We start from the raw sequence: 54,905 nt of genomic DNA, 5'->3' as shown, positions 1-54,905 counted from the left end.
GGCGCCGATGGCCAGCTCAATGGCCAGAACATCGTGCTGGACCACCCGGGCGGAGCTGTCACCTTCCGTTACGACAACAGCACGCACCTGCTCAGCGCCGTCTACGCGTCCCAGCAGCCGTCCGCCGTAGCAGCAGCCGGAAGCATGGACAGTGAACTGGACTGCGCCACCGACTGGGAGCCGGCCTGCCAGCAGGCGCAGCTGGTCCTGGACCCGGCAGACCTCGTCTGGAAGCTCACCGTGCCGGACCTGCCGGCAGGGAGCTACGAGTTCAAGGCGGCCCTGAATAAGTCGTGGGACGTCAGTTACGGGGCCGGCGGCGCAACGCCCGGGGCCAACATCGTGTTTGAGCACGACGGCGGCCCCGTCACCTTCCGGTATGACCACTTCACGCATGTGATCACCGCAGGCTAGGCCAACGGAACAAGAACCACGGCCCCGCCGCTTGGGAAAGCGGCGGGGCCGTGGTTCTTAAGCAGCTCTTCAGGATCCGTGCAGGGAACCCTCCACAGCGGCGAGCAGCGCGTTGAACCGCTTGTTGCCGGGAAGGTCATCCAGGTAGACAGGCCTGCCGTCAGGCCCGCCCAGCGGAACCTGCCAGTTGGGGTACAGGGCTTCCGTGGTGCCGGGCTGGTTCTGGAGCCGCCGCTCCCCCACCGCGTCCACCAACGCCACGCCCAGCAACACCGACGGCGACTGGGCCAGCAGCAGGTGCAGCGCCTCGATGGTGTGCTCCTCCGCCGACTGCTGGCCGGGCCCGGCGGCCGTCGCCTCGGACAGGTAACCGCGTTCGCGCAGCAGGGCGAACATCTTCTCCAGCGAGGCGTTGTGCCCGGCCCGCTCTTCCTCTTCGGAGCGCTCCAGCAGCCCGAGCCGGCTCCGCAGCCCCACGTGGTCGCCGGCAAGGTAGCCGGCCGTGGGCGGAAGGTCGTGGGTGTTCACGCTGGCGAGCGCCTGCGTACGGTACTTCTCCGGCGCAAGGGGCGAATCGCCGTCGTACTCGAACCACAGGATGGACGTGCCCAGGATGCCGCGGGCCGCGAGGTAGTCGCGCACCCAGGGCTCGAAGGTGCCCAGGTCCTCGCCGATCACCACGGCACCGGCGCGGTGCGCCTCAAGTGCCAGGATGCCGATCAGGGCCTCGTGGTCGTACCGGACGTAGGCACCGTCCCCCGGCGCATTCCCCATGGGGATCCACCACAGCCGGAACAGGCCCAGGATGTGGTCCACGCGGATGCCGCCGGCGTGCCGCAGCACGTTGGCCAGCATGTTGCGGAACGGTTCGTAGCCGGCTTCGGCCAGGCGGGCGGGATGCCATGGCGGCTGGCCCCAGTCCTGGCCCTGCTGGTTGTACATGTCCGGCGGCGCACCCACGCTGGTGTTGGAGGCGAGTACTCCGCCCAGGGTCCACGAGTCGGCACTGTTGTGGTCCACGCCGACTGCGAGGTCGTGCACCACTCCCAGCCGCATGCCGGAGCGGAGCGCCGCCTGCTGCGCGTTTTCCAGCTGCTCGTCGCAGATCCACTGCAGCCAGCGGTGGAACCCGATCCGGTCCGCCAGCTTCTCCCGAAGCCCTTCCGCCTCGGGGGTTCCGATGGCGCACGCCGGATCCGCCCAGAGGGGGTCGCCGGGGGCCAGGTCCTCGCGGATGGCGGACCAGAGCGCGAAATCGTCCAGGCCGGTGCCGGAGATGCGGCAGAACTCGTCGAACGCGGCCTGCCGGGCGGGTGACCGTCGGGTGTGGTACAGCATCTCCAGTGCCTGCAGCTTGGCCGCGTAGACGGCGTCCCGGTCCAGCCGGGCACCGTCCCGGTTCAGGCCTGCTACTTCCTCATGCAGCTTCTCCAGGGCCGCGCGTTTCCGCGGCCGCAGGTACGCCAGCTCCGGGATGGCCTCGATCCGGATGTAGAGGGGATTGAAGAACCGGCGGGTGGACGGCGAGTATGGCGAGGGCTGGATAGGCGGGACGGGCTCGGCGGCGTGCAGCGGGTTGACCAGCACGTAGTCGGCACCGCGCGCACCGCTGATGGCCGCCAGGTCCGCCAGGTCCGCAAAGTCGCCGATGCCCCATGACCGTTTGGACCGGACCGAATAAAGCTGCGTGGCCAGCCCCCAGCCGCGGCGGTCCTCAAGGGGTTTGGCCGTTTCCAGCCGGGCCGGCGTGACCACCAGCGCGGCAGTGGCCGTGGCACCTTCCGACTCCGCGTGCAGGGTGTGCCACCCCAAAGGCAGGTCCCCAGGAAGGGAGAACGTGGCACGTCCGGTGGAAACACCGTCCACCTCCCGGGGCTGGATCCAGATGTCCTGCTGGAGCGCTTCCAGCGATCCGGTTCTCCCTTCAAGGGCGATGGTGAGGCTCGCGGTGGCACCGTCCCGCACGTGGACCGGAACCTGCGCCGGTTCGCCCTTCTTGATGACGACGGCGGCCGGCAGCATACGCCGCCACGGCGCCAGTTCCACCTCGGCCAGGGCGGCCTCAATCTGCTCGTTGGTGTGCGCCTCCACCCCCAGCGCGGCCAGCACTTTGATCAGCGTGGCCTCGGCAACGGAGTGTGGCAGGCCGTCCCAGCCCTGAAAGGATGTGCCCACGCCGTGCGCGTCGGCCAGCTGCTGCAGCAGGTGCGGATCCACCCGCCCGGGGGTTGGAGGGTCCTCCGGCGTCATTGGCCGTGCTGCGTGCTGCTGGTCTGCTGCCGTCATGGGTGTCCGCCTCGTCTGTGATGGTCCCGGAACTTACAGTGCTGCCTGTCGTGCCGGGCGCTCACACCCCCGTGCACAACCGTTGGTTCAGATTATTGCAGGGCGGCGCAGAGGCGAAACTTGCGCACGACCACAGGCGGCCCGGGAAGTGGAGCCGGGCCGGCTACGGGTCGAAGTGCGTGCTGACCGCGCCGTCGCTGACGCGTCCGAGGACCTCCGCGGCGAGGTCCCGCAACTTCTGGTTCCGGTGGCTGGATGCCTTGGTGAGCAAAGCCATTGCCTCCCCCTGGCTGCACCGGTTCTGCGCCATGATCACCCCGCAGGCGAGGTCGATCGTGGTGCGGTTGGCCATGGCCGCCTTCAGGTCATCAGCCAGGTTCTGGGCATCGGCGATCCGCAGCGCCAGCCTCAGGGCCCTGCCGGCAAGGTCGGCGAACCCCTCCGCCGTGCGGATGACGTTGGGGGCAAAGACGTCGGCTTCCGCGGCAAAGAAGTTCAGCGCGGCGGCCTGGTTGGCGTCCAGCCCCAAGGGAACACCCAGCACGCTGCGGCAGCCGTTGTCAGCCAGCACCTTCTGGTATTCAGGCCACCGGGTATCGGTCTCAACGTCGGACAGGATCATAGGCTGCATCGCCTCGAGGGAGGCAATGCATGGCCCTTCCCCGAGGACTTGTTCCAGCTTGTCCAGCACCGCGGCCCGTTCGCTGCTGCCGGCAATGGTGGCGTTGCGCTTGCGGCGGCGGAGGGTAACCCCGCATTCGATGAAGACATCCGCGGCATTGCTGAGCGTTGACGCGGCAACCGTGGACAACTCGGTCAGGAAGTCCGCAACATTGGTGCTGCCGATGATGAGGTCGTGCAACTGGACGAACTGGTCATCGTTATTGAGGGTGCCCATGCCTCAATATAAGCGCTGTTTCCGGCTGCTTGGGCGCCATAAAACGTCATCCCCGGCGCTCCGGTTACTCCGTGCGACGAAAAGAGAAGGACTGCAACGGAAATCTGCGCCGGCCTGCCGGATCTGTGTAGCGTCGTGACGATCCAGGGCACGGCAACTGAGTGGAGGAGACCGGAGATGAGCCTGAGCGAACTGCGGGTGTTTGGACGGTCGGGAACCCCCATCAGTCCCCTCACCCTGGGGACCATGAACTTTGGCGAGGGGACCGGGAGCGGCCAGGGCGCCCCCACCGGCGCGGACGAGAGCATCCGGATCATCCATGCGGCGCTGGACGCCGGGATCACCGCGGTGGATACCGCCGACGTCTACTCGCAGGGCGAATCGGAGCAGGTGGTGGGCCGTGCGCTGCGGGGCCGCCGGGATGACGTCTTCCTGGCCACCAAGTTCCACGGCCAGATGAGCCCAAATCCCGCCCACTCCGGCAACTCGCGTCGCTGGATCACCCAGGCAGTGGAGGGCAGCCTCCGCCGGCTCCAGACCGACCGGATCGATCTCTACCAGGCGCACAGGCCGGACTACAACACCGACGTCCTGGAAACCATCACCACCCTGAACGACCTGATCCGCCAGGGCAAGATCCTGTACTACGGGACCTCGGTGTTCACGCCGGCACAGCTCGTGGAAGCACAATGGCTGGCCACCACCAACCACCTGATCCCGCCCCTGGGCAACCAGGTTCCGTATTCCATGCTGGTCCGCGGCAATGAGCGGGACGTACTGCCCATTGCCCAGCAGTACGGCCTGGGCGTCCTCGCGTACGGGCCCCTGGCGGGCGGCTGGCTTTCCGGCAGCTTCGTCCTGGAATCCGGCAAGCCGCCCACACGGGTGCACACCCTTCCCGGCCGGTACGACATGTCCGGGCCCGCCAGCGAGCGCAAGCTGCTGGCCAAGGATTCGCTGGCCCGCCTGGCGGACAAGCTGGAGCTGTCCCTGGTGGACCTGGCTGTGGGGTTTGCGCTGACGCACCCGGCCATCAGCAGCGTGATCATCGGTCCGCGGAGCGCGGAACACCTCCAGGCGTACCTGCGCGCGGCCGACGTCCAACTGGGAGAGACGGTACTGGACGCCATCGACGACCTGGTGCCCCCGGGCACCAACTTCGTGGAGCGGGACGCGGGCGCCATCGTGCCGTCCATCGAGTTCGCGGAATTACGACGCCGGTAGCCGGCTTCCCGGAGCCAAGCGCCCAGCAGCGGCGCCGGACAGGCGGGAGGCACCTGCCTATGATGGCCGGGATGGAAACGCTGTTCACGATCGGCCACGGCACCGCTTCCCAGGAGGACTTCACAGCGCTGCTGCAGACCGCCGGGGTGACCTCCCTGGTGGATGTCCGGATCGGCCCGGGCAGCCGCAAGTATCCGCATTTCGGCAAGGACCGCCTGGCGGTGTGGCTTCCGGAAGCGGGGATCGACTACCGGTGGGAGAAACGGCTGGGCGGCTTCCGCAAACTGTTCCCGGACTCCCCGGACACGGCCCTCCGCAATGACTCGTTCCGCGCCTACGCAGGGTACATGCGCAGTGATGACTTCCTGTCCGCAGCCGCAGAACTGGCGGCCGGGTCGCAGGCGGAAACCACCGCGATCATGTGCAGTGAAACCCTCTGGTGGCGGTGCCACCGCCGCCTCATTGCCGACCACTGCGTGCTGCTGGCCGGCCTGCCCGTTGAACACCTCATGCCGCCCGGCAAGGCGGTTCCGCACGTGCCCACCCATGGAGTCCGGGTGGTGGGCGGTGAGCTGCGCTACGACGTCCCTGCGTGAGCGCAGGCCCGGGGCAGCTGAAAACTATTGACTAAGTGGTAGAAGGCTCCTACGGTTTGATACCGAAACCGCCTCCCAGGGAAGCAGGGGCCCGCCATGCCAATGTCCGACGAGGAGCGACGCCTGCTCAAGGAGCTGGAAATGGGGCTGATCGTGGATGATCCCCACTTGGCCATGGAACTGCTCTCAGGCTATCCGGCACGCCGTTTTCCTGCAGGCCTGTTCCCGGGAATGGCGGCGGCCCTGGTCGGCGTGGTGCTCATCCTCGCCGGCGCCGTGATCCCGGCGCCGGGTGCGGTGGTGCTAGGGATTTTGCTGCTGGGGCTGGGGGCCTGCCTGTTGCTGGGGCCCACGGTACTGGCCCGGACCGCCCGGCGGCAGCACACCGGCTGATTCTGCCGCCGGCTGTCCTGCTGCACGCGGCTGCGCCGCTGGAACTGCTGCCGGGCGGGGGCGCGGCGTCAGGATGAACAGGCTGGCCAGGACGACGGCGGCGCCAAGCCACCCGGGTGCCGGGAGCCGTTCGCCCACCACCAGCACGGCCAGGACAGCAGCCACCACAGTTTCCAGCAGGGAGATGCTGGTGGCCGTGCTCGCCCCCACCCGGGCCAGGCCACAGCCGAACAGCAGGTACCCGGCAAACATGGGGACCACAGCCATGTAGGCAGCAACACCGACGTTGCCCCAGGACTCCAGCAGCGGGCCGCCCGTCACCGCGAGGACAGGCATCAGGAGGAGTCCGCCCAGCCCGAAAATGGTGCCCATGGCGGCCCTGGGAGTAATACCGTGACCTGTCAGGCGGTGCGCCGCCCAGGAGTACAGGGCGTAGGCGGTGCCGGCCAGCAGGCCAAGGAGGATTCCCGCCGTCGAACCCCATTCCGTGGCCGCTGCAGCAGCAGCGGGTGCGGCAGCGGCTGAAGCGGGCCCTGCCGGCGTATGCCCGGCGAAGGAGAGCAGCGCGGCGCCGCCGACGCCCAGCAGTGCCCCGAGGATCCATCGCCGGCTCAGCGGTTTCCTGTCCGCGAAGCGTTCAACCAGGGCTGCCGCCACGGGCGCGGACCCGATCGAGACGACCGTTCCCACTGCCACGCCCGAGAGGTGCATGGAGCTGTAGAAGGCCAGCGGGTAGGTGGCCACGGCCAAGGCTCCGAGCGTCAGGGGCCGCCATTGTCCGGGCAGGCTGCGCGCTTGGACGGTGATGTGCCGTGCGGCGAAGAGGGCCTGCAGCAGGCCGCCCAGTCCCATGGCCGCGGCTCCGATGGCCAACGGGCTCACGCCGGGGGCGAAGGTGGCCGCAGTCCCGGTGGTGCCCCACAGGACGGAGGCTGCGACCACGGACATCGCACCCCAGAGCTGGGCTTTGGGGTGGTGCCCGACGTTCACAGGGCGTCCAGCAGGTGCCCGGCAATACTCCTGGCTTCCTGCAGCGGACCGTCATCGCCTTCCAGCCCGGCCCTGGCCATGGCGCCCTCGAGCAGGAACGCCAGGTGTGCCGCGGTTGCGGGGGCAAGCTCTTCCCGTCCCGGCAACAACCCCGCCACATGCCCGGCCAGGAGTTCCTGGACCTGCTCCTTGTGGCGGCGGACGGCGTCCCTGCCGGGATCACCGGCGGGCAGTTCCGCCGCGGCGTTGAGCAGCCCGCAGCCCCGGAAGCCGTGCTGATAGGCGAAGTGGGCGTGGTCCAGGTAGGCATCGAAGACCGCAAGGACCTGGTCCCGCGGCGTTTCCGCCGTTTCGAGCCGCCGGCGGTACAGGCCGAGCCATTCGCCGTGCCTGGCCTCCAGGTAAGCGGCCACCAGGTCCGCCTTGGAACTGAAGTTGTTGTAGAGGCTCTTCTTGGCCACTCCGGCCTCGGCCGTAATGGTGTCGATCCCGGTGGCTGCCACGCCGTTGGCGTAGAAAAGCCGCGCGGCGGCTTCCAGCAACAGTTCGCGGGCCGGGCGGCGCGCAGGGGCGGGCCGGCCCTGGGTTGGGAGGCCTGATGCAGCCACGGGTTCCTCCTCGCATCGGTAGTAGGTAGAACAGTCTACCTACCACTGAGGTGCGCAGGAAAACCCTAAGCGACCCGGGCAGTCTCCATTGGGGGTACGGCCCGGGTGTTCGCCTGCGTTGCGCCCGCCCCAAGCTGCCGGGCCACCGCTTCCACCAGGACGTCGAGGGGCTGCGTGATGTCCGCCAGGACGCGGGCCTCGTCCGTTTCCAGGCCCTCCAGTGCGGCGAACTGTGACTCCAGCAGCGCGCGCGGCATGAATTCGTGGGCCCGCGCCTCCATCCGCGCTCCAATGGTTTCCACCGTGCCGGCGAGGTGGATGAAGACCAGGTCCGGCGCGTAGCTGCGCAGCAGGTCGCGGTACCGGCGCTTGAGCGCGGAGCAGGCGACAATCGGCGGCACTGTTGGGCCGCCGTCGGGCGCTTCTCCGTGCAACCCGGCCGCTGCTGGGGGCACCTCGTTCCGTCCCGCAAGCAGGCCGCCCAGGACGGCGAGCCACGGTTCCCGGTCGCCGTCGGTCAGCGGAATGCCGGCGCCCATCTTTTCCTTGTTGGCGGCGGGGTGGAAGTCGTCGCCGTCGAGGAACGGCTTGCCGAGGCGGCCGCCCAGGAGGGCGCCGACGGTGGACTTGCCGCAGCCGGAGACTCCCATCACCACCAGCGGAGGCAGGTGTCCGCTCATTGGGCGTGCCCCGCGTCGCCGAAGGAGAGGAGCACCTTGCCGGAGCTGGTGGAGTCCTTGGCCACCTCGAAGGCGTGGAGGGCGTCTGCCAGCGGGAATTCGTGCGTGATGACGGGCTCGATGTGCAGGGATCCGTCGGCGAGGGCGGCGATCACGTCATCGATTTCGTCGTTGAAGCGGAACGAGCCGAGCAGCTGCAGTTCGCGGGTGATCGCCAGCGAGATGGGCACCGGCTGCATGCCGGTGGGCAGCAGGCCAACCATCACCACGGTGCCGCCGCGCACCGCGCCGCGGATGGCCGAGGCCAGCCCGTGGTGGTTGCCGGAGGATTCGATCACGACGTCGGCCTCGACGGCGGCGATGGCTTCGGTGTCCGCGGCGTTGATGACCTGGTCGGCGCCCACGGCCGTGGCGATTTCCAGCGGTTTGGGGTGGAGGTCGACGGCGGTGATGTGCGCTGCGCCGGCGCGCTTGAGGACCGCGACGGCGAGGGCTCCGATGGGGCCGGATCCGATGACCAGGGCGGTTTTGCCACTGACGTCCCCGGCCTTGGACACGGCGTGCCAGGCGACGGATGCGGGTTCGATCAGCGCGGCGGTGCGCAGGTCGATGCTGTCCGGGAGCGGGCGGAGCATCCGGACAGGCAGCGTGACGTAGCGGCTGAAGGCGCCGTCCTTGTGCGGGTAGCGGGCGGCGCTGCCCAGGTAGGTGCAGCCAGGGGAAAGGTTGGGCCGGTCCGCCGGATAGCGCGCGGCGCCTGGACCGGGCGTTGCGGGGTGGACGGCGACGGCGGTTCCCGGCTGCGGCCCGGAGCCATCCGCCGCCGGCCGCACCACCGTGCCGGAGATTTCGTGGCCCAGGACCAGCGGCGCCTTGAGGATGGACTCCCCCGCCGCGCCGTGCAGCCAGTAGTGCAGGTCGGAGCCGCAGATGCCGCCGTAGAGGACCTCGACCACCGCTTCGTCGGGTGCGGGCTGCGGCAGCGGGACCTCGTCGATGCGCAGGTCGCCGGCGGCGTGGGCCACCAATGCCGGGCCGGTGGCGGGGAATTCTTCTGTGATTGCAGCCATCAGACCACCACCGTCATTCCGCCATCGATGAAGATGGTCTGTCCGTTGACGAAGTTGGAGCCGTCCGAGGCCAGCCACACGACGGGACCGGCCAGGTCCTCCACGGTGCCCCAGCGGTGGGCCGGCGTCCGGCCGAGGATCCAGGAATTGAACTCCTCGTCATCCACCAGGCTCTGGGTCATTTCGGTGTGGATGTAGCCGGGCGCCACGGCATTGATCTGCAGCCCGGAGGCCGCCCATTCGGCCGTCATGGCGCGGGTGAGGTTCCGCAGCCCACCCTTCGCCGCGATGTACGGGGCGATGGTGGGCCTGGCGAGGTCGGTCTGGACAGAGCAGATGTTGATGATCTTGCCGCGGCCCCGGGTGATCATGTGGCGCGCTGCCTCGCGGCCCACCAGGAAGGCGCTGGTGAGGTCCGTGGAGAGGACGCGTTCCCAGTCCGCCACGTCCAGGTCGAGCATGGGGACGCGGTGCTGGATGCCGGCGTTGTTCACCAGGATTTCCAGCGGGCCCACGTTGTCCTCGATCCAGCGGATGCTGCGGGCGGCGGCATCGTCATCGGTGACGTCGAAGGCCACGCTGTGGATCCGGCCGGGCGGGAAATCTGCCGCCATGGCCGCTTCGGCGTCCTTGAGCCGCCCGGGGTTGACGCCGTTCAGCACTACTGTTGCTCCGGCGTCGGCCAGCGCCTTGGCAAGGGCGGAACCGATGCCCCTGCTCGAACCGGTGACCAGGGCTACGCGCCCCGTGAGATCGAAAAGCCCTGTCATGTCCTGGTTACTTCCTCTTCATTGTTAAATTTGCGCCGCTGCCTGCATCGGATCCCGGCGGCCTCAGAGCGGGCCCTGCTGGAAAGGTCCCTGCTGCACCAGGTTCGCCGGGGCCTGGCCAGCGGCCAGTGCCTGGAGCTGCTGCTTCAGGAGTTTGAGGATCCGGGGCTCAAAGGCCGAGGCGTTGCCGCCCACGTGCGGGGTGATGAGGGCGTTCTCCGCGGACCACAGCGGATGGCCGGCGGGAAGCGGCTCGGGATCGACCACGTCGATGGCGCACTGGAGGCGGCCGGAGACCACTTCGTGGGTCAGGGCCTCGGTGCTGATGACGGCGCCGCGGCCTACGTTTACCACCAGGGCGCCGTCGGGCAGGGCGGCCAGGACGTCCCGGCCCACCAGGTGGTGGGTGTTCTCGTTCAGGGGCAGGACGGAGACCAGGACGTCGTGGTCCGCAGCGAGGGCCGGCAGTTCGTCCGGGCCGTGGACCTGCCCGTCGGCGTCCGTGCGGGCCGTGCTTCCCACCCTGGTGATGGTGACCTCGAAGGGTTCGAGGCGGCGGGCCAGTTCCTTGCCGATCCCGCCGATGCCCAGCAGCAGGACCTTGCGGTCGGCCAGTGACTGGCGGCGCTGCGGCTTCCAGCTTTCAACCTGCTGGTCCTTGACGGCCTGGTCGATGCCGCGCAGCTTGGCGAGGATGAGGCCAACGGCCAGCTCCGCGGTGGCAGCTGCATGGACGCCCGAGGCGTTTGCCACCGCGGCGCCCGGACCGGCGGCCTCGCAGACGCCGTCGTACCCCGTTGACTGCGTCTGCACGAACTTAAGGTCCGGGACCTTACCCAGGGAACCCAGCACGGCCCCGGCATTGAGGTAGGGCAGGATCACGCCGTCGATGCTGCCCAGGTCCCCGCCGGGGGCTTCCTTCATGTCCCAGACCACGCCGCGGAGGCTGCCGGGAAGCGGGGAGAGATCGGCCAGGAGCTGGGGATCGGGGAAGCTGACGGTGTGCACGTGCTGCATTGGGTGGGGACCTATCGGTTGGTGGTGGGTGGGGGTGTTTAGGTGGTGGGTTCGCGGCGGTCGAAGATCAGGCCGCCCGGGACCTGGAACGTAGGCATGAGTTCAAGCATGCCAACATTCACGTGGCGTGGCGTCTCAATGGCGTAATCAAGGGCGTTGACGATGTCGTCGGTGGTCAGCGATTCGTAGCCCTCGTAGTACGTCTTCCATGCTTCTTCCATGGCTTCGGGGCTGCCGCCCATGTTGCGGCCGAAGATTTCGGTTTCCACGCGGCCGGGGCAGATTTCGGTGACGCGGATGCGCTTGCCCACGGTGTCGTTGCGGAGCTGGCGGGAGATCTGGTGCACGGCGGCCTTGGTGGCGTGGTACACGGTGTGGCCGTAGAAGTTGTAGATGCCGGCGATCGAGCTGATGTTCACCACATGGCCCAGGTCCCGCTCCACCATTCCGGGCAGCACCAGCCGGGTGAGCTGCAGCAGCCCGCGGAGGTTCACGTCCACCAGCTCGTCGATGTCCTGCTCGGAGGAATCCAGGATGTTGCCGGGCCGGGACACGCCGGCACAGTTCACCAGGACGTCCACCTTGAGGTCGCGGACGACGGCGGCAAGCGCGGCAGTGTCGGTCAGGTCCACCACGTGCGGGACTGCTCCCGTGCGGTCGGCCAGTTCAGCGAGGCGTTCCTCGTTGCGGGCCACCGCGTGGACGGTGAGGCCGCGCTTGGCCAGCCGTTCGGCGATGGCGGCGCCCATGCCGGTGGAGGCTCCGGTGACGAGCGCTGTGGTGTAGTCGGAAAAAGGCATTTAGTACTCCAGAAAGTGGGAAGGGACGGGCTCTTGCGTCCGGCAATGGGTGGACGCCCTGGCGCCCGGTTGGCGGGGGTCAGGGATGGCTTAGCGGTTTGTGGTGCGGTCCTGGGCGGCGGGAAGGGCGTTCATGATGTTCAGGCTCCTGACGCTGGGCTGAGTTCGTACCAGCGCTGTCCGGCGCCGATCCCGAGGAGTCCGAAGACTGTGGTGATGGTGTTCCGTAGCCTGTCCAGTTCCAGGCAGGCTGTGCGGTGCATGGCTGTTGCTTCAGCCACGGTTGTCTTTCTGAAGGTGACCGTGTGTCCAGGCCTGGACTGTGCCAGGACATCCAGGGAGCGGCTCGTGACCACTCCCAGGACCGGATAGCCCGCCGTGACGCCGCGTCCCCGGTGCAGGACCAGCAGTTCGTCCCGGGACGGAACCTCGATGGCCCCCACCGGGACACCGCGGGAGAGGACCTCGGAGGTGAGCTGGCGTTCGGGCAAGGCGCCGCCGAGCCGGAGTCCGATGTGGTTGCTTCGGGGGCTTACGAGGTACTGCGTGGTGAAAAGCAGGTCTGCGGTGTCGCCGAATTCGGCCACGTCCGGCCCGTCGGTGACATCGATGACCGGGTGGGTGGTGAATTCCGGCTTCGCCAGTCCCAGCCGGAACAGGGGCAGCCCCAAGTGTGGCTGGGTGATGGGCGCGGTGGTCTCTTGCGTTGCGATCCGGGTGCCCTCAACAAGTTTCAGTCCGAAGCCCACCACTGTGTCCGGTGCGCAACTGCCCAGCAGCGTGGGGACGGTGAAGGATCCGCGGACGGCGATGTATGCCCGGAGACCGGTGCGGATTCCGCGGACCGTCACTGTTTCCCCGGCCCGGACGGAGACGGGCTCCCACTGGGGGCAGTCGCGGCCGCCCACCGTGAGATCCAGGGGCGCGCCGGTCACGGCGATCAGCAGGTCCGTGGTGGCGCGCATCCGGAAGTCCAGTGCGGTGAGTTCCAGCAGCGGATCGTTGTCACCATTGCCGGCCAGGATGTTCGCGGCCTTGGCCGAAAACTGGTCCAGGGCCCCGTTGACGGGAAGTCCGAATGCAGGGCCCTTCGTCCGGCCGAGGTCGGTGACCACTGAGTGGCCGGGCTGCAGGATGATCAGTGAACCGGTCATGGCCGTGCCTCCAGGAACTGCCCTGCGAAGTTTCCGAAGTCCTCGGCGGGAATGCGGTAGAAGCGCAGTTCGTCGCCTGGGACGTACGGCACCAGGGGTTCGCGTGCCGCGTCCAGGACCGTCAGGGGGGTTTGGCCGATGACGCACCAGCCACCCGGTGCCACGGCGGGCGCGATCACTGCCTGGCGTCCGGCCACGGATACGGCGCCGGCGGGAACGGACAGCCGCGGGTCCTTGAGCCTGGGGACGGGGACCGGGAAGTCCGGCCCGTCCATCATCGGAGAACCTGCCGGCGCTCCGAGGCAGCGGATGACGTAGGTCTTGGCCGTGTGCCGGGCGATGACGTCCTCAACGTCCAGGCCTTGGTGATCCGCCACGCGGTCCAGGTCTGGCCCGTAGTCGCCGCCGTACACCACGGGGACCTCGAAGCGGCGCGGCCCGCGCAGGGCGGCTCCGGTGAATTCAAGCTGGCGCATGCCCAGGAGCACGAACGCCCGGACCTGCCGTGCGGACGTGAGGTAGGGGTCGAATTCGACCAGGACGGAGTCGTAGGTGGGAACGGCGCCATAAATGCCTTCGACGCCGGCGGCCGCCAGCCAGCCGGCCAGGGCGTGGACCGTGGCCCAGTTGGTTTCCGCGTCACCGGACCGTGCCACCACGCGCAGGGCGGCGTCGCCTGACTCGTAGATGTCCAGCCTTGCCTGGCTGGTGGTCGTTGTGGCGGCCATGGTCAGGAAACCTTTTGCCTTGCCGAGAGGACCTCTGCCAGCGGGGCGATGGTGACGCCTGCGGCGATCAGTTCGCTGCGGATCAGGCGGGCAAGTTCGACGGCGCCGGGGTTGTCGCCGTGGAGCAGCACCGTGTCTGCCTGGATGGCGATGTCCCTGCCGGAGGCAGTCTCGATGAGGCCTTCGGTGACCATCCGTACGGTGCGCCGGACAATGACGGAGGGGTCGTGGATCACGGCGCCGGGCTCGCTGCGCGGCACCAGCGTGCCGTCATCCTGGTAGGCGCGGTCCGCGATGCCAACGATGGCCACCCGCAGGCCGCGCTCTATCGCGGCGGTGGCGAGTTCACCGTCCTGCGCCAGGATGATCAGCTTCGGGTCTACCCGGGCGACGGCATCCGCTACGGCTCCGGCATAGTCCGCCCGAGTGGCCACCAGGTTGCCCAGGCGGCCGTGCGGTGCCAGGTGGGAGACGGAACCGCCGTGGTAGGCGGCAAACGCCGACAGGGCTCCCAGCTGGTAGATGACGTCGGTGCGGACTTCGTCAGCCGTGAGGTCCATGGCCCGGCGGCCGAAGCCGCGGAGATCCGGGAAGCTCGGATGCGCCCCGATGCCGACTCCCGTCCTGACGCATTCAGCCACGGTGGCGTCCATGATGTCAGGGTCCCCGGCGTGGAAGCCGCAGGCGACGTTGGCACTGGACACGATTTCCAGCAGGGCTTTGTCGTCACCGATCGAGTAGGCGCCAAAACCTTCACCAAGATCTGCTACGAGATCGACTGTGGGCATTACGGGCCTTCCTCTGCTGTACTGCGGGTGTAAATCAGTGTGGCACCGGGATAGAAGCCACACAAAGACGAATGCGGTATCACGCTATAGGGAACAGTTATGACCTTGGCCGGCGCTATTTGCGGCCCAAAGAATGTACGGGTCCTTGTTTCGTGACTATAAGAATGGCGCTTCCAATAAACCGTTTCCCTACTTATGCGAAAAACATATGCCACCATCAAAATCGGCAATGGCTGGGGCGGGGATAGAATGTTCTGGACATTGGAAAGTCATCTGCAATTAACCTATGCCCGAGACCCGGATCACACAAAGACGTAATGCCTGTCCCGCCATAGCGCCAACGTATGACCCCGCATGCTGCACCGTCCCCGGCTGGAAAAGAGGAGCGCTATGGACACCCGGAAGCTGGCGTACTTCGTGAAGATCGTCGACTCAGGAAGCATCACCAAGGCGGCCGCCGCCCTCCACGTGGCCCAGCCGGCGCTGAGCCAGCAGGTGTCGGCCCTGGAAACGGAGCTGAAGCAGCGGCTCCTGATCCGCAGCAAGCAGGGTGTGGAGCCCACGGCGGCCGGCCATACCCTGTACCGGCACGCGCAGACCATCCTGCGGCTCGTGGACCAGGCCCGGATCGATGTGGCAGCTTCAGGGGCGGCGCCTTCCGGCCGCGTCTCCATAGCAATCGCCCCCTACAGCATGGCGTCCAGCTTGACCCCGCGGATTATCAGTGAGGTGGGGCGGCGCTACCCCGACATCGTGCTGCACCTGACCGAGATATACGGCGGCGTGCTCAGTGAGGCCATCAAGAACGGGCGGCTGGACATGGCACTCATCTACGAGCCGGGGCCAATTCGCGGGGTGCAGTTCACCACGCTCATCGTCGAGGACCTGTACCTGATCGTGAACTCCCGGCGGGAGCTCCCGGTAGCGGCGGACGCGGACACGATCACCCTGGACGAGGTGGCTGACGTCGGGCTCTTCCTGCCGGAACAGATCCATACGCTGCGGCAGGTGGTTCAGGCGGGCATCGACAGCAGGGGCCTGAAGTTGAAGCTGGTGGGCGAGGTGGAATCGGTCCCCTCCCTCACCCGGCTGCTCCGTACGGACCTCGGAGCCACTATCCTGCCCAAGTCCGCTGCGGACGCGCTGTTCCACGAGGAGGACTTCCGGGTGCTGCGGATCGTCGAACCCGCGCTGCAGTGCAGGATCGCACTCTGCACTCCTGACCACGAGCCCTTGTCCGAAGCCGCTTCTGCCGTACTGCTGGTACTGAAGGAAATGCTGCAGGAAATCCTCCGGAGCAAATATTCCGCGCTCCCCGCCACAAAGCTCCCGGCATCATAAGCGCGCCTTATCAGGCCACTCTGCTTTAGTCTTATTCAGGTAATTCCGCAGGTCCTAGGATAAAAGCCATAAAGGTTTGCCAAAGGCGCAACCGCGGCAATTAATTTCCCTGGAGCCCAGCCATGAAAAAGATCACCAGCGTGCAGTACCGGAAATCAGCTGAAAGAAGGATCCAGCTCAAAGCCGGCACCGGTTCCCACTGCCCCACCAACGGCTTCTGGCGTCCAGAGGACGCGCCCGCCGCGGAACCGGTCTTCGTGTTCGAGGGAAGCATGATGCCGCCCGGAAAACGCGGCTCCACTATGTGGTACCTGGACGACGCCCAGGTGGGACCGCCCGCCCACCTGCTGCCCGGCATGAACTGACACCCACCACATCATCGAGTGCTCCGTAACTGCCGTTTAGGTCGCCCAAAACGGCAGTTACGGAGCACTCGTTGCTTGAAATACGGTCCGGAACAAGGAGAGCCCGGAGTTCCGAAAGGAACCCCGGGCCTCTGTGGTTAAACCCCATCGGAGCTACAGGGCCGGCTCCAGTTCGGCGTCCTCCACCAGCAGGCCCTTGGCCTTGAGCACATCGGTCAGCTTGCACAGCTCGATAGTGGTGCCACCTTCCTTGTAGCGGCGGATGAGGTCGTCCTCGGCGTCCACGCGTGCCTGCGACAGCTTGATGACCTCCTCGATCTCATCCTTGCGGACCACCACCACGCCGTCGGCGTCACCCAGCAGGACGTCGCCCGGGTACACAATCTCGTCGCCGAAGACCAAGGGATGGTTGATGGGGCCGATGGTTTCCTTGACGGTCCCCTTGATGCAGACGCTGCCGGAGAACACGGGCAGGCCGAGTTCAATCAGGTCCTTGGTGTCGCGGACACCGGAATCGGTGACCATACCAGCCAGGCCTTTCGCCTTCATGGCGTTGCCCAGCACGTCGCCAAACGTCCCGGCTTCCTCGTACTCACCGGCGGCCACCAGCACGACGTCGCCCTTCTGGGCGTAATGGATGGCCACCTGGAGCATCAGATTGTCCCGCGGTGCACAGACCACGGTGACGGCGGGGCCGCAGAAGGACATGCTGCGGTCGATCGGCTTGATCTTCGAGCTCAGGGCGCCTTTGCGGCCCTGTGCTTCGTGCACGGTAGCGGAGGAGAACTTGGAAAGCCGCTGCACGGCGTCTTCGGAAGGCCGGTCGAATTTCGTCTTGACGTGGATCATGTGGTGCTCCTGTTGTTTGGAAAGTGTGGGCAAAGGAGTGGTTGGGTCAGGCCAGGGCCGTGACGGCCTTTTCGATGGCAGCGATGGATTCCTCGATCACCGGCAGCCCGGTGGCATAGGAAATCCGGAAGTAGGGGCTCAGTCCGTACGCCGAACCCTGGATGACGGCAACAGAGGCCGCCTCCAGCAGGTACAGCGTGAAGTCCTCGTCGTTGGTGATCGGCCTGCCGTCGGGCGTCGTCTTGCCGATGACCCCGGCGCAGTTGACGTACGCGTAAAAGGCGCCGTCCGGCGTCGCGCATTCCAGGCCTTTGACCGCGTTCAGCCCGGAGACTGCCGCATCGCGCCGTTCGCGGTACACCTCGACGCTCTCGCGGACGAATGCCTGGTCTCCGGTGAGAGCCGCGGCGGCAGCTGCCTGGCTGATGGAAGACGGGCACGAGGACATTTGGGACTGCAGCTTGTTGATGGCAGCCACCAGGGGCGCCGGTCCGCCGGCGTAACCAAGCCGCCATCCGGTCATCGCGTAGGCCTTGGAGACCCCGTTGGTGACCAGCACACGGTCCTTCAACTCAGGGGCAACGGCCACGAGACTGGTGATGGGCTCATTGCCGAAGTGGATCTCGTCGTAGATCTCATCAGTGAGGACGTAAATGGCAGGGTGGTCCTCGAGGACGGCGGCCAGGCCTGCCAGTTCCTCGCGGGAGTACACCGCTCCTGTGGGGTTGGAGGGCGTGTTGAGGATGACCCACTTGGTGCGCTCCGTCAGTGCCCCTGCCAGTACCTCAGGGGTGAGTTTGAAACCGGTGTCCCCACCACAGGAAACGACGACGGGGGTGCCTTCGTTGGCGAGCACCATGTCCGGGTAGGAGACCCAGTACGGGGCGGGAATGACAACCTCGTCGCCGGCATCGAGTGTGGCCATGAACGCGGTGAAGATGACCTGCTTCCCGCCCCCTCCGATGGTGATCTCGCCGGGCCCGTACTGCTGGCCGGTTTTGCGATGCAGCGTCTGCAGGATGGCCTCTTGCAGTTCGGGCGTCCCGGTGACCGATGTGTACTTGGTTTCACCACGGCCGATGGCTGCGATGGCAGCGTCCTTGATGTGCTGGGGCGTGTCGAAATCCGGCTCGCCGACCGTCAGGTCCAGGATCCGGCGGCCCTCGGCCTTGAGCTCCCGGACACGGGCCGCCGCGGCAACGCTGGGTGAGGATTTGATACGGGTTACGCGTGATGCGGGCACGAATTCAGGCATGGTTTCTTCCAGGCTTCCGGTACGGATGAGGGTGGTTCAATCGAGCCTAGGGAAGGAGCCGCCCTCTTGGATAAGACCTAAAGTGCGTGGACAGATAAGCAGCCCTTATGACAGGACCAGCCAGAACTTTCGCCTATCGCTCCACGCATTTTCGGTATTGCCTTACCGGCTTGCCGGCCGCGTAACCTGCAGGGTGGATAACGGGCCCGACGACGGCCAGCGCCGGCCCCCGCGACACTTTTCCGGGCCGGCGGCCCGAACCGCGGGAGAGGTACGCCTGCCCGCGGGAGGTACGCCTGCCCGCGGGAGGTACGCCTGCCGGCGGGAAGCCGCGAAAGCATGGCAACACCAACGAAAGACAAGGAGCAGGGGTGCCCGGCAGCGAGATTCAGGAACGGATGCCTCCGCGTACAGCCGGCACCGGGACGGGCGGCACCGCCGTGGCAGCGTACCGGTACCGGGGCGTCCCGAAGCCGGACCCCGCCACGGCCCGCGCCCAACAAGCCCTGGCCATGCTGGCCCAGCTGCGGACCACCCTCGCCCTTCGGTCCAGCAGGGTACGTGCCCTCACGGCCGAACTCGGTGACTGCCTTGCCCAAGCCGTGTGCGATGGCGTGAAGGTTGCCGCCGTCGCAAAGGCCGCGGGCCAGCCTGCCGCCAGTATCCGGTCCGCCACGCTGGCACGCGGCGAACTGTACCCGTCCGGCCAAACCCGAAGCGGGCATCTTCACCTGATTGCGGGCTTGGCTTCGGAGCTGGCGGCAGCCGAAGGCGCCCGGAGTGATGCGGAAGAACAACGAACGCAGGTACTGGCCCTGGCCAGGAAATCCCGGCTCCTTGACGACTACCAACTTGCCGGGGCATGCGGCCTGAAGTCCGACGAAATCCGCAAGATGACCAGGGGCGTCGGCTTGCGCGTGGCTCAGCCCAGTAATCGTCCCGCCTGATCCCCTGCCGGCGGCCTTACGCTTTGCCACCCCCGTTCCAAGGCGAGCTTCCTGTTGTCCCAGGTCCCCGGTTCTTCTACTCCAAGCCATAACAAATCGCTATGTAGGTACATAAAAGCGGACTTTGTGTGACCCACACCGCAAACGTTAACTTGATGTTTGAGGCCGGTCCGCAAAGCCGTAAACACGATTTGCGAGAGAGCTCACAGCAGGACCAACAGGACATTCCACTCAAGATCTCTTTCCGAGAGCCCAGGTTTAGCGGCAACCGGTGTTTACCCATCACCCACGGAGACGAAATGACAGAAACAACCCTTCCCAGGAAGACCCCGGTCAAGGCCGCAATCGCGGCCTGGATCGGCACGACGTTGGAGTACTACGACTTCGCGGTGTATGGCACCTCGTCGGCGTTGGTTCTGAACGTGCTCTTCTTTTCACCCGAGCTGCCCCAGGGCCTCAGCGTGCTGCTCGCCATGATCACGTTCGCGGTCGGCTACGCGGTACGCCCCCTCGGCTCCCTCATCCTGGGGCCGCTGGGCGATCGTCGCGGCCGCAAGTTCGTCATGATGATCACGCTGTTCGGCATCGGTGGCTGCACCTTCCTCATCGGATGCCTGCCCACGTACGCGCAAATCGGTCCTCTGGCCCCGATCCTGCTCGTGCTGATCCGCGTCATCCAGGGACTGTGCCTTTCGGGCGAGCAGCCCAGTGCCATCACCATGAGCCTGGAGCATGCTTCCGAAGGCCGGCGCGGATTCCTCGCGAGCTTCACCACGTTGGGTTCCTCCTCCGGCACGCTGCTCACCCTGCTGGTCTTCATCCCGATCGCCGCCATGCCCTCGGAGCAGTTGCTGAGCTGGGGCTGGCGGCTGCCCTTCTGGGCCTCTGCCATCGTGGTCGTCGCCGCTTACCTGATCCGCCGCCATGTCCAGGAACCGCCCGAGTTCGTAAAGGCCCAGGCCGCCAACGTGAACGTTGCTCCTCTCCGGCATCTGCTCCGCTTCCACTGGCGTGCGGTGCTGCGGATCGTGTTCTGTGCCCTCATCGCAGGCACCAGCTACATGATGCAGACCTTCTCGGTCGCATTCGGGACCGCCGGGTACAAGCTGGATAAGCCAACCATGCTCCTGACCACCACCGTCTCGGCCGTGATCGCCCTCGGAGTTACGCCCCTGGCAGGATTCCTTGTGGACAAGATCGGCCGCAAAACGATGTTCCTTATCGCAACGGGCGGCGTAGGCATCACCATGGTGCCCTACCTGTGGTCAATCACGACCGGAAACTGGTCGCTGATCTTCCTGTTTGGCATCATCAACTACTCCCTCTTCTACTCAATGGTGAACGCGTCCTGGCCGTCGTTCTTCGCGGAGATGTTCCCCGGCCGGCTGCGCGTCTCCGGGCTCGCCCTTGGCACCCAGGTCGGCTTCGCCATCTCGGGCGTCATCGGCCCCGTACTCTCGACAGCACTCGCCGGCCCCGACCTGAAGGATTGGGTCGGACCGTCCATGGTCGCGCTCGGGTTCATGGTCCTGGCAGGAATCTCGGCCCTCACCGCGAAGGAGACCAAAAAGTACACCCTCAAGGAACTCGACGAGGTGCAGCAGAGCGAGCGGGAAACGTCCGTCCTCACGGCCGCGGCCATGTCCCCCAGCACAGCTGCCCGCGGCCTCGCTGGCTAGCCCGAAAGCGGGATGACGGGATATCTCCCTTGAGATGATCACGAACTCGCGGCACGTCCCACAACGTTGATGACGTTGTGGACAAGTGAAGACCTCTTAGTGGCGGCACCAACAGCCAACCACTAAGAGGTCTTCCTGTCGCCAGGGCCGCTCCGGCTGGCTGCGGCACGCCAACCAAAACTTCAACGGCGGCGGACACCGGCCTGAAGCACGGCGGGATCCGCAAGCTGAGCCGGGGCATCGTTGCACCGTAGCAACCCGGGTACCTTGGTTCCGGTCCGGAAGACCCTGGCCAGCCGCCCCGACAATTGCTGGGATAGTGTCGTCAACTGCTGGCGATGTGGAGGCGATGGCATGGCACGGCTGGACGGGCGTATAGCGTTGGTGACCGGTGCCACCGGTGGGATAGGGCGGGCAGTAGCTGCCGGCCTCGCCCGCGAAGGTGCAACGGTGGTGGTCGTGGGCCGGAGTGTGGCGCGGGCCCAGGCGGTGATGGCGGATATCCGCACCCACGTTCCGGGAGCGGACCTTGAGCCACTCGCCTGTGACCTGTCACTGCAGTCTTCGATTCGCTTTGCCGTGGACCAGTTCCGCTCCCGTCACGGCAGGCTGGATGTGCTGGTGAACGCGGCCGGCGTGTTCCGCAAAGAACGCCACGAAACTGCCGAAGGGCTGGAACTCACCTTCGCCACGAACGTGATGTCCTACTACCTGGTCACCGGGCTCCTGCTGGACGACCTCAGGAAGGAAGGGTCCGCCGCCCTGCCGTCACGCGTCGTCAATATTGCGTCCAAGTACGGTAACGTCCGGATCCCCTTCGATGACCTGCAGACAGCAACGGGGAAATACAGCTTCCTGCGTTCCACGCCGCCCACCATGCTGGGCCGGGTCCTCCTGACCCAGGAATTCGCCGCCAGGCTGCGTGGCACAGGGGTGGTGGTCAACGCCGTCCATCCCGGACTGGTGAAGAACACGGGGCTGTTGCAGGACGTGGGCGGCCCGTTCCGGTGGATCACGAACACCTTGGGAAAGTCGGCAGGGAAAGCTGCCGACACGCCCCTCTGGCTGGCAACCTCGCCCGAAACGGCGGGGCTGACCGGCAAGCTGTGGGCAGGCCGGAAGGAGCTTCCCACCCCCGGCATGGGTTCTGACCCGGAGGCGCGGCGGCGGTTGTGGGACGCCTGTGCCGGGCTGGCAGGGAACGACTTCCGGTGACCATCGCCGTTCGCGCCCGCCTCAGGGGCCGGATGCCGGGGCACGGGAATTAGTTGACCGCGCCCGGCGTTGTCGATCTGTTCAGAACAATCTGGACAACTAAAGCTCGACAGGAGAAAGCACCACATGTCAGTTGACTACGACGCTCCGCGGGTGGCTCCCGAGGAGGAGCCGAATGTCGCCCTGGAGGAGCTGAAGTCCGATAAGTCCGGCCGCCGGGAGGCCGCTCCCGACATGGACGAAACGGACCTCGCGGACAGCTTTGAGCTGCCCGGCGCAGACCTCTCCAACGAGGAACTCCTCATCCAGGTGGTCCCGGTGCAGGCGGACGAATTCACGTGCATGTCCTGCTTCCTGGTGCACCACCGCAGCCAGTTGGCGCGTGAGAAGGACGGCAAGAAGTACTGCAAGGAATGTGAAGGCTAGCAGGGGACAAAGCCGGCCAGGTTTGGATTTCAACTAATGGAATCCGGGCTCGTGGCCCGGGCGTGGGACGGCCATGCTGGAGGTCACGCTCCGGCAAGGCCGGCCGACTGGAAAGAAGGAAACCATGTCCCTCAGCGTTGAGGAAATGAACAAGCAGCTCCCCGTGGCCAACGCGCTGCCCGGTGAGGCGGTCCCGTATTACATGGCGTCGGGCGAGGGCGCACGCTACGAAATCAACGGCCAGCTGGTCACGGTCATCGCCCGCGCCGCCGACACCGGGGGCATCTTCAGCGCTGCCTACATCTCCGGCGGCATGGGTGCCGATTCCCCGTTCGTCAGCCACAGCATCGAGCACAAGACCCTCTACGTTTTCGACGGGATCCTGCATGTCTGGATGCCGGGCGAGAGCCGCATCCTCACCCCCGGCGACTCCGTGGTCATTCCGCCGAACACCCCGCACGCCTACCGGATGGCCAGCCACTACACCCGCTTCCTGAACTGGATGACGCCCGGCGGCGGCGAGGCCTACTACGAGCGGGTGGGCACACCCATCGATTCGCACGTCCCGCCGGTCCGGCCCGGCCACAAGGCCAGCCTGCAGGCGCAGGCGGAAGTGGGCGCCGAGTTTGGCATCACGTTCCCCGACGTTGAGCGCGTGGCGCCGTCGTTCAAGCACGACGCCGGCCTGCCGCCCACGCAGAGCCCCTACTTCCTCAGTGCCGGGGAGGGTGAGCGCATGGTCAGTTACCAGACCATGTTCACCTACCTGTCCCGGCCCGCCAACACCGGCTCCAATTACTTCGCCGTCCACACCAAGGGCGCCAAGACCCCCTACATCCCGCTGCACTTCCACTCCCAGCACACGGAGAACTTCCTCTGTACCGAGGGCCGGATGTGGCTCTACGCGAACGGCCGGGAGATGCTCCTGACCAAGGGCGACTTCGTGCACGCCCCCGCCGGGACCATCCACTCGTTCGCGCTCGATGCCCACAACACCCAGATGGTCGGCTTCCTGACGCCGTCCGTGTTCAACGGTTTCTTCGAGTACTTCAACGAACCCACCGAGGACTATATGTACACCGAGGGCGGCGAGCCGTACATGGACATGGAGGGCTTCGGCCGCGCCCAGGCAGAGATGGACCTGACCGTCGTTGGCCCGCCGCCGCAGCGCCGCGCTGCCCTGGATATCCCCTAAATCCACATCCATTGCTCCGTAACTGCCGTTTTCAGCGCTCAAAACGGCAGTTACGGAGCAATCGATGGGGTCTTGTTCGATACGAAGGCCCGGATTTCCGAGAGGACATCCGGGCCTTCCGCGTTGGTCAGTACCCATCGATTGCTGAGTACATGCCGTTGTGGAGCCCCAAAACGGCGTTTTCCCAGCAATCGATGGTGGGTGGAGGGTGATGGGTGGGCGGGTCAGGGGGTGGCTTGCCTGACGAGTTCGCGGCCGTAGTCGTTGCCGTTCGGGGTGCGGACCACGGTGTGCATGTGGAACGGGGCCGGCTCATCGTTGCTCAGGAACACGCCGGTGTGGTGGTCCAGTTCCAGCACCACCACCGGGCTCTGGACCCGGAAGTAGAAGGCCTCCTCCCCCTCCCAGCCGCCGATCCAGCTGAAGAACGTCTCACCGTAGTTTTCCTGGATCTCCCGGAGGCGGCCGGCACGGGGACCGTCCGGCAGGTAGGCGATGAAGTCCTCCACCACAGCGTCCAGGAGTTCGCGGGCCCCGGCTGGCAGGTCGGCCACCCGGATGCCCTCGTACGGGATCACCCGGTTGTCCTGGAAGCAGCCGCCCAGGTGCCTTTCGTCGCCCGGGTGGAGGCGGCCTTCGGGCATGGCCGGGTCCACCATCCCGGCATAAACAACGGCCCGGGCCCGCTGTTCTTCGGGCAGGGCGGCCATCAGCTGACGGGCCAGGGCAATGCGCTCCTTGAACACCTTGACACCCTTGTGCGGGCCGGCGTCGATCATGTCCGGCTCTGCGCCCATGAACACCGGCGAGATCACCAGCTGCGTGCCGGCCACCAAGCAGTTCAGCGCTGCGTGGTGGCCGAACAGCTGCCACCCCCACGGCTCCGTCTCGGACGGCTGCCCATACAGGGCGAAGTTGTAGCTGAACTCGTTCATGAGCAGCGGCAACTCCACCAGGTCGCCCAGGAACGCGTTGATCCGCATCAGGTTCCGCACCAGTTCAAGGCCGGCCGGGCTCAGCGAAGCCTCCACAACGCCCAGCACGGCATCCCGGACAGGAAGATCCAGCTCGTCCAGCCGCAGCCCGGTGTCGTGCTGCATGAACTCGGGGTTGGCCCAGCTCTGCCACTCAGGCGCGTCCACGGCGTAGCGAAGCTTCCCGGCCTGGTCTGCGGTGACAGTGCCAAGCAGCTTCCGCGCCGCAGCCACCATGTCCGCCGTCGGAGCCTCCTCACCCGGCCGGGCAGGTGTCAGCGGGTAGAGGTTTTCGCGGCGGACGCCGTCGCTGGTGATGCCGGTGAACGGCTGCGGATAGAGCTTCTTCCAGCCCTCGATCATGGGCCCGGCGAACGCATCAGCCTTGGCGGCCTTGGCGTATTCGCGGGCGTCCAGCCCACGGACGTCCGCGACGCGGGGGTGGTCCGGGGCGAAGAGGAAATCACGGAATGACGGCGTCGACACGGGCGCTCCTGGTCTCGATGGAAGGTGCAGGTTCTTCAGGACGTGCCGGAAGGGAAGCCGGCGCCCAGCCCGCGGCGAGGGGCAACGCGGCGGCGGCGTCCACCGCTGAGTTGCCGCGCCAGGCCACATGCTGGTCGGGACGGACCAGCAGGGCGGTGGCGCCCCACAGGCCCGCAAGGTGCGTGCCGTCGTCGGAAGGCCCGACGGCGGTGACGGTCACCGGGATGCCCCGCCGGGCACTGGCGGCCAGGACCGGCTCGAAAACGTCAACGGCGTCCACCCCGCCCAGCGCCCCGGCGTCGGCCAGCAACGTGAAACCCGCACCCAGGGCGCTGTACAGGGAACGGGAATCAGCCAGCCACGCGTGCGGCAGCAGGGCCCCCGGAGCAGCGGACGGAACGTAACGGATGGGATCCTCGTCGGGGAGGGCCGAACCATCCGGAACCACCACGGACGAACCGCCGTAGTCGTAGCCCAGCACCAGGCCCAGGGAATCGAACTCGCTCTGCTTCACGGCGAGGGCCCGGTGCGCAGCCCCGCGCGCGGCTTCCCCGGCAGGGCCGGCCGCAACGAGCTCCGGATCTGCGAAGTGGTAGGCCAGGGCCTTGCCGTTCTCGGCCGCGTCACGGATGGTTCGCGCAGCCACCGGCCGGCGTTCCGCCCCGTAGCTGGCAAGGAGTTCCGGTCCGGCCCAGCCGTGGATCGTGGCGGCGAGCTTCCAGGCCAGGTTGGCGGCATCGCCGATGCAGGTGTTGAACCCGTGGCCGCCCCAGGGCGGGTTGAGGTGGGCAGCGTCCCCCACCAGGAACAGGTTGCCGCGGCTGTATTGCGGAGCGAGCAGCATCCGGGCCGTCCACGGGTCGGTAGCCACCACCTCGACGTCCACATCCGAGCCCACCAGGGAGCGGACCATCGCGGCTGCATCCCCGACAGTGACAGTGACGGACGGATCCACGCCCTGGACGATGGCCCACCACATGCCGTCACGGTCCATGGGTCCCACCATGCCGGAGGTCTCCGAACCCACCACCCAGTACTGCACCGCCGGATCCAGGGAGACGGCGGAGGCCAGCGATTCAGAACGGAAGAGGATGCTGATGTTGGACAGCTCGGCGGAGCCGCCTTCCAGCCGCAGCCCCAGGCTGCGGCGCACGGCGGAGGACCCGCCGTCGGCCCCGATGACGTAGTCCGCGGCGATGGTGCGTTCAGCCCCGTCGGGATCCACGACGGCGACGGCGCGGGGTTCCGTGGCTGACCCGCCTTCAGGGGTGCTGATGCCAGTGACGGTCCAGCCGGCCAGGAACGTCACCAGCGGGTGGCTTTCGACGGCGGCCCGGAGCACCTCCTCGAGGATGGGCTGGGGTACCTGCTGGCCGCATTCCGGCTGTGGCCCGTACCGGCCGGGAACCAGCTGGAAGGCGTTGCGGAACCGGCGCAGCTCATGGGCGGAAGGTCCGGTGAGGCCGGTGCAGAAGATCACGTCCTGGGCGTACTCCACGGGCAGCGGCGCCGCGTCCCGGAGGACCTCGGCGAGGCCAAGCCGCCGAAGGTGCGTCATGGTGCGGGCGTTGGTGGTCTTGGCACGCGGCCGGGTGTGGTCCAGTGTTGTCCGCGGTTCGATGACGGTGCTGGGCACGCCGCGGGAGGCGAGGTCCAGGGCCAGGAACAGCCCGCTGGGGCCACCCCCGGCGATCAGGACCTGCACCTCCGCCGGCAGGCCGGCAGCGGTAGCGAAGGCGCTCATCAGGCACGGCTCCGAAGGGAAATGTCGCCCACCGGGGTGGCCAGGGTGCCGAGCTTCTCGATCTCCACTTCGACGGTATCCCCGGGCTGCAGCAGCCACTGCGGGGTGCGGGCGTAGCCCACGCCTTCGGGAGTGCCGGTGGCGATGACGTCGCCCGGGTGCAGGGTGAAGGTTTCGCTGATGAGCGAGATGATGGCCGGGACGGAGAAGATCATGTCCCGGGTGTTGCCGTTCTGGGCTTCGATTCCGTTGACGCGGGTGCGGACCTGCAGCCCGTCGCGCAGGTCGCCCACCTCGTCGCGGCTCACCAGCGGACCTATCGGGCCGCTGAAGTCGCCGTTCTTGCCCAAGGTCCACTGCGAGGTCAGCTTTTGGGCCCTGCGGGAGGTGATGTCGTTGAATGTGGAGTAGCCAAAGACGGCATCCGCGGCGGTTTCCTCGTTCGCGGACTCCACGCGGCGGCCGATGTAGGCGGCCACCTCGCCTTCCCAGTCCAGCCCTGCCTCGCCCGCCGGGACGGGGACGGGTACGTTGCCCACGGACAGGGAAGCCGTCCAGCGGGCGAACAGGGTGGGGTACGGCGGAAGTTCCTGGTCCTTGAAGCTGCCCTCGGCCACGTGCGCCTTGTAATTCAGCCCCACGCAGATCACCCGAGCGGAGGCGGGGACCAGCGGCACTTCGGTGACACTGCCGCGCTCCAGCCAGCCCTCGCCGTCGGACGCTTCAGCATGTGCCGCGCCGGCAACCAGTGCTGCCGCCTTGTCCTGCCAGCCCTCGGCGTCGGCCCAGAAAGCGTCGACCGACGTGAGCGGGAGGACGCGGGAGCCGGCGAGCGCCGCTGCCCAGGGTCCGCCGTGGTGGGTGATGCCGATGAACTGCATGGGAGGCCTTTCGGTGTGGTCCGGGGTGCGCGTACTGGCCCGGCATGGTGGTGGGAAATCAGTGCTGTTCCGACTGGCGGCGGAGGAAATCGATGGTGGCGGCAATGGCCTGTTCCGCGGCGCCGCTGTTGCCGTCCGGGCTGGCCCACATGTGGTCCGCGCCCTCCAGCAGGAGGAGTTCGACGGCGTTGCCCGCGCCTTCCAGCGCGCCGGCCAGCGAGATGGACTGGGCTGCCGGGACGAAGCGGTCCGCCGTCCCATGGATGAGCAGGAAAGGCGGGGCGCCTGCGTGGACGTAGCTGAGGGGGCTTGCGGCCCTGGCCTTGTCCGGGGCGTCGGCCGGCTGGGCACCGATCAGCAGTGCTTCGCGCGACCCGGGATTATCGGCCCGGGCCACGGCGTCCGGCCGGGCTTGTGCACCCATCCGGAGGAGGTCAGTGGGCGGGTACCAGGCCACGACGCCGGCAACCGGGTCCTCGCTGCCCGGTGCGTCATTGCCGGGCTGCCCCGCAAATGACGCGGCACCGGCCGTCAGGCCCAGGAGGGCGGCGAGGTGGCCGCCGGCCGAGTCCCCCCACGCGTAGATGCGGTGCGGGTCTACGCCGTACTCGGTCGCGTGGGTGCGGAGCCAGTGGATGGCTGCCTTGGCGTCCTCCAGCTGGGCCGGGAAGGTGGCAAGTGTGCTGAACCGGTAGTCCGCCGAGGCCACCACAAACCCGGCATCGGCCAGCTGCTCAATGGGACTGAGGCCGAAACCGTCAACAGCGGGGCCCAGCGAGGACCGCTCCCCCGTCCGCCAGCCGCCACCGTGGAAGTGGACAACCGCCGGCCGGCCGCCCTGACGCGATTCCCCTGCGGGAAGGTAGAGATCAAGCAGCAGCGGCTCCGCATCCTGCGGCCGGGCGAACTCGATCCCGTTGAGGATCCGCAGTCCCGTCATCGTTGACTCCATGTGTAGCGCGCCGTTCTTTCCCGTACTGGTCTGTGCGCGGCCCGTGATGCGGTCCGCCTTCATGGATTCAAGCCTGTGCCATGGGCTCGTCTGTACGCGCCGTCAGTTTCACTGAATGAAACTGGTTCGTTCGGCACCGGATCCTGCCGGGGGATGCGTGCGAGGGGGTTGAACCTGACGCGGCGTCAGGTCCCAGCTGGGGCAGGAGGCAACGGACCAGTCACGGGCGGAGTGGACGGGTCTGGTGGAGGAGGGCCTGCGGCAGGTGGACGGCGGTGTCCCCGCCGCCAGCCAAGAGGTCCGGGAGCTGGTGCGCCGCTGGGATGAGCTGGGCTCGCGTTTCCACCGCGACGAGGGCACGAAGGACGCCGCCCGCACCATGTGGAACGAGAACAGCACCGAGTTGAGCCAGGCCCTGCCGTGGACCGCGGACCAGCTGCAGGCACTGGTGGCGCACCTGCACGCGGCCCGGCAGGCGGGCTGACAGTTCCCGCAGCAGGCGCCTAGCTGACCAGGACCTGCGTGGCAGACTCCTTCAGTTTGCCGTTGGCCCACTTCATCTGCCGGATGGTCTGGGGATGGCACTTCTCCGCCAGGGCCAGGAGGTTCTTGTCCTTCATCCCCTGGGCGGCCTGGGCCAGCAGTTCCCAGTCCGCTGACACCCCGCAGGCCTTCAGGTATAGCTCGCGGAGGTCGCGCAGCAGTGGCATGCCGGTTTCGGGGCGCCGGCCCACCATTTCGCTGCCCTTCTCCCGGACGGATTCCAACAGCCCGGCTTCACCGCGGGGCTCCGGGTCCAGGTCCTGCCCGTAGTGCTTGGCGATGCCCGCGATGTCCCGGACGTGCTGCTGCGACCAGCGGGCCAGGTCCCGGGCCAGGTGGTAGATCTCGTGGTCCACCTTGTGCCGCTCGGAGATAAGCAGCAGATGGTGCGCCAGGTCGTTCTCGGAGCGGTGCATTTCCTCCAGTACCAGTCCGAATTTCATCGTGCCCCTCCTGATGTGCCGGTGGCTTCGTCCGCCTCAGCTGTAGCAATGCCCCTGGTCTTGGCGTCTTCCGGGAAGTCGCCCACAGGGGCCGATGCTGTGGTGGTGGGTGCCGGAGAGGGCCCGTCGCCGCCGGCAACCCGGGTGATGCGTGCTGCCGCCGTCTTGAAGATGGGCTGCTTGGACGCCGCATCCCAGTCCGTGATGGTCAGCTCGTTCGCTGCCCGGCCGGCGCCGTCCGGCTGGTGTCCGCCGTCGGTGTCCCAGTAGCCGTAATAGAACGGCAGGAACAGGACGCCGTTCCGGATGCCGCTGATCCGCACCCTGGCACGGACGGACCCGCGGGATGTCTCCACCTCCGCAAGGTCGCCTTCGGCCATCCCGTACGCGCCGGCGTCGTCCGCTGACAACTCGACCCAGACGTCAGGCGCGGCCGCCTGCAGTTCCGGTGCCCGGCCTGTCTTGGTGCGGGTGTGGAACTGGTAGAGCGTGCGGCCGGTGATGAGCTGAAGCGGGAAGTCCTGGCTGGGCAGCTCGTGCGGCGGCATGTATTCGGCGGCCTTGATTATGGCCTTGCCCTCCGGATTGAGGGCCTTGTACTCGGATGGGTCCACCGGCGCACCGGTGATGAGGTCGCGGCCGTAGGTCTCGCAGTACTCCGGGTGCGCCCAGAACTTCCCGTCGGCGTAGATCCGCTCCGTGCCGTCCGGGTTCTCCTCGTTGCACGGCCACTGGATGCCCGAGCCGCCGCGCAGCTTGTCATAGGTGATGCCGGTGTAGTCGCAGGGCCTGCCGCGGGTGCATTCCTTCCAGGCATCAAAGGCGGACTCGGGGTCGTGCCACTTGATCAGCGGCTGCCCTTCCTTGTCCTGCAGGCCCATGCGGTGCGCGTAGTCAATGAAAATCTCCAGATCCGGCCTGGCCTCGCCCGGCGGCTCCACGGCTTTCTCGGAGAGGTGCACAGTGCGGTCCACGTTGGTGAACGTGCCGGTCTTTTCGCCCCAGGTGGCGGCGGGAAGGACGACGTCGGCCAGCTGGGCGGTCTCGGACAGGAAGATGTCCTGCACCACCAGGAACAGTCGGTCCTGTTCCAGGATGCCGCGGATGCGTGCCAGCTCGGGCAGCGAGACGGCAGGGTTGGTGCCGCTGACCCACAGCATCCTGATGGACCCGTCCTCCGCGTACCGCATCATCTGCATGACGTGCGTGGGCGGGGAGTAGTGCGGGATGGACATGGGATCGATGTTCCAGACCCGGGCCAGGTCCTGGATGTGGGCGTCGTTGGACCAGTTCCGGAAGGCGGCAAGGTCGCCGTCGGCCCCGCATTCGCGGGTGTTTTCGGCGGTGGGCTGGCCATTCATCTGCAGGATGCCGCAGCCGGGCTTGCCCAGCATGCCCCGGATGATGTTCACGTTGTTGACCTGCACCGCGGCGGCCGTGGCTTGGTTTGACTGGTAGAAGCCCTGCAGCACCGTGGACAGCAACCGCTCCGCGTGACCGATGATGCTGGCCGCCTCGGAGATCTGTTCCGCCGGGACACCGCAGATTTCCGCCACGAGGGCTGGCGGGTAGTTCTTGACCTCTTTTTCGAGCTCGGAGTACCCCACCGTGTTCGCCTGGATGTACTCCTGGTCCACCCAGCCGTTGGTGACGATTTCGTGCAGGATGCCGTTCATCAGGGCCACGTTGGTGCCGGGCCGCGGGGCCAGGTGAACGGTGGCGGCCCTGGCCACGGGCGTCATGCGCGGGTCCACGCAGATGATCTTGGGCGGGTTGGGGCCGGCCAGCCGGTCCAGCATCCGGGTCCAGAGGACGGTCTGGGTTTCGGCCACGTTGTGCCCGTACAGGGCGATCACGTCGGCGTGGTCCACGTCCGTGTAGGAGCCGGGCTGCCCGTCGCAGCCGAAGGATTCCTTCAGCGCCTCCCCCGCCGTCGCCGTGCAGAGCCTGGTGTTGCCGTCCACGTGGTTGGTGCCGATGCCGCCGTGTGCCAGCGTGCCCAGGGTGTAGTACTCCTCGCAGAAGAGCTGGCCGGTGGTGTAGAAGCCCAGGGCGCTGGGGCCCTGCTCGGCGAGCAGGGCCTTGGACTTGTCCACGATGCGCTGCATGGCGGTGTCCCAGTCCGTTTCCACCAGTTTCCCGCCCTGGCGGACCAGGGGTTTGGTGAGCCGGTCCGGGGAGGCGTTCGCCTGCCAGCCGTACAGGTCTTTCGGTCCCAGCCGGCCGTGGTTGACGCGGTCCACGGCCCGTCCCCGCACGCCGACGATCCTGTTGTCCTTGACGGCAATGTCCATGGCGTCGCCGTTGGAGTGCAGGAGCGAGGCCGTCTGGACCCACCGGTCCACGTCCTCCGGAGCCACCCCGTCGGCCAGGTGGGTGTCCACCCTGACCGGCCAGTCACCGCCGCTGCCGTACGGTGTACGTGTCCCCCATGGTTCAGCTATCCGGTCAATCCGAGCCATCTGTCCATCTCCTTACAGGAACCGGCGGACAGCGGCGAAACGGCGCTGCCCCTACCGGATCCTGTACCCGGAATGGCTGGCTGTTAACGGGCCCCTTCGGCTTGCTTGTCCCGCAGCGGACGCCGGGCGAGCCAGGCGGCCACGATGGCGCCGGAGATGTTGTGCCAGAGCGAGAAGACGGCGGACGGCAGGGCGGCCAGCGGGGTGAAGTGGGCGGTGGCGAGCGTCGCGGCCAGGCCGGAGTTCTGCATGCCCACTTCGAAGGCGAGGGCGCGGCGGGCCTTGTCGTCCAAGCGCCCCAGCTTGCCGGCCAGGTAGCCAAGGCCCAGGCCAAAGCCGTTGTGCAGCACCACGGCAAGGAACACAATGGCCCCGGCGTCGATGATCTTGTTGGCGCTGCCGGCCACCACAATGGCCACGATCAGGGAAATCACGACGGCGGACGCCCACGGCAGCGCGGGCAGCACCTTGGCGACGAGCTTCTTGAGGAAGACCCGGGCGAGGAGCCCGGCGACCACCGGCAGCAGTACCGTTTTGACGATGTCCAGGACCATGCCTGCGGCGTCGATCTGCAGGTAGGAGCCGGCCAGGAACAGGACCAGCAGCGGGGTGACGATCGGGGCGATCAGGGTGGAGACGGAGGCCACCGCCACGGAGAGGGCAACATCGCCCTTGGCCAGGAAGGCCATGACGTTCGATGCTGTGCCGGAGGGTGCGCAGCCCACCAGGATCACGCCGACGGCCAGTTCGGGCGGAAGGTTGAGGGCACCTGCGATCAGCCAGCCGGCGCCGGGCATGATGATGTAGTGCGCCACGATCCCCAGGGCCACGGCCCACGGCCGCTTGGCCACCGCGGCGAAGTCCGGCGGGGTCAGGGTCAGGCCCATGCAGAACATGATGATGCCCAGCAGGTACGGCACGCTGGGGGCCATGGGCTTGAAGACGCCGGGGAGCAGGAACCCGAGGATGCCTGCGACAACCACCAGGATGGGGAACACCGTCACCGCGATGCGGGCGATCTTGCTTTCCGCTTCGAGCGCGGGGTTGACGGGTGTCCCGTCAGAATTCTGGGGTTTAGTTGCCTCAAGCATCCAATCATGGTGGCACTGTCCTATAGGATTCCGCCAATTGATGACCGTGAACGGTAACAACGGCGGGAACCCCCACGGCCCCCGGAAGGTGGACCGTGGGGACGTCCTCCCTTACAGCTGTTTCCGGAGCTCCATCTTCCGGATCTTGCCGCTGGCGGTGCGTGGCATGTCCTCCACCACCACCATGGACTTGGGGATCTTGTAGCGGGCAAGCCTGCCGTCCAGGAAGCTGCGCAGCTGCTCCGCGGTCAGCGATTCCCCCTCGCGCAGGGTCACGATCGCCTGCGGGACCTCGCCCCACTTGTCATCCGGAACGCCGATGACCGCCACGCTGCCCACGGCGCCATGCTCGGAAATGACCGCTTCCACCTCGGCCGGGTAGATGTTCTCCCCACCGGAAATGATCATGTCCTTGAGCCGGTCCGAGACGAACAGGAAGCCTTCCGGGTCCCGGTAGCCCATGTCGCCCGAGCGGAACCAGGCGCCGTCCGCGTAGCTGGCGGCAGTGGCCTCCGGCCGGTTCCAGTACTCCTTGATCACGTTGGGTCCGGAGATCTGAATTTCCCCCACCCCACCCTGGGCCACGGTGCCGCCCATGGGATCGGCGATCCGGACGTCGGTGAAGAAGTGCGGCAGGCCGGCCGAGCCCGCCTTTTCCCGCGACCGGTCCACGGGGAGCATGGTGACGCCGGGAGCCGTTTCGGTCATGCCGTAGCAGCTGGTGAACCCGATGCCGCGGTCCTCGTAGGCGTCCAGGACCCGGCGGGGAATCGCTGAGCCGCCGCAGGTGAGCTTGTCCAGTGAGCTGAGGTCGGCCGCCGCCCAGCCCGGATCTTCGCAAAGCAGCTGGAACGTGGTGGGCACCCCGTTGAGGGTGGTCACCTTGTGTTCCCGGATGAGCTCCAGGACCCGGGCGGGATCGAACTTGGCCTCCAAGACCACGGTGGCACCCTTGAGGAGCATCGGCAGCAGCCCCATGTCCAGGGACGCCACGTGGAACAGCGGCGAGATCATCAGCGCCACGTCGTTGCGGTTCAGGTCCATGTCCACGATGGTGTTGATGCAGTTCCACGTGATGTTCCCGTGCGTGAGCAGGGCGCCCTTGGGCTTGCCCGTGGTCCCGGAGGTGTACAGGATCATGGCGCCGTCGTCGTGGCCCACGGACACGTCGATCGGTTCGGCGGCCGCTGCCTGCAGCGCCTCCCCGTACTGTTCCACCGTGACGGGATGTCCGACGGCGGTCGGTGCCGTGGCGGCGGAAGGTTCCGTCCCGCCGTCGGCCGCTACGACCAGGCGGTGGGTCACCGCCGTTCCCTCCAGGGCGGCGGAGGCGGAGGCCTCCAGGGCGCGGGCGTTGACCAGGAGCCGGGCTCCGGCGTCCTGGAGCTGGAACTGCAGCTCCGGAGGGGCGAGACGGGTGTTGAGCGGGACGAAGATTGCGCCCAGGAGGCCGCAGGCGAAGAACGTTTCCACGAACGAGGGGTGGTTCTCCCCCAGGTACGCCACCCGGTCTCCCTTGGCCACTCCCCGGTCGCGGAGCGCATTGGCCAGGCGGTCGGCCCGTTCGGCGAGCTCTTCGTAGCTCAGGGTGCCCGCTGCTGAGAGCAGGGCCGTCTTGGTGCCCGACTTGCGGCGGCGGCGCTGCAGCCAGGAGCCAACTCCGTTGTTGTCCATGGTTCTCCTAACGGACCGTGGTGAGGTCGTTGTTCTTAGATTCCCGCGTCAGGGCGATGAAGACAATCGAGACCAGCGCCATGGCGGACAGGAACACCACCACCGGCAGGATGTTCTGGCCGGAATCCTTGTAGAGCCCGGCGATGATGCCCGGGGTGAAGCCTGCGCCAATGAGGGTGGCCAGCTGGTAGCCCACCGCTGCACCGGTGTAGCGGGAGGTGGTGCCGAACTGTTCGGACACGAACGCGGCCAGCGGCCCGTAGAGGGAGGAGTGCAGGATCAGCGCCACCGTGAAGGCCACGAACACCAGGCCCACGTTGCCCGAGCCGAGCATCCCGAACATCGGGAAGAGGTACGCGATGAACAGGACCAGGCCGGCGATCATCACCGGGCGGCGGCCGAACCGGTCCGACAGGCGGCCGCCCAGGAGGACGAAGACGATGGAGATGGCCGAGGCGCCGGCGAAGGCGTAGAGCACGCCCTGCTGCGGTGCGCCCTTGGACACGGCGTAGGTCACCGAGAAGGTGGGCAGCACCACCTGCAGGCCGAACCCGGCAGCCCCGGCGAACATGATCATGATCAGTGCCTTGGGCCGGCGGAGCACGTCCAGCAGCGGGATCTTGCGCTTGGCACCCTGTGCTTCTTCCTTGGCCACGGCCTCGGCGAAGATGGGGCTTTCGGAAACCCGGAGGCGGACGAACATGCCCACTATCAGGAGCACGAAGGACAGCAGGAACGGCACGCGCCAGCCCCAGGCCAGGAAGGCGTCCTGCGGCAGTGCCGAGAAGGCGCCCATGACCAGGGTGCCCAGCACGGCACCGGTGGGGGCGCCGGCGTTGACGAAGGACGCCGCGAAGCCGCGCCGTTTCGGGTCAGCGTGCTCCAGGGCCATGAGCGCGGCGCCGCCCCATTCACCGCCGACGGCGATGCCCTGGCAGACCCGCAGCAGCACCAGGATGACGGCGCCCCACGGCCCGATCACCCCGGCGCCCGGAATCAGGCCGATCAGGGTGGAGGCGATGCCCATCATGGCCATGGAGATGATCAGCATCCCCTTGCGGCCCACCTTGTCGCCGAAGTGGCCGAAAATGATGCCGCCCAGCGGCCTGGCCACGTAGCCGGCAGCAAAGGTGGCGTAGGCGGCGACGACGCCCACCCATTCATCCGTGCCGGCGAAAAAGACCTTGGGGAAGGCCACTGCTGCGGCCGTGGCGTAGAGCAGGAAGTCGTAGAACTCGATGGTGCTGCCCAGATAGCTGGACAGGATGACCGTGCGCGCTTCCTTGCGCTTGGCGGCCGTGCCCGCAGGTGCGAGCGTGGTGTGTCCGGACATGGCTGTTCCTAATGACGGAGGAATTGGGGGTTTTTGGGGTTGCCTGAGGCGGCGGCGCCGGAGGGCACCGCTTGGGGTTTGGGGCTGTTGATCCTTCTAGGAGCGGCTTACTTGTAGAAGCGGGCTACTTGTAAAAGCGGCTACTTGTAAAAGCGGGCCAGGAATTCGGCGACGACGGCCGGGCGCTCCTGGCCTTCGATCTCGATGGTGGCGTTGACCTTGATCTGGGCGCCGCCCTTGACCTCGGTGACGTCGGCGATGGTGGCCTGCATGCGGACCTTGGAGCCCACCTTCACCGGGGAGGTGAAGCGGACCTTGTCCAGGCCGTAGTTCACCTTGGTGGTGACGCCTTCGACGTCGAACAGCTCGCCCCAGAACGGGATGATCAGGGACAGGGTGAGGAAGCCGTGGGCGATGGGGGCGCCGAACGGGCCCTCCTTGGCGCGTTCGGGGTCGGTGTGGATCCATTGCTGGTCGTCCGTGGCGTCCGCGAACTGGTTGATCTGGTCCTGGGTGATCTGGCGGTAGTCGGTGGTGCCGAGGTCCTTGCCGGACAGGGTGAGCAGGGTGTCGAAATCGACGACGAGATTGGGCATCTTTGCCTCCTGGGTAGGTGTGTGGTTGTGGTGCTGTGCAGGTGTTGCAGGGCTTAGCGGGTGAAGGAACTTTCGCCGGTGAGGGCGCGGCCGATGATGAGGGCGTTGATCTCGTGGGTGCCCTCGTAGGAGTAGACGGCTTCGGCGTCGGCGTGGAAACGCGCGACGTCGGTTGCCAGGGTGATCCCGTTGCCGCCCACCACTTCGCGGGCCAAGGCTACGGTGTCGCGCATGAACAGGGACGTCTGCATCTTGGCCAGGGCGGAGTCCTGGTCGCGGTAGATGCCTTTTGCCTGCTGTTCGGTGAGCCTGACCACCAGGGAGAGGCTGGCGGTGACGTTGCCGAGCATGCGGGCCAGTTTCTCCTGGACCAGCTGGAAGGAGCCGAGAGTGCGGCCGAACTGCCGGCGTTCGTTGACGTAGGCAAGCGCTGCTTCGAAGGCGCCGGCGGCGATGCCGGTGGCGATCCAGGCGACGTCCGAGCGCATGGCCCGGAGCATTGCCGCCACATCCCGGAAGGAGTTCACGTTGTGCAGGCGCTTGGCCTCGGGGACGCGGACGCCGGTAAGGGTGATGTGGGCGTTCTGCATCATCCGCAGTGAGGTCTTGCCGTGGATCTTCTCCAGGGTGACTCCGTCGGCGGTACGGTCCACCAGGAAGGCCTTGACCTGCCCGTCCACGGTGTCCCGGGCGAATACTGCGAGGACGTCCGCGGTGGCTGCGCCGCCGATCCAGCGCTTGGCGCCGTCAAGGATCCAGCTGCCGTCGGGCTGCCGCCGGGCGGTGGTGGAGAGTCCGCCGGCGATGTCCGATCCCGATTCGGGTTCGGTCAGCGAGAAGACGCCTTTGAGCGAGAAGTCGATGACCTTGGGCATCCATTCGGCCTGTTGTTCCGCGGACGCGCCCACCCGGATGGCGGTCCGGAACAGGCCGGCCTGGGCGGTGTACCAGGTGGCCAGGGATGCGTCAGTGCGGGCGAGTTCGAAGATCCGGAAGCCGTGGTAGATGCCGCGGGCCGGGCTGTGTCCGGCACCCGCTGCGCCAGTGAGTTCGGCCGGTTCCATCAGGTCCAGGTCGATCAGCGGCCGGGCGAGCTGCTCCGGAAACTCCCCGCGTTCCCAGTACTCGGCCAGGAGGGGCCTGGCTTCAGCACCGAGGAAGGCCCGCAGCCGGGACAGGACCTGGCGCTCGTCGGGCGTGAGGAGGGACTCGGCGTCGTACCAGTCCGCTGCTTCGTAGAGCCGGGCACCCAGCCCGGCCTCCGCCGTCGTCAGCGTGCCCATCTCAGGCCTCCAGCCCAAGGAGGCGGACCGCGTTGTCCTTGAGGATCTTGGGCCGGACCTCGTCCTTCAGCGGCAGTTCGGCGAAGGCGCCAAGCCATTTCTGCGGGGTGATCAGCGGGAAGTCGGTGCCGAACAGCACCTTGCCCTGGAGGTAGGAGTTGGAGGCCTTCACCAGCGATTCCGGGAAGTACTTGGGCGACCAGCCGGAGAGGTCGATGAAGACGTTGGCCTTGTGCGTGGCGATGGAGTTGGCCTCGTCCTGCCACGGGACGGACGGGTGGGCCATGATGATCTGCAGGCCCGGGAAGTCCGCGGCCACCGCGTCCAGGAGGAGCGGGTTGGAGTAGCCCAGCTTGATGCCGAAGCCGCCAGGGAGGCCTGCGCCCATGCCGTTCTGGCCGGTGTGGAAGATGGCCGGCAGGCCCAGTTCCTGGAGCGTCTCCCACAAGGGGTAGAAGCGTTCGTTCGACGGGTCGAAGCCCTGCAGGGACGGGTGGAACTTGAAGCCGCGGGCGCCGAGTTCGATGGCCTGATGCTTGGCGCCGGCGATGGCGTCCTCGCCGGTGCGCGGGTCCACGCTGCCGAACGGGATCAGGACGTCGTTGTTCCGCGCGGCGCCCGCAATCAGCTCCGGGATGCTGTTGGGCTCGTGCTTGAGCTGGGTGCGGGCGTCCACGGTGAAGACGACGGCGGCCATGTTCAGTTCGCGGTAGATGTCCGCGATGCGGTCCAGGGACGGGGTGCGGTCCTCAGCCTTGAAGTATTTGGCCGAGGCTTCGGTCAGTTCCTCCGGCAGGGAGCCGTGGCCGCAGCTGTCCACCTCGAGGTGGACGTGCATGTCGATGGCATCGAGCTTTGCCGGGTCGATGGCCAGTTCGTAGCGGTCGGCCATGGTCAGCGGGCCTCGGCGGGCTGTGCGGGCTTCAGGTCCTCCGGCAGCGGGAGGAATTCCTCGCCGTAGGTCTGGAGGGTTTCGGCAGTGAACAGCTTCCCCGCGTTTTCCTGCAGCGCCTCGTAGCTCCAGCCGCCCTCGCGGTATTCGGTGGTGGCCGCTTCCGGGTGGGTCCAGACCTGCAGCCGGTCCCCGCCGGCTCCGATGGCCTGGCCGGTGATGTTGGCTGCCTCGTCAGAGGCGAGGTAGGCAACCAGTCCGGAGACGTCGTCGGCCGTTCCAAAGCCCAGGTCGTGGCGGAAGAAGGACGGCATGGCCTCGCCGCGCTCGTCCGCCTCCACGGCCTTCTGGAAGTAGGGCACGGTCTTGGTCATGGCGGTGGCGGCGACGGGGATGACGCTGTTGACCGTTACGCCGGCCTTCTTCATTTCCAGCGCCCAGGTGCGGACCATGCCCACGATGCCGGCCTTGGCGGCGGCGTAGTTGGTCTGGCCGAAGTTGCCGCGCTGGCCGGTGGGCGAACCGATGGTGATGATGCGGCCCTGGACGTTGTGTTCCTTAAAGTAGGCGTAGGCTTCGCGGACGCACGTGAAGGTGCCCTTGAGGTGGACGTTAATCACCAGGTCGAAGTCCTCGTCGGTCATCTTCAGCAGGGACTTGTCGCGGAGGATTCCGGCGTTGGTGACCAGGATGTCCAGGCGGCCGAAGGTGTCCACCGCGCCTGCCACCAGTGCCTTGGCAGCGTCCGTGGTGCCCACCGGAACCACCACTGCGGTGGCCCGTCCGCCGTCGGCCTCGATCTGGGCGACGGCCTGCGCGGCCGTGTCGGCGTTCACGTCATTGATGACGGCGGCGGCACCCTGGCGGGCCAGTTCCCGTGCGTACGCGAGGCCGAGGCCCTGCCCGCCGCCGGTGACGATTGCAACCTTGCCGTTCAAGCTCATGGCCTGCTCCTTCGCATGCGCCGGCCGAAGCCGTTGGGGTGGTCCCACTGCGGTGTGAGATCCTTGTTGAAATCAATGAAATTACGGATCATTGAAAAAGTCAACGATTGTTTTTTACACCGGAGTTGTGATGGCCACCTTGGGCACCGAAGTTCAGACCCCCCGCCTTGCGGCAGCCAGGATCGGCAGTGACGTGGGCCTGCTGCTCGCCAAGCTGCATGCCGCCGGCTCGGTGCTGAACAACAAGGCGCTGGCCGACTTCGGGCTGCGGGAGCGGTCCTTCTCCATCCTGACGCTGGCGTGCAGCGGGCTGGAGCCGACGCAGCGGGAACTGGCGGATTTCCTCAGCCTGGACCCCAGCCAGGTGGTCACCCTGGTGGACGACCTGGAACGCCGCGGCCTGGTGGAACGGGCGCAGGGAAAGCAGGACCGGCGCGCCAAGATCATCGTCTCCACTGCGGAGGGGCGCCGGATGCATGGCAAGGCACGCGCGGCGATGGATGCCGCGGAGCTGGACCAACTGACCGGGCTTTCAGGTGAGGAGTCGCAGGAATTGAAGCGGTTGCTCCGCAAGGCACTGTGGGGCGCGGCAGAGTAGGCGGCTGTTTTTTGGGTTTTAACTGCACGAGCTTGGGGCAACGCCGTGAACCGTTGGGGGTCCGTTAAGGCGTCTCACACGCCAAGGGTTTCGAGACAATCTGGAGCGTTGCGGTTAGGGCACCTTCACCGTGCATTTCATCGTGCGGGGTAAACGTGCATATGGGGTCAGCAACGGTTGCGATACAAGAAACCATACCTGGCTGCGCGGTAAACGACCGGCTTACGGACACCCGGTTGGTCCAGTGTGAGCCATTCTGATGAGGACTAGGCTCTTAGAGATGGGGAATGAATCTATCCGGGCCGCGTACCGTGCCCGCGCCGCCGAGTACACCCGCATTCTTGGTTCTGTTGAGGACATGCACGAGCTTGATCAGCAACGCATCAGGCGTTGGGCAGCGGGTATCCACGGTCAAATGATCGACGCCGGGTGCGGTCCAGGCCACTGGACAAACTACCTGCATCAACAGGGTTCGAGGATAGAAGGGATCGACCTTGTCCCTGAATTCATCGAGAGCGCACGCGCACGCTTCCCCGACGTGCTCTTTCGCGTGGGATCCTTCCGCGACATGGACTTCCCAGACAAGACGTTGCAGGGCGTGCTGGCTTGGTACTCCCTCATTCACATTCACCCAGCCGAAGTGCCCATGACACTAAAAGAACTCTCTCGAGTCCTTGCCCCGAGAGGACAACTACTGCTCGGATTCTTCGACGGGCCGTCAGGGACACGTTTCCAACACGCAGTAACAACCGCCTACTACTGGTCCACGAAGCACATGGGGCAACTGCTGGCTGAAGCTGGTTTCGACTTGCTGGAGGTTGAGACGCGCCAAGACTCCGGCAAGCGTCCCCATGCTGCCATAACCGCCACTCTTCGCTGAAGGATCGACTTGCGAGCTTAGCTGCCATTAGAAATAGAGTCATTGCATGCCAACCCCACAACCGACTGATCGATTGCAATTCCGTGGGATGACGGATGCGGACCTCGACAACATGGCCGCGCTGCTCGCAGATCCCGAGGTGATGCGCTTCTACCCCGCACCCAAGTCGCGGGAAGAAGCAGCAAGCTGGATCCATTGGAATCGAAAGAACTACGCGGAGCACGGGTACGGCCTATGGATTGTCGAAACGCATGACGGAGAGTTCATAGGCGACTGCGGCCTGACCTGGCAGCAGGTGAACGGCGCACAGAAGCTTGAGGTCGGATACCACGTGCGCTCCGACCTGCACGGCCAAGGGTATGCGACAGAAGCAGCCGCTGCTTGTCGGGACTACGCCCGAAAAGATCTCGTAGCCCAGGAATTGATAGCCATCGTCCATCCGGATAACCGAGCTTCAGAGCGGGTGGCAGAGAAAATTGGAATGCGCCGCATCGCTGATGATCGAGGCGGAAACATCCCCGTCCGAACAGTCCTGAGTATGCAGCTGTAGATAGTCCGAGGCCGCCCGCTGGAGGATCCTTGAGCGTGCACTGATAAGAGTTAGCCCTGGCTGCGCAGTGGTTAGGAGTGCGACGTAGGTGAGGAGGAGTCACCACAGACTGTACGCGCTGGTGGCCTTGGGATAGCCAAGTTCCTCCAAGCAGGCCAGCACCGTGGCTGGCTGGCGAGTAACGAATCCCCAAGGACGACCGGCGGTGGGTACGACTTTGATTCCTTCGTAGGGAGCAAGCCATCCGCGCACGTGTTGGATCTCGACCACGTCTTCGCGTTTGAGGGTCCAGGGTCCAAAGAACCGCCCTAGGCCGTACCCGAGACTGAATTCCAAGGCTTCTGTGGATGGACTTAGCACCAGCATCCGGAACTGCGGAGAGACCGAAAAGACTACCGGTTGGCCTCCCCATATTTTGGATAGCCCTTTGGCTTTTACAGGTATCGTCCCACCGCCTTCGAAGTGTTCTTCATCGAGAAACACTTCCGGTGGTGCAGGTTCTTTCCGCAGATTCGTTACAGTCATGGCGACTGTGACAAGTGCGACGATGACTCCGGAGATCGCGAACTGCACAGGGCTCGGCGTGGCGACGGCCGAAACGACGGCGACGAGCAGGAAAAAGACCTCGAGTACCGTGATCCTGATTCGTGGGATCCGTCTAGATCGTCGTTCCTTCGCATTCATCAAGGCCCCTGGTTATTGGTAAAAGCGCAAAGCCAAACGATTACTCACAAGCTCATGATGCCACGGGGCGGCGAAACGTGTGATTAGCGGGTTCAGGAAGAAGGAACCTATGCATCCGCTTGATCTACCTAGACTTTTAGACCTCCATCCCTGCTCCATGTTCGCAAGCGGATCCTCAACCGGACGTCGCCCAATGCACATCGGATGGATAGTCCCGTTACCCGCCCCCAAACGGATGACCAGACTCCGGTGCCTCAGACGCCACGGGCCTTGCTGAACATGGTTACATCAGAAGATGTCCAATCTCCGTTCACCCAAATGGTGGCGAAACACAACGCCAACTGACATGCCTGCATACGGGGCTCTGCAACTTCAGGGCCGCGTCGACGCTCTCGATCTAGACGCTGTTCCGGTTGACCCGCGTTCCGGCCTCCGTGGTCTCTTCTTCCACAGGGCGAGCGTGAGTGGTATTACCGTCCCCCTGGATTGGATGCACCTAACAGTCACTTGGTCCGAGTTCGACACGCGCTTTCACTCAGAAAGGCGGCCGCGTCCTGAACGAGCATGGTTTCTCCGCGCAGGGATCGTTAGGAACACGCCCGAGCATCTACCGAAACTGCGTATTCCAAGGAGTCCGCTTCAAAGGCCTGGGGGGATTCAACATGATGGCTGCCCGCTTTGAAACTGCACCTTCATCCGCTGCAAGTTCAACGGACACCGGGCTTTCAACACCGACCTCGTCAACTGCAAATTCATCGGGAAGATCGACGGCTGCATCTGGTACGGAACCGCGCCGGAGCCGGACCACCAAATCGGCCGGCGCAACGAAATCATCAACAACGACTTCAGCGAAGCCACCCTCACAGACAACATTGACTGGCGTGGGAATTTCGACTTCGACTCCCAGATTTGGCCAGCCGGGGCGAAGCCATCATTTCTCGATCAAGGGTGAGCCCCCCGGCAGACCACCCAGTAAGTATCGAATGGTTCCAAACCCAGCAGACGCTTCCGCACCCAGTTGCGGATGCGTGCCCGGTAGGGGATCGTTGACCGGGCGTTGCTTTCCAGAACGCAAAGGTTTCGCCTAGCCAAGTCGCCCAGGCGGTCTTTGCGTGAATGCAGCCGCCAGGTCTCAGGCCCTAGGCTAGTGCTGACCAGGTATGACAGGGGGTAAGGCTTGGGCAGCGTAAAAGCAGTGGATGCTCACTATGAGATTTATTTCGGCGGCGAGCCGGAGTACTGGAAATTTAATGACCATCCAGAAATGGTCGGAGTGCTGGAATGGCCTAAGGGGGCATCCCTCAAGCCATTTCACCTCTACGCGACGCTTGGCCTTCATGGCTTAGTTCACGGTCCGCTGAACCACAACCATGGGTTCGAGCTCTATACATGTGTGGCGGCAGGAACAGATGACGTTAGGTTGTCATTTGGCCTGATGACCAACTATGTAATCGCCGAGCAAATCGTCCTGGAGGCCGGCCATATGGTGACACCGGCAGAGGAGCGTATCCTCGAGGGCCGCAACTTTAGATCATGGCTGATGCTCGAAAGAGTAGATGAGTTCATCCCGCCCCTTCGGCTCGACAACGGGCACCACGTGGTCTTCCTGGACGCCACACCGGTCTTCCCTGAAGAAGCCCGGACCGTGAAGGAACACGGCTTGGACGCATTGTTTGAGGTCTGGGACCAGGATCCACCCAGACTCTCCGACCTGAACCGCGAACTCCCACGCCCGCTGCGTGCGTAGTGCAGTTTTAGCTGAATCCCCCGCCCGTTGAACGATCCCTCAACGGAAAACTACGGGTATGGACACTTACGGCCAGAGATTCCTGATAACTGCGCGCACACCGTTGGGGGCATTCCAAGCCGCTATATTGAGAGGCGGACGCGGCTCATAGAACCGGGACCTGTAGATGGCACCTTTCGCTCCCAGCTGCGGAGGAGTAGGGCTTGACCCCGTGCTCGTAGTGGCATTCTCAGCGGTTCTGCTCTTGATTCTTGGAATTTCCGCGTTTGTGATGATGAGACGACGTAAGAAATAGTTGAATCCGTGTTCGACGGACACGCGAAGGTCGCCCGTTTCCGGGCACTGATTCAGCTCTAATTACCTCAGAGTTACGGCCCGGTGGTCCATTTGGGCTTCAGAGCACGATTATGGATCCCTTATCGTGGCTGGTTTGCTCTGGATATACCTGCCTTCTACTGGAGGCCGAGAACGGTTAACAGCGGGCATTTACCAGTAGTGTCCGAAGATGGTCTGGATGTAGATCAGCATCAGGATGTAGCCGGCGCTGCATAGCCATACGTACGGCCAGGGGGTGCGCAACTGTTCCGCCTTTGGCTTCGCTCGCTTTCCCTCGGGGCGAAGCACGATCACGTCAAGGCTAAGGGGGCGCCAGCGGTAGACAGCAAGCGACGCCCCCACGAAAAACGCGGAAAGGTACGACAAGATTGCTATGCCCTGGAAGTTGGTTAGTGGCGGAAAGGCGAGTGCTATCGCTATAGCGCATCCGTGGAGGACAAGGTTCACCTTCCCCAAGAATCTGTGAATGGGCGTCCCCGGGCGAACGATCATGGGAAGCCTGAATTGCCCTGAGTAGCCAACGGCGTAAGTCACGATGACGATGTAGGAAACGATCAGGACTCTGGTCAACGACAGCACTCTTCACGAATCTCAGAAATCGGACAAAGCAGGCCAGTGACGCTTGAGGCTATGCGGAAAAGTCGACATCGCTTCACATCTGCCCCCCAAAGATCGACGGTTTTGCCAGCATATGCCACCTTCGCAAAGGGCCCTCTAGTGGGTTTGCGACGAGAAGGCCAAATGTTCCGCTCAGGGATCCTCAATCGCGCCGGTTGCGTCAGAGTTGAAAGGTCACTTCGGCGTTCTCGGATTTGAGGGTCAGTGGAGTGCCTAGATCGAACTGGCCATTTGAAGGGAAGGCCAGGTAGAGGATTCCGCCGAAGGGGCCGTCTGAAAGCGAATTGCTTTGCGCCGTCATCAGCGCCGTGCCGTGTCCATCTGTGAGCGTAAATCGCTCATGCACCGCTGCCAGAGTTGTCGCTGCCCTATGCCTTGATGGAATTCGGGCCTCTGAGCGGAGGCGAATGAGGAGATGGGTCTTTGTGGTCTCCAAGGTCTGGACCGTGAGATCCATGCCGCTCTGACGGAGGACGGTCAAGTTGGACGTGAACATGGTTGCATTCTAGGCACTGAGGAATGTGAGCAATGTTTTCGATGGGCGCTAAGTGTCCAGTGAAGGATCCATTGTCGGGCACCGGTGTCGGCGATAAACTCCTCCGTCTAAACACTAAATCCATTCGATGGCAATACCGGTTTCCAGGGTTATTGTGAATAGGTGCCCCGCATCCTGCGCTTGCCTTTGCTGCCGTTTCTACTCGTGGCGACGTCTTCTCTTACCGCCTGCTACACGCCGTCGTGTTCGACATCGCTTGAACCAAACATCCTCACGCTTGATTTCTCGGTGGTAGGACGGCACGCTGACGACTTGGAATTCGAGGTTGACTGTCCAGGTAAGACTGAGTGCTTTGAGAAATCTGCGGGGGTCCGATTTGACGCTGTCACCCATAACGCCGTCGAGGTGTGGCCTGGGATCAGCACCGTTCACGTCGTTGTGTATGAAAAGGGCGGGCAGTCAGCAATTCTTGAGAAGACTCTAGATCCAGTCCCGTGGGATCCACCCACCAAGCCCAACAGCTGCCCGGTACCAGGCAAAGCGGTGCTGAAGCTTTAGGATGTACGGGTCATTTCGCCTCACCAGTAGGCGTAAGCGAGGAGCGGGGATGGTGGGTTCTTCCAGTTTCACGAAGCCGCACGGAAGAGGATCGGCTTAAGCTACGGGGACATGATCCAGATCTGACTACGCTTGCCCTCCTGCGTTCTGTGTGAGCGGCTGTTAAGATGACGGCACGAAGCCGTCGAAGCTAGCGTCGATTTGTTGGCCGCGAGGCCTATTCAATTGGCTGTCATCCGAAGGGCGAGGGTGATGAAGTGAGTATCAAAATGAAGAGGATCCCGGCAACGATTTCTGGCTGGATCATTGGATCCTTGGCGGGTGCCGGCATCATGGCTCTGCTCGGTGGCACGGGCGATAAATACTACTGGCCGAGTGTCCTCTCTCTTTCGTTTTTCACGCTGACGATGCTCGTCTGCCTATGGATCCGAGATGAAAAACCAGAACGGCGGCGCGGACTTTGGATACTGGCACTGGTCGTCTTTGCTCCCTCGCTGATCCTCTTGTTCGCATTCGGGCCGGTGCCGGCGCTAGGAACATTGGTTGGATCCCTTACGGCAGCACTTATTATCACTTGGCGTTACCTCACGGGTAATAAAGCAGTGCCCACGCGTGGCGGCTAAAAGGACCAAACAAGTGTGACGTCAAGCTCAGATGTGGTCTAATCGGGGCGCAACGGCACTGCACCCTCAGCTAGTCGTCGCTGGCTGAGGCGAATATGGCCGGTCGGGGCTTTCTGAAACAAGTTCGAGGGTACGGTGATCGACCGGCATACGGGCGGCACGTGTGTTCAGAAGAATGCCGTGAATGGGCGGCCTATCGTGTCACTGATTGCTGCTGTAGGCTGCGACCATGTCAGAGCCGGAAGGTAAGCGTCTTCAGCCGAGAATGACGCGTGGCAGTTGGCGTTTCTCCGTCTGGTCATCGGGCCTGTTGGTTCTTTGTTTCTCCGTCCTAGCAATCCGGGGCTTCACTGCAGTTGATAGGGACATCGCGGCACTATGGATCTACTCCGCAGCCGTCCTGGTTAATGCGGTCTATTTCCTTTACCTTCTCCGAGTCCGCCGGAACGATGCCACTTTCTGGGATCATGAGGAAAGTCGGAGGACAGAGTGGGACCGTCGTGGCAGGAAACTCTGAATCAGCAGGCATTCCCAGCTGAAAGTGGGTAAACGGTCCACTGAAGGATCCTTCAGCGGTTGACCATTTCGCCGAGAAGGAGACCGGCCTGATAAGCCTCCCGCTCCAAGACCCCAGGTTAGTGGCCGCTCTGCATGCAAACACCTGCTCGTAGGCGTCCCGCCACACCTATTGACGTCGCCAATAAGCTCAGGTCATGAGAACCAGAAGCTGGAAGCGTCCGACCAAGGGCGGCGCCGTGATTATGGGTCTTGTCGCCGTAATGTGGTTGGCGAACAACCTATACGCCGTGCTGGCGGAAGGTGCCAAAACAACGGTCTGGTACTGGGTTGTTCAATTCATGAACCTTGCTTTGTTGTGCTTCAGTTTCTGGTGGTATCACCGGGCCGCGAAGAATTCACACCCCAGCCGTACCGAATAACACGCAGCTTGCGCGCGCGACATATTCTGTTCGCATGTCCGTCCTCAGGGAAGTTATCGCGGCTGTAGTTCAGGGCGTTCTCGAAGCCGTGGGTGATCTCTTCTTGCACCGTAACGCAGGCGATCATCAGGACGAGGAATGATGTGAATCAGCTTTCGGTAGTGCTTCGCCCCTATAGGGATGGGCAAACGGGCCCTAGGAACGTTTGCCATCCCGTCTTTTTCGGCGGACAAATAGGAGACCGCCACCGACGAGGACGATGACTACTGTGCTGATTGCGATTCCCGCCCAAAATCCCAACACACTCTGAATGAAAAAGAAGAGTGAGGGACCGATAACGATGAGTGCGAGGAGGCCAGGTGCTAGGTTCTGGGACTCTGCGCCCAAAGGGCCACTTCCTGACTCATCCCCCGGCTTTGAACTGCGTCCTGCGATTCCTCGAGTTGGATCGGGCTTCATAGCGTTCAGGGTAGTCACTGTGCGCGTAAGAGGATAGGCGCTCAGTACTTCTTCGGTCTAAAGCCCCTCGTCGACCCGGCAGCAGGGCCAAGGTTTTAACGCGCTTTGAAGGATCCCTCAGCGGGCACCACTCGAGAGCTAGATGCTGCGGAAGGCTCCGTCACCGTCGCTGAGGGACAGCGAAAGGAATCGCTGGACAGCGGAGGGGTCGGCTTGAACGTGGTCCTGTGATGGCCACACCGCCGGTTTAGCTCGCTGGCAGCCGGGCGACAAGGGGCCAGATTACGCCGAGGCTCTCACCCCAGTGCCCGGGACGGCTCACCAGGACTTTCCCGCTACCGTCCCCTGCCAGGCGAAGCGTGAACGTGCTGCCCTTCGTCGGCACCGGGAAGAAACTGATCCCGCGGACCCCGAACCGGATGCTAACGTCCGGCGCTCCGTCCACTGACATCTTCAGGGCCATAGCGCCGATCAGGGAGGCTGACCTAACGGTACCGGTGACCTCTTGCCAGGGAACTACCCCGAGCCGGGAAACCCACCTGAACCGGCGGATCGCGAACACAGTCAGCAATGTCCAGCCAGCAAGCGGGATCGCCAGCCAGAAGCCGACGATGACCGGCAAGAATGACCAGCACGATGACAGCGGTCCGGGCCTTCCGCGCCACACGGCGGCGAAGGTTGTCGACGCCCTGTGCCGGGGTCTCCCCAAAGGGCGTGCCGCTGACGGGCAACTCGAGGCCGGGCGCGACAAGAACGGTGCTCACATTCCCCCTGTATAGTGCACCACACGGCGCAGCTATCGCGAGTATAGACCGTGACTTCCCGGCGCGAGCATGGACCCGTTCGCCACACTGGAAATATCTGAGCGACTGATGTTTCTATTCTTTCGGCCGGTCGTTCGGGAACCGTTCCGGGTGCTTCGGGTCTCTGCCCCGCTCCCGCCAGTATTCGTCGCGCTGCCAGAGCGAAAACCGGATTGACACGAATCCGAGGACCACGACCAGGAAGGCCATAAGTGCCAGTTTGGCGATCAGTAGCGGCAACGGAGGATTCGGGATGAAGGTGAGGACCAGTGCAACGGCCAGCGCAGGCAATGAGAAATAATTCAGCCTGCCGAGCCGACGCATGGCGGCCTGTTTCGCGGCGGAAAGGGGTTGTTCCTCCCCCATCGGTCCCGTCGGAGTTGCTGCCATGGCTGAACTGAACCACCACCCAAGCCTCCGAGCAAGGGGCTTGACCGGATCTTGCTTCCGGAGCCTATGAAGATGCCGGCCCGACAGCTTCCAGGATCTTCTCGACCGTCGCAGGGCTCGCGGCGATCTCAATGACTCCCCCGTCGGAGTCCAAGGTGATGACCTCGAAGTCGAACGGCACTGCCTGCTTCTTATCGTTGCGGTCGGCTGTCCGTGGCGGCAGTCCGGTGGTCCGGAGGCCGGTGAGAGCCCTGCTGCGGCCGCTGGGAATGAGTTCGTCGTAGACGGCCGGCTGGAAGTCGATCCGGCCTGGCGAGGGCATGGCCACACCCATCTGCCAGACGCCGCTCAAGGAACCCGGCAAGACGTTCGGGTATCGCAGGAACATCAGCGACTGGCCATGCTCTTCGAGCCTTGCCGCGGTTCTACGGAAGCGCTTCTGTGCGAAGTAGGTGCCTCCGGCCAAAATAAGCGCGTAGAACAGCCCACTGAACAGGGCGCTGATGAACTTCTCTCCAAAGATCAAGCCGCCACCCGTGTAGAAGGCAAAAGCGACAACAGCGATGACTGCCACCCGCAGTCTTGGAGGCAGATCACGCCACCACTTCCTCATGGCGAGAGTCTAGGGGTACCCCCGGGCTTACGCTAAGCCTCCTCGGCGTCCGACCCCGGATCCTCCAGCTCGCCTGCGGCGATCCGTTCGGCCGTGCGCCGGTACGCCTCGGCGATGTAGTCCTCAAGGTCCTGCCGCCCTATGCGCTACATGCCGCGGTCCACCAACCTGAAGAGCGCGCAGGTCACCGGCTTTGATCAGCGCATGGACCTGGTTCGGCTTCACGTTCAGCTCTTCGGCGACCTGGGGGGCGTCAGGAAACGGGGCGCTCTGGGTTCGTCAGTCACCCGGCCATCCTATGTGTGGCAGTCCCACCCCCGGCCAACTCACTCGGGCCGGCGCCAAGGTCGCAGCACCGGAGCCCTGAGTTTGGTCTAAAAGGTGGACACGGCAAGACGAAAACGTGACCTTGGCTGGATCTACTTCCGGATAACCAAGTTCTTCCTCTTCAGCGGTGCCGGCTGGATCCTGATCAGCATCTTTGATCTCCCGTGGCCGCCTTCACGGTGGAAGTAGGCACTTCGACCCATCAAGGCAGCCGACCTGCATCCCCAAGCTTTGATCAAGATCATTGCCAGACAGCTTTCCCCCCAAATAGCGTCGGATTTTGGGGCGGAGCCCGAACAAGGGGGGATGGGCGGGCTGGACGACTTGCTGGCTGAGTCCGAGGATCGCTGGGCCAAGGCGGAACGTCGCGCTCAGGGAGTCGCCGACAAGGGGCTCAGCAAAGCCCTTACGACCTATTTCAGCTTGTACTTTCCGGCCGCTGTCGTGCTGCTGTTCATTGTCGGGGCTGCGCTCGGAATGCTGCTGTTCCAAGGCGAGTGGGCCAACACCCAGACGTATCTTTTCGCTGGGACTATGCTGGGCGGGATTGGCGCCATTGCCTCGGGCATAACTTACAAAGCGAAAGTCATTTTTTCCGCAGTAGAAATGGGCAGGATGAATGTCACGATGTCCCTCAACGCCGATGAGCAGAAGGAGATTCGACGCCAAATCCTGGGACAAGTGACGCTCAGACCGGAACACGTTGCCGTGAAACGTGCGGCAGCAGTGCAACTAAGGAAAGCGCTGGCAACGCAGCTCATTGTGCTCGCCCCCATACTTGAATTCCAGTTCCTGGTGCAGGTGCTGAACACCGGGAATCCCATCGGGTGGCTGTCTGCGATCGTCGGTATCGCGTTTACAGTCTCCTTGATCGTTCCGGTTCGTCAATTCCTGGCGCTCGGACGGTTCCTCAATCAGACGGCCTAACCGCGGCATTTACCAACTGTGCTGACCCTAACTGCCATTTCCCGCTTTGTGCACCGGCAGCGGAGGTCGACGCCAGTCAGTAACATCTGGACCGCGTTGGATGAGGAGGTCCTCCAGTGCCGGCCAGCCATGCGTCGAAGCAAAGGCAGGGCGGAGCCGGGGAGTCATTCGATAAGGGCAAGGCCAGCTACGGCCAAGATGAGTAGCACGACGAACGCGATCAATTCCGGGTAGAGAAGGCAGAACGCAACCACGCGGCCCAGCAGCGAACTTCGGTTGTCCTCGTCATCTTCGTGGCGCAACCCGGCCCTCCTAATCTCACGCATCCGGGGAGAACAGCGCGGTAACTTTGAGCCGCGCCAAGATGGGAGGGATGGCCGTCAGCCGGTGGCTACTAGCCGACTGTTGCTTGATCCAATGCACGGAGCAGTCCATCACGGTCCGGGACATCGAAGAAGGCCACGCCTTGCCCGAGGCTGAAGAAGTCCATCCCTGTGTTTTGGTACATTCCCATCCCGAAGGTCACGACCATGCCCTGCGACCCGAAGGTCACGCTGACATGCCGCCCGTCTTTGGACCGATCGACCTTGGTGGGCATGCCGTTGACGGGTGAATCGGAAACGGATTTGTCTCCTACATAGACAATTGCCCGGCGATCTGTGAGGCCGTACACGGTGCGCAACTTCCGCCGCTTCTTGTAAATGAACCTCCCAAAGATGAAGTAGAGGCCCACCAGGACGAACGGGATTCCCCAAAGCGCAAAGAACGGCTGCTGTTTCGCCGTGGTGGCGGCCATGAACTCCCAAAAGATCGCGAAACCACCCCAGAGGAGGCTGAACGGAACTAGAAAGGCGTCCGCGCCGGTGAAGTGAACCCGCGGATCAGGACTACCAACCCATAATAGGTGTTCGCCTTGGCGGAGGAGCGGCAAGATACGGCTTCGCGGGTCATCCATGCCGGAAGTCTTGCACAGCAACCCCGCCCTGAACAGGGCGAACTCCGCACATGCTCCGCATCTACTTGGCCCTCAGCTCGATGCGGCGGAAGGTGCCGCACCCTCGGCGGGTTCTCGGACGTCCACCGGGTCAGCAGCAGACCCCAGGCCGGGAGCCCGAGTAGCCAGCCGCCGGCCCAGAAACCCATATTCAGCAGTGCCAGGACGACGAGCAGGGCGCCGGGCAGCAGGAACGCCACGGCCTGTCTCAGCGACAGCTTTCCTGCCGGACCAAAAATGCACGCCCCGATCAGCAGGTAGGCGGCCACGTAGCCGGGCAGCAGCTGGAGCGAGGGCACCTGGGACAGGCCGAATAGCAGCAGGGCCATCGAGACGACCATGACGCACACCGCCGCGAACGTCCACTGAGGTCGGGTGGCGGCCGTGTGTGTCACGGCAGGGAGGCAAGAACGTCGTGTGGCCACTCTTTGGTGAGCACGTCGTTCAGTTCCTGATCTGAGCTGGAGACGCAGTAAGGGGTGTGATCCGGGTTCAGTACGGCCAGGCTCACCGGCACCTTGTAGATGCCCCAGGGCTGGATCTTGTTCGCGAGGTAGCCCGTCAGCTTGAGGTCGCTGTATTCGGGCGCATTCCAAACCCTGCAGGCGTGTTGGAGGTCATCGGGGTGAATCGCGATCCAGACTCCGAAGCGGAGCTCGTGTCCGCCCTCTAGCCTGACCGGGAGCAGCGCTCGGACAAATGGACTGATGTAGGGGATCTGCATCAGCGTCGCTATGTTGGGATCCGGGTCGCTCAGCCAGCTGTCCTCGGCCTTGTGCTGGTCAGGGCTGTTCAAGACAGGGTCTGGAAGCCGGAAGCGGACGTCCCGGTCATGGGCAGACGTCGTCCGCCCGCATATACCGCACGTGTGGTTGTCACCATTCATTTATTCCCCCAAGTCGATTGCATTCACAGTGAGTCTAGTTCTGCGGGAAAGAGGGCCTTCCGGACGGCATAGAAGTTATCAGGCGAATCAATCCCTCACCGAGGAGGATTCGGGCGTCCGATAGAGGATCCCTTACCGGAGGTAACCAGGTGCAGGGGAATCTCTTGCGAGACTCTGGGGCGGACAAAACCGCCCGACGCCGTAAGCCCAATTCCAGATGGCCGGCGAGATAGCATCTCCGCGCTGCGGAAGTTAGCCTCGGCGATTCTCCAGAACCCACTGGTCAAATGCCTCTGTACGGGCCAGGACACTCCAAGGCATCCGAACACCGGTAGGCAGCCCGTAGCGCCGTCTAATCACTATAAGAGCCTTGTGCAGGGAGCGGATTGTGAAGAAGGTCAGCGGTAGTACGGCCAGAAGAACGAGACCGTAGGATGCGTAGGCCAGCGGAAATGCGCGCGCCACCGTTGCGAGCACACCCAAGCCTGCGAGAGTCAACATGGTCCATCCCGTCAACGCCGCGAGGACTCGGAAGTCGTACGCGGAACCGGCCGCTTCCTCACCCATCCGCGGCTTCCATGTTGTGATGTAGTCCCGGCGTTTCTTAGTAGGCAACGCATGGCTCCTTTCCAACAGGCTCGACACTTCTCTCCCGGCATGCTTGATCAACCCAAAGAGATCGAGTCCGAATCCGTCGGAGGTTCACTGACATTGATAAATAGATTTGTCCAAGTCCGTTAGCAGCGTTTGGGTCACTGGTGGATGCCTTTTCCCTTGGCTATCGAATGCGGGGAAGCGAGCGAGGGATAGTTCCCCCTCGGGGAAATGCCTTTTTCAGCCAAGTAGTTGTCGAAGACCTCAGGATCACGCATGGCATAGCGGAGGACGCGCCGCTGATGGAGCTGCGGCGGTCTGCCGAGGTACTCCCAAGCCTGCCGGCCGGCCCGCTTCCGGCGGATCGAAAACGTTCCGAAGGCTAGGACAGTTACCGAGAACAACACGATGAGCGACACCATGATCACGATGCTGAACCAAACCGGTATCGTCCGCGAGATCATGGCCGCAACTGGGACCACCAGCAAGACAGCCCAGGCTACGAAGAAGAGGCGGATGAATTGATATGCGCTCTTAAGCGTTTGGGTAGCTTCTTGGCCAATCCGGGGCTCCCAGTCTTCGGTTAACACCTCGCCCCCAAGGTTCGTCAGCATGTCGATGTCAGTTAACCCGAGGCGGGAGAGTATGTCGATACCATAGGTGCCCGCGCCTCGGTTCACCCCAGGTGCCCAACCGACGATTTGCGGTTTCAGCCGTCGCGTTTTCGTGGACTTGGAGTAGCCAGTCGAATTCGAATCGGGTAACCCCTGAACTTGCCCTCTCTATGGGCAACGACGGACTCCACCGCCGGCCGCCCGAAAGCCGGTCCTCTATCGGGACAACCAGGGGCTGACCTGCGGCTTTGTGAAGCCGCAGGTCAGGGTGTCCCGTATACCCC

The 54,905-nt window shown here is 64.9% G+C and carries 57 protein-coding genes (1 of these 57 running past the window's edge); 20 read left to right on the top strand and 37 right to left on the bottom strand.

Features of this window, described 5'->3' with window-relative positions:
- Positions 1–414, top strand: partial view of an alpha-amylase family glycosyl hydrolase gene (locus tag ACFVTD_RS14740; RefSeq protein ID WP_387564303.1) — the end only. It extends 2,643 nt beyond the left edge of the window; 414 of the gene's 3,057 nt are visible here — the last part of the coding sequence; its start codon lies beyond the left edge, outside the window; the stop codon is at positions 412–414.
- A 69-nt stretch (positions 415–483) separates the two neighbouring features.
- Here the strand turns inward: ACFVTD_RS14740 and malQ are convergent, their stop codons facing one another.
- Together malQ and ACFVTD_RS14730 are read right to left on the bottom strand one after the other, a co-directional pair.
- Entirely contained in the window at positions 484–2,700 is a 2,217-nt protein-coding gene (gene malQ, locus ACFVTD_RS14735) for a 4-alpha-glucanotransferase (RefSeq protein WP_387564301.1), read from the bottom strand.
- Between the two features lie 163 nt (positions 2,701–2,863).
- A complete protein-coding gene (locus tag ACFVTD_RS14730) occupies positions 2,864–3,598 on the bottom strand; it encodes a GAF and ANTAR domain-containing protein (protein ID WP_387564299.1) in 735 nt (244 codons plus the stop codon).
- A 177-nt stretch (positions 3,599–3,775) separates the two neighbouring features.
- Here ACFVTD_RS14730 and ACFVTD_RS14725 point away from each other — a divergent pair, with 177 nt between their 5' ends.
- From ACFVTD_RS14725 to ACFVTD_RS14715, 3 genes are all read left to right on the top strand, one after another.
- Positions 3,776–4,822 (top strand): aldo/keto reductase, encoded by a 1,047-nt coding sequence (locus tag ACFVTD_RS14725; protein ID WP_387564297.1) that lies wholly within the window; start codon positions 3,776–3,778, stop codon positions 4,820–4,822.
- A gap of 71 nt (positions 4,823–4,893) precedes the next feature.
- The gene (locus tag ACFVTD_RS14720; RefSeq protein ID WP_387564295.1) at positions 4,894–5,418 is read left to right on the top strand and encodes a DUF488 family protein; all 525 of its coding nucleotides are present in this window, start codon (positions 4,894–4,896) and stop codon (positions 5,416–5,418) included.
- A 96-nt stretch (positions 5,419–5,514) separates the two neighbouring features.
- Positions 5,515–5,811, top strand: coding sequence for a DUF3040 domain-containing protein (locus ACFVTD_RS14715; protein ID WP_387564293.1), 297 nt, complete (start codon positions 5,515–5,517; stop codon positions 5,809–5,811).
- Here ACFVTD_RS14715 and ACFVTD_RS14710 read toward each other — a convergent pair.
- From ACFVTD_RS14710 to ACFVTD_RS14665, 10 genes are all read right to left on the bottom strand, one after another.
- A complete protein-coding gene (locus tag ACFVTD_RS14710) occupies positions 5,722–6,759 on the bottom strand; it encodes a DMT family transporter (RefSeq protein ID WP_387564395.1) in 1,038 nt (345 codons plus the stop codon). The genes ACFVTD_RS14715 and ACFVTD_RS14710 overlap by 90 nt on opposite strands.
- 38 nt (positions 6,760–6,797) lie before the next feature.
- Positions 6,798–7,409, bottom strand: coding sequence for a TetR/AcrR family transcriptional regulator (locus ACFVTD_RS14705; protein WP_387564291.1), 612 nt, complete (start codon positions 7,407–7,409; stop codon positions 6,798–6,800).
- A 65-nt stretch (positions 7,410–7,474) separates the two neighbouring features.
- Positions 7,475–8,089 carry a gluconokinase gene (locus tag ACFVTD_RS14700; protein WP_387564289.1) on the bottom strand — a complete coding sequence of 205 codons (615 nt, stop codon included), beginning with the start codon at positions 8,087–8,089 and terminating at the stop codon, positions 7,475–7,477.
- Complete coding sequence (locus ACFVTD_RS14695) at positions 8,086–9,159, bottom strand: L-idonate 5-dehydrogenase (RefSeq protein ID WP_387564287.1); 1,074 nt, start codon at positions 9,157–9,159, stop codon at positions 8,086–8,088. The genes ACFVTD_RS14700 and ACFVTD_RS14695 overlap by 4 nt, the downstream gene beginning before the upstream one ends.
- Positions 9,159–9,929 (bottom strand): SDR family oxidoreductase, encoded by a 771-nt coding sequence (locus tag ACFVTD_RS14690; RefSeq protein WP_387564285.1) that lies wholly within the window; start codon positions 9,927–9,929, stop codon positions 9,159–9,161. The genes ACFVTD_RS14695 and ACFVTD_RS14690 overlap by 1 nt, the downstream gene beginning before the upstream one ends.
- Before the next feature lie 63 nt (positions 9,930–9,992).
- Complete coding sequence (locus tag ACFVTD_RS14685) at positions 9,993–10,946, bottom strand: 2-hydroxyacid dehydrogenase (RefSeq protein WP_387564283.1); 954 nt, start codon at positions 10,944–10,946, stop codon at positions 9,993–9,995.
- Positions 10,947–10,984: 38 nt separating this feature from the next.
- Positions 10,985–11,746, bottom strand: coding sequence for an SDR family oxidoreductase (locus ACFVTD_RS14680; protein WP_387564281.1), 762 nt, complete (start codon positions 11,744–11,746; stop codon positions 10,985–10,987).
- A gap of 140 nt (positions 11,747–11,886) precedes the next feature.
- Positions 11,887–12,900, bottom strand: a complete 1,014-nt coding sequence (locus tag ACFVTD_RS14675) for a biotin-dependent carboxyltransferase family protein (RefSeq protein ID WP_387564279.1) — start codon at positions 12,898–12,900, stop codon at positions 11,887–11,889.
- Complete coding sequence (locus tag ACFVTD_RS14670) at positions 12,897–13,628, bottom strand: allophanate hydrolase subunit 1 (protein WP_387564277.1); 732 nt, start codon at positions 13,626–13,628, stop codon at positions 12,897–12,899. Before ACFVTD_RS14670 ends, ACFVTD_RS14675 begins: the two co-directional genes overlap by 4 nt.
- Positions 13,629–13,630: 2 nt before the next feature.
- A complete protein-coding gene (locus ACFVTD_RS14665) occupies positions 13,631–14,416 on the bottom strand; it encodes a LamB/YcsF family protein (protein ID WP_387564275.1) in 786 nt (261 codons plus the stop codon).
- A 390-nt stretch (positions 14,417–14,806) separates the two neighbouring features.
- Here ACFVTD_RS14665 and nac point away from each other — a divergent pair, with 390 nt between their 5' ends.
- Complete coding sequence (gene nac / locus ACFVTD_RS14660) at positions 14,807–15,757, top strand: nitrogen assimilation transcriptional regulator NAC (protein WP_387564273.1); 951 nt, start codon at positions 14,807–14,809, stop codon at positions 15,755–15,757.
- Between the two features lie 122 nt (positions 15,758–15,879).
- Positions 15,880–16,122 (top strand): hypothetical protein, encoded by a 243-nt coding sequence (locus ACFVTD_RS14655; protein ID WP_387564271.1) that lies wholly within the window; start codon positions 15,880–15,882, stop codon positions 16,120–16,122.
- A gap of 153 nt (positions 16,123–16,275) precedes the next feature.
- Here the strand turns inward: ACFVTD_RS14655 and ACFVTD_RS14650 are convergent, their stop codons facing one another.
- Both ACFVTD_RS14650 and ACFVTD_RS14645 read right to left on the bottom strand, forming a co-directional pair.
- Complete coding sequence (locus ACFVTD_RS14650; RefSeq protein ID WP_306863596.1) at positions 16,276–16,971, bottom strand: 4-carboxy-4-hydroxy-2-oxoadipate aldolase/oxaloacetate decarboxylase; 696 nt, start codon at positions 16,969–16,971, stop codon at positions 16,276–16,278.
- Between the two features lie 46 nt (positions 16,972–17,017).
- Positions 17,018–18,226 carry an aspartate transaminase gene (locus ACFVTD_RS14645; RefSeq protein WP_387564269.1) on the bottom strand — a complete coding sequence of 403 codons (1,209 nt, stop codon included), beginning with the start codon at positions 18,224–18,226 and terminating at the stop codon, positions 17,018–17,020.
- Between the two features lie 398 nt (positions 18,227–18,624).
- Here ACFVTD_RS14645 and ACFVTD_RS14640 point away from each other — a divergent pair, with 398 nt between their 5' ends.
- The 5 genes from ACFVTD_RS14640 to ACFVTD_RS14620 all read left to right on the top strand — a co-directional run bounded on the left by ACFVTD_RS14640 (position 18,625) and on the right by ACFVTD_RS14620 (position 23,688).
- Entirely contained in the window at positions 18,625–19,173 is a 549-nt protein-coding gene (locus ACFVTD_RS14640) for a hypothetical protein (protein ID WP_387564267.1), read from the top strand.
- A gap of 299 nt (positions 19,174–19,472) precedes the next feature.
- On the top strand, positions 19,473–20,852 hold the full coding sequence (locus ACFVTD_RS14635) for an MFS transporter (RefSeq protein WP_387564265.1): 1,380 nt from the start codon (positions 19,473–19,475) through the stop codon (positions 20,850–20,852).
- 354 nt (positions 20,853–21,206) lie between these two features.
- Entirely contained in the window at positions 21,207–22,067 is an 861-nt protein-coding gene (locus tag ACFVTD_RS14630) for an SDR family NAD(P)-dependent oxidoreductase (protein WP_387564263.1), read from the top strand.
- Between the two features lie 126 nt (positions 22,068–22,193).
- Positions 22,194–22,493 (top strand): DUF4193 domain-containing protein, encoded by a 300-nt coding sequence (locus tag ACFVTD_RS14625; protein ID WP_141158469.1) that lies wholly within the window; start codon positions 22,194–22,196, stop codon positions 22,491–22,493.
- A 124-nt stretch (positions 22,494–22,617) separates the two neighbouring features.
- Positions 22,618–23,688: a quercetin 2,3-dioxygenase gene (locus ACFVTD_RS14620; RefSeq protein WP_387564261.1), complete on the top strand. Its 1,071-nt coding sequence runs from the start codon at positions 22,618–22,620 to the stop codon at positions 23,686–23,688.
- A 224-nt stretch (positions 23,689–23,912) separates the two neighbouring features.
- Here the strand turns inward: ACFVTD_RS14620 and ACFVTD_RS14615 are convergent, their stop codons facing one another.
- Genes ACFVTD_RS14615 through ACFVTD_RS14600 form a run of 4 tightly spaced genes read right to left on the bottom strand, consistent with a single transcriptional unit; the run spans position 23,913 to position 28,713 of the window.
- Entirely contained in the window at positions 23,913–25,148 is a 1,236-nt protein-coding gene (locus tag ACFVTD_RS14615; RefSeq protein ID WP_387564259.1) for a DUF3500 domain-containing protein, read from the bottom strand.
- A complete protein-coding gene (locus ACFVTD_RS14610; protein ID WP_387564257.1) occupies positions 25,126–26,892 on the bottom strand; it encodes an FAD-dependent monooxygenase in 1,767 nt (588 codons plus the stop codon). Before ACFVTD_RS14610 ends, ACFVTD_RS14615 begins: the two co-directional genes overlap by 23 nt.
- Complete coding sequence (locus ACFVTD_RS14605; protein ID WP_387564255.1) at positions 26,892–27,773, bottom strand: fumarylacetoacetate hydrolase family protein; 882 nt, start codon at positions 27,771–27,773, stop codon at positions 26,892–26,894. The genes ACFVTD_RS14610 and ACFVTD_RS14605 overlap by 1 nt, the downstream gene beginning before the upstream one ends.
- 58 nt (positions 27,774–27,831) lie before the next feature.
- Positions 27,832–28,713 carry an alpha/beta hydrolase fold domain-containing protein gene (locus ACFVTD_RS14600; protein ID WP_387564253.1) on the bottom strand — a complete coding sequence of 294 codons (882 nt, stop codon included), beginning with the start codon at positions 28,711–28,713 and terminating at the stop codon, positions 27,832–27,834.
- 256 nt (positions 28,714–28,969) lie between these two features.
- On the opposite strand from ACFVTD_RS14600, the gene ACFVTD_RS14595 reads away from it, so the two are divergent.
- Positions 28,970–29,209, top strand: a complete 240-nt coding sequence (locus tag ACFVTD_RS14595) for a hypothetical protein (protein WP_387564251.1) — start codon at positions 28,970–28,972, stop codon at positions 29,207–29,209.
- A 19-nt stretch (positions 29,210–29,228) separates the two neighbouring features.
- Here ACFVTD_RS14595 and ACFVTD_RS14590 read toward each other — a convergent pair whose 3' ends face one another.
- From ACFVTD_RS14590 to ACFVTD_RS14550, 9 genes are all read right to left on the bottom strand, one after another.
- Entirely contained in the window at positions 29,229–29,711 is a 483-nt protein-coding gene (locus ACFVTD_RS14590) for a hypothetical protein (protein WP_387564249.1), read from the bottom strand.
- Entirely contained in the window at positions 29,708–32,173 is a 2,466-nt protein-coding gene (locus ACFVTD_RS14585) for a molybdopterin oxidoreductase family protein (RefSeq protein WP_387564247.1), read from the bottom strand. Before ACFVTD_RS14585 ends, ACFVTD_RS14590 begins: the two co-directional genes overlap by 4 nt.
- A gap of 83 nt (positions 32,174–32,256) precedes the next feature.
- On the bottom strand, positions 32,257–33,264 hold the full coding sequence (locus tag ACFVTD_RS14580) for a bile acid:sodium symporter family protein (RefSeq protein ID WP_387564245.1): 1,008 nt from the start codon (positions 33,262–33,264) through the stop codon (positions 32,257–32,259).
- Between the two features lie 111 nt (positions 33,265–33,375).
- Entirely contained in the window at positions 33,376–34,938 is a 1,563-nt protein-coding gene (gene menE / locus ACFVTD_RS14575; protein WP_387564243.1) for an o-succinylbenzoate--CoA ligase, read from the bottom strand.
- A gap of 7 nt (positions 34,939–34,945) precedes the next feature.
- Positions 34,946–36,271, bottom strand: a complete 1,326-nt coding sequence (locus tag ACFVTD_RS14570) for an MFS transporter (protein ID WP_387564241.1) — start codon at positions 36,269–36,271, stop codon at positions 34,946–34,948.
- Positions 36,272–36,411: 140 nt separating this feature from the next.
- Complete coding sequence (locus ACFVTD_RS14565; RefSeq protein ID WP_387564239.1) at positions 36,412–36,867, bottom strand: MaoC family dehydratase; 456 nt, start codon at positions 36,865–36,867, stop codon at positions 36,412–36,414.
- Between the two features lie 53 nt (positions 36,868–36,920).
- The gene (locus ACFVTD_RS14560) at positions 36,921–38,150 is read right to left on the bottom strand and encodes an acyl-CoA dehydrogenase family protein (protein ID WP_387564237.1); all 1,230 of its coding nucleotides are present in this window, start codon (positions 38,148–38,150) and stop codon (positions 36,921–36,923) included.
- A gap of 1 nt (position 38,151) precedes the next feature.
- Positions 38,152–39,042 carry an amidohydrolase family protein gene (locus ACFVTD_RS14555; RefSeq protein WP_387564235.1) on the bottom strand — a complete coding sequence of 297 codons (891 nt, stop codon included), beginning with the start codon at positions 39,040–39,042 and terminating at the stop codon, positions 38,152–38,154.
- A 2-nt stretch (positions 39,043–39,044) separates the two neighbouring features.
- Positions 39,045–39,986: an SDR family NAD(P)-dependent oxidoreductase gene (locus tag ACFVTD_RS14550; RefSeq protein WP_387564233.1), complete on the bottom strand. Its 942-nt coding sequence runs from the start codon at positions 39,984–39,986 to the stop codon at positions 39,045–39,047.
- A 130-nt stretch (positions 39,987–40,116) separates the two neighbouring features.
- Here ACFVTD_RS14550 and ACFVTD_RS14545 point away from each other — a divergent pair, with 130 nt between their 5' ends.
- The 3 genes from ACFVTD_RS14545 to ACFVTD_RS14535 all read left to right on the top strand — a co-directional run bounded on the left by ACFVTD_RS14545 (position 40,117) and on the right by ACFVTD_RS14535 (position 42,014).
- On the top strand, positions 40,117–40,584 hold the full coding sequence (locus tag ACFVTD_RS14545; protein ID WP_387564231.1) for a MarR family winged helix-turn-helix transcriptional regulator: 468 nt from the start codon (positions 40,117–40,119) through the stop codon (positions 40,582–40,584).
- Positions 40,585–40,864: 280 nt separating this feature from the next.
- On the top strand, positions 40,865–41,464 hold the full coding sequence (locus ACFVTD_RS14540) for a class I SAM-dependent methyltransferase (protein ID WP_387564229.1): 600 nt from the start codon (positions 40,865–40,867) through the stop codon (positions 41,462–41,464).
- A 46-nt stretch (positions 41,465–41,510) separates the two neighbouring features.
- The gene (locus ACFVTD_RS14535) at positions 41,511–42,014 is read left to right on the top strand and encodes a GNAT family N-acetyltransferase (protein ID WP_387564227.1); all 504 of its coding nucleotides are present in this window, start codon (positions 41,511–41,513) and stop codon (positions 42,012–42,014) included.
- Positions 42,015–42,113: 99 nt separating this feature from the next.
- Here the strand turns inward: ACFVTD_RS14535 and ACFVTD_RS14530 are convergent, their stop codons facing one another.
- On the bottom strand, positions 42,114–42,698 hold the full coding sequence (locus ACFVTD_RS14530; RefSeq protein WP_387564225.1) for a hypothetical protein: 585 nt from the start codon (positions 42,696–42,698) through the stop codon (positions 42,114–42,116).
- Positions 42,699–43,875: 1,177 nt separating this feature from the next.
- Between ACFVTD_RS14530 and ACFVTD_RS14525 the strand changes: the two genes are divergently transcribed.
- Positions 43,876–44,445 carry a suppressor of fused domain protein gene (locus ACFVTD_RS14525; RefSeq protein WP_387564223.1) on the top strand — a complete coding sequence of 190 codons (570 nt, stop codon included), beginning with the start codon at positions 43,876–43,878 and terminating at the stop codon, positions 44,443–44,445.
- Between the two features lie 486 nt (positions 44,446–44,931).
- Here ACFVTD_RS14525 and ACFVTD_RS14520 read toward each other — a convergent pair whose 3' ends face one another.
- Positions 44,932–45,351, bottom strand: coding sequence for a hypothetical protein (locus tag ACFVTD_RS14520; protein WP_387564221.1), 420 nt, complete (start codon positions 45,349–45,351; stop codon positions 44,932–44,934).
- Positions 45,352–45,559: 208 nt separating this feature from the next.
- The gene (locus tag ACFVTD_RS14515; protein ID WP_387564219.1) at positions 45,560–45,895 is read right to left on the bottom strand and encodes a hypothetical protein; all 336 of its coding nucleotides are present in this window, start codon (positions 45,893–45,895) and stop codon (positions 45,560–45,562) included.
- Between the two features lie 815 nt (positions 45,896–46,710).
- Here ACFVTD_RS14515 and ACFVTD_RS14510 point away from each other — a divergent pair.
- The 3 genes from ACFVTD_RS14510 (at position 46,711) to ACFVTD_RS14500 (ending at position 49,252) form a co-directional block, all read left to right on the top strand.
- A complete protein-coding gene (locus tag ACFVTD_RS14510) occupies positions 46,711–47,076 on the top strand; it encodes a hypothetical protein (protein ID WP_387564217.1) in 366 nt (121 codons plus the stop codon).
- 713 nt (positions 47,077–47,789) lie between these two features.
- Positions 47,790–48,014 carry a hypothetical protein gene (locus tag ACFVTD_RS14505; RefSeq protein WP_387564215.1) on the top strand — a complete coding sequence of 75 codons (225 nt, stop codon included), beginning with the start codon at positions 47,790–47,792 and terminating at the stop codon, positions 48,012–48,014.
- An 818-nt stretch (positions 48,015–48,832) separates the two neighbouring features.
- Positions 48,833–49,252, top strand: a complete 420-nt coding sequence (locus ACFVTD_RS14500) for a hypothetical protein (RefSeq protein ID WP_387564213.1) — start codon at positions 48,833–48,835, stop codon at positions 49,250–49,252.
- Between the two features lie 99 nt (positions 49,253–49,351).
- On the opposite strand, the gene ACFVTD_RS14495 is transcribed toward ACFVTD_RS14500, so the two are convergent.
- Together ACFVTD_RS14495 and ACFVTD_RS14490 are read right to left on the bottom strand one after the other, a co-directional pair.
- On the bottom strand, positions 49,352–49,666 hold the full coding sequence (locus ACFVTD_RS14495; RefSeq protein ID WP_387564211.1) for a hypothetical protein: 315 nt from the start codon (positions 49,664–49,666) through the stop codon (positions 49,352–49,354).
- Positions 49,667–49,730: 64 nt separating this feature from the next.
- Positions 49,731–50,240, bottom strand: coding sequence for a hypothetical protein (locus tag ACFVTD_RS14490; protein ID WP_387564209.1), 510 nt, complete (start codon positions 50,238–50,240; stop codon positions 49,731–49,733).
- A gap of 597 nt (positions 50,241–50,837) precedes the next feature.
- On the opposite strand from ACFVTD_RS14490, the gene ACFVTD_RS14485 reads away from it, so the two are divergent.
- On the top strand, positions 50,838–51,533 hold the full coding sequence (locus ACFVTD_RS14485) for a hypothetical protein (RefSeq protein WP_387564207.1): 696 nt from the start codon (positions 50,838–50,840) through the stop codon (positions 51,531–51,533).
- A gap of 164 nt (positions 51,534–51,697) precedes the next feature.
- Here ACFVTD_RS14485 and ACFVTD_RS14480 read toward each other — a convergent pair whose 3' ends face one another.
- The 5 genes from ACFVTD_RS14480 to ACFVTD_RS14460 all read right to left on the bottom strand — a co-directional run bounded on the left by ACFVTD_RS14480 (position 51,698) and on the right by ACFVTD_RS14460 (position 54,687).
- Entirely contained in the window at positions 51,698–51,835 is a 138-nt protein-coding gene (locus ACFVTD_RS14480; protein ID WP_387564205.1) for a hypothetical protein, read from the bottom strand.
- A 92-nt stretch (positions 51,836–51,927) separates the two neighbouring features.
- On the bottom strand, positions 51,928–52,329 hold the full coding sequence (locus ACFVTD_RS14475) for a hypothetical protein (protein WP_387564203.1): 402 nt from the start codon (positions 52,327–52,329) through the stop codon (positions 51,928–51,930).
- 47 nt (positions 52,330–52,376) lie between these two features.
- Entirely contained in the window at positions 52,377–52,922 is a 546-nt protein-coding gene (locus ACFVTD_RS14470) for a hypothetical protein (protein WP_387564201.1), read from the bottom strand.
- On the bottom strand, positions 52,919–53,413 hold the full coding sequence (locus ACFVTD_RS14465; protein WP_387564199.1) for a DUF2199 domain-containing protein: 495 nt from the start codon (positions 53,411–53,413) through the stop codon (positions 52,919–52,921). The genes ACFVTD_RS14470 and ACFVTD_RS14465 overlap by 4 nt, the downstream gene beginning before the upstream one ends.
- A gap of 752 nt (positions 53,414–54,165) precedes the next feature.
- On the bottom strand, positions 54,166–54,687 hold the full coding sequence (locus ACFVTD_RS14460) for a hypothetical protein (RefSeq protein ID WP_387564197.1): 522 nt from the start codon (positions 54,685–54,687) through the stop codon (positions 54,166–54,168).
- Positions 54,688–54,905: the final 218 nt, after the last annotated feature.

Source organism: Pseudarthrobacter sp. NPDC058119, from assembly GCF_042884655.1.
In the GTDB taxonomy this organism is placed as follows: domain Bacteria; phylum Actinomycetota; class Actinomycetes; order Actinomycetales; family Micrococcaceae; genus Arthrobacter.
Note: the sequence above shows the minus strand (reverse complement) of the source record. Positions and strands in the feature narration are given on the sequence as shown.

What these genes read in the sequence shown, in the direction of transcription:
- malQ (WP_387564301.1), bottom strand. Translation starts at nt 2,700, where the DNA reads ATGACGGCAGCAGACCAGCAGCACGCAGCACGGCCAATGACGCCGGAG.
- ACFVTD_RS14730 (WP_387564299.1), bottom strand. Translation starts at nt 3,598, where the DNA reads ATGGGCACCCTCAATAACGATGACCAGTTCGTCCAGTTGCACGACCTC.
- ACFVTD_RS14725 (WP_387564297.1), top strand. Translation starts at nt 3,776, where the DNA reads ATGAGCCTGAGCGAACTGCGGGTGTTTGGACGGTCGGGAACCCCCATC.
- ACFVTD_RS14720 (WP_387564295.1), top strand. Translation starts at nt 4,894, where the DNA reads ATGGAAACGCTGTTCACGATCGGCCACGGCACCGCTTCCCAGGAGGAC.
- ACFVTD_RS14715 (WP_387564293.1), top strand. Translation starts at nt 5,515, where the DNA reads ATGCCAATGTCCGACGAGGAGCGACGCCTGCTCAAGGAGCTGGAAATG.
- ACFVTD_RS14710 (WP_387564395.1), bottom strand. Translation starts at nt 6,759, where the DNA reads ATGTCCGTGGTCGCAGCCTCCGTCCTGTGGGGCACCACCGGGACTGCG.
- ACFVTD_RS14700 (WP_387564289.1), bottom strand. Translation starts at nt 8,089, where the DNA reads ATGAGCGGACACCTGCCTCCGCTGGTGGTGATGGGAGTCTCCGGCTGC.
- ACFVTD_RS14695 (WP_387564287.1), bottom strand. Translation starts at nt 9,159, where the DNA reads ATGGCTGCAATCACAGAAGAATTCCCCGCCACCGGCCCGGCATTGGTG.
- ACFVTD_RS14690 (WP_387564285.1), bottom strand. Translation starts at nt 9,929, where the DNA reads ATGACAGGGCTTTTCGATCTCACGGGGCGCGTAGCCCTGGTCACCGGT.
- ACFVTD_RS14685 (WP_387564283.1), bottom strand. Translation starts at nt 10,946, where the DNA reads ATGCAGCACGTGCACACCGTCAGCTTCCCCGATCCCCAGCTCCTGGCC.
- ACFVTD_RS14680 (WP_387564281.1), bottom strand. Translation starts at nt 11,746, where the DNA reads ATGCCTTTTTCCGACTACACCACAGCGCTCGTCACCGGAGCCTCCACC.
- ACFVTD_RS14675 (WP_387564279.1), bottom strand. Translation starts at nt 12,900, where the DNA reads ATGACCGGTTCACTGATCATCCTGCAGCCCGGCCACTCAGTGGTCACC.
- ACFVTD_RS14670 (WP_387564277.1), bottom strand. Translation starts at nt 13,628, where the DNA reads ATGGCCGCCACAACGACCACCAGCCAGGCAAGGCTGGACATCTACGAG.
- ACFVTD_RS14665 (WP_387564275.1), bottom strand. Translation starts at nt 14,416, where the DNA reads ATGCCCACAGTCGATCTCGTAGCAGATCTTGGTGAAGGTTTTGGCGCC.
- nac (WP_387564273.1), top strand. Translation starts at nt 14,807, where the DNA reads ATGGACACCCGGAAGCTGGCGTACTTCGTGAAGATCGTCGACTCAGGA.
- ACFVTD_RS14655 (WP_387564271.1), top strand. Translation starts at nt 15,880, where the DNA reads ATGAAAAAGATCACCAGCGTGCAGTACCGGAAATCAGCTGAAAGAAGG.
- ACFVTD_RS14650 (WP_306863596.1), bottom strand. Translation starts at nt 16,971, where the DNA reads ATGATCCACGTCAAGACGAAATTCGACCGGCCTTCCGAAGACGCCGTG.
- ACFVTD_RS14645 (WP_387564269.1), bottom strand. Translation starts at nt 18,226, where the DNA reads ATGCCTGAATTCGTGCCCGCATCACGCGTAACCCGTATCAAATCCTCA.
- ACFVTD_RS14640 (WP_387564267.1), top strand. Translation starts at nt 18,625, where the DNA reads ATGCCTCCGCGTACAGCCGGCACCGGGACGGGCGGCACCGCCGTGGCA.
- ACFVTD_RS14635 (WP_387564265.1), top strand. Translation starts at nt 19,473, where the DNA reads ATGACAGAAACAACCCTTCCCAGGAAGACCCCGGTCAAGGCCGCAATC.
- ACFVTD_RS14630 (WP_387564263.1), top strand. Translation starts at nt 21,207, where the DNA reads ATGGCACGGCTGGACGGGCGTATAGCGTTGGTGACCGGTGCCACCGGT.
- ACFVTD_RS14625 (WP_141158469.1), top strand. Translation starts at nt 22,194, where the DNA reads ATGTCAGTTGACTACGACGCTCCGCGGGTGGCTCCCGAGGAGGAGCCG.
- ACFVTD_RS14620 (WP_387564261.1), top strand. Translation starts at nt 22,618, where the DNA reads ATGTCCCTCAGCGTTGAGGAAATGAACAAGCAGCTCCCCGTGGCCAAC.
- ACFVTD_RS14610 (WP_387564257.1), bottom strand. Translation starts at nt 26,892, where the DNA reads ATGAGCGCCTTCGCTACCGCTGCCGGCCTGCCGGCGGAGGTGCAGGTC.
- ACFVTD_RS14605 (WP_387564255.1), bottom strand. Translation starts at nt 27,773, where the DNA reads ATGCAGTTCATCGGCATCACCCACCACGGCGGACCCTGGGCAGCGGCG.
- ACFVTD_RS14600 (WP_387564253.1), bottom strand. Translation starts at nt 28,713, where the DNA reads ATGACGGGACTGCGGATCCTCAACGGGATCGAGTTCGCCCGGCCGCAG.
- ACFVTD_RS14590 (WP_387564249.1), bottom strand. Translation starts at nt 29,711, where the DNA reads ATGAAATTCGGACTGGTACTGGAGGAAATGCACCGCTCCGAGAACGAC.
- ACFVTD_RS14585 (WP_387564247.1), bottom strand. Translation starts at nt 32,173, where the DNA reads ATGGCTCGGATTGACCGGATAGCTGAACCATGGGGGACACGTACACCG.
- ACFVTD_RS14580 (WP_387564245.1), bottom strand. Translation starts at nt 33,264, where the DNA reads ATGCTTGAGGCAACTAAACCCCAGAATTCTGACGGGACACCCGTCAAC.
- menE (WP_387564243.1), bottom strand. Translation starts at nt 34,938, where the DNA reads ATGGACAACAACGGAGTTGGCTCCTGGCTGCAGCGCCGCCGCCGCAAG.
- ACFVTD_RS14570 (WP_387564241.1), bottom strand. Translation starts at nt 36,271, where the DNA reads ATGTCCGGACACACCACGCTCGCACCTGCGGGCACGGCCGCCAAGCGC.
- ACFVTD_RS14565 (WP_387564239.1), bottom strand. Translation starts at nt 36,867, where the DNA reads ATGCCCAATCTCGTCGTCGATTTCGACACCCTGCTCACCCTGTCCGGC.
- ACFVTD_RS14560 (WP_387564237.1), bottom strand. Translation starts at nt 38,150, where the DNA reads ATGGGCACGCTGACGACGGCGGAGGCCGGGCTGGGTGCCCGGCTCTAC.
- ACFVTD_RS14555 (WP_387564235.1), bottom strand. Translation starts at nt 39,042, where the DNA reads ATGGCCGACCGCTACGAACTGGCCATCGACCCGGCAAAGCTCGATGCC.
- ACFVTD_RS14550 (WP_387564233.1), bottom strand. Translation starts at nt 39,986, where the DNA reads ATGAGCTTGAACGGCAAGGTTGCAATCGTCACCGGCGGCGGGCAGGGC.
- ACFVTD_RS14545 (WP_387564231.1), top strand. Translation starts at nt 40,117, where the DNA reads ATGGCCACCTTGGGCACCGAAGTTCAGACCCCCCGCCTTGCGGCAGCC.
- ACFVTD_RS14540 (WP_387564229.1), top strand. Translation starts at nt 40,865, where the DNA reads ATGGGGAATGAATCTATCCGGGCCGCGTACCGTGCCCGCGCCGCCGAG.
- ACFVTD_RS14535 (WP_387564227.1), top strand. Translation starts at nt 41,511, where the DNA reads ATGCCAACCCCACAACCGACTGATCGATTGCAATTCCGTGGGATGACG.
- ACFVTD_RS14530 (WP_387564225.1), bottom strand. Translation starts at nt 42,698, where the DNA reads ATGAATGCGAAGGAACGACGATCTAGACGGATCCCACGAATCAGGATC.
- ACFVTD_RS14515 (WP_387564219.1), bottom strand. Translation starts at nt 45,895, where the DNA reads ATGTTCACGTCCAACTTGACCGTCCTCCGTCAGAGCGGCATGGATCTC.
- ACFVTD_RS14505 (WP_387564215.1), top strand. Translation starts at nt 47,790, where the DNA reads ATGAGAACCAGAAGCTGGAAGCGTCCGACCAAGGGCGGCGCCGTGATT.
- ACFVTD_RS14495 (WP_387564211.1), bottom strand. Translation starts at nt 49,666, where the DNA reads ATGGCAGCAACTCCGACGGGACCGATGGGGGAGGAACAACCCCTTTCC.
- ACFVTD_RS14475 (WP_387564203.1), bottom strand. Translation starts at nt 52,329, where the DNA reads ATGGCCGCCACCACGGCGAAACAGCAGCCGTTCTTTGCGCTTTGGGGA.
- ACFVTD_RS14465 (WP_387564199.1), bottom strand. Translation starts at nt 53,413, where the DNA reads ATGAATGGTGACAACCACACGTGCGGTATATGCGGGCGGACGACGTCT.